The organism is Magnetospirillum gryphiswaldense MSR-1 v2 (genome assembly GCF_000513295.1).
Lineage (GTDB): Bacteria > Pseudomonadota > Alphaproteobacteria > Rhodospirillales > Magnetospirillaceae > Magnetospirillum > Magnetospirillum gryphiswaldense.
This window is the reverse complement of the sequence record NC_023065.1, coordinates 4070008-4127678: the sequence shown is the minus strand read 5'-3', so window position 1 is coordinate 4127678 and position 57671 is coordinate 4070008. Positions and strand designations below refer to the sequence as shown.

At 64.0% G+C, this 57671-nt stretch carries 48 protein-coding genes and 2 tRNA genes (2 of these 50 only partly in view); 29 read left to right on the top strand and 21 right to left on the bottom strand.

Annotated elements, in window-relative coordinates:
* The 4 genes from recJ to MGMSRV2_RS19770 form a co-directional block, all read left to right on the top strand.
* Nucleotides 1-1770: the 3' portion of a single-stranded-DNA-specific exonuclease RecJ gene (gene recJ / locus MGMSRV2_RS19785; protein WP_024082160.1), read on the top strand. It extends 6 nt beyond the left edge of the window; 1770 of the gene's 1776 nt are visible here — the last part of the coding sequence; its start codon lies off the left edge, out of view; its stop codon occupies nt 1768-1770.
* 67 nt (nt 1771-1837) lie between these two features.
* Nucleotides 1838-1913 (top strand) — tRNA-Glu (locus MGMSRV2_RS19780).
* 492 nt (nt 1914-2405) lie between these two features.
* Nucleotides 2406-2852, top strand: coding sequence for an ATP-dependent nuclease (locus MGMSRV2_RS19775; RefSeq protein ID WP_024082159.1), 447 nt, complete (start codon nt 2406-2408; stop codon nt 2850-2852).
* Nucleotides 2853-2867: 15 nt separating this feature from the next.
* Nucleotides 2868-3197, top strand: coding sequence for a hypothetical protein (locus tag MGMSRV2_RS19770; RefSeq protein ID WP_024078957.1), 330 nt, complete (start codon nt 2868-2870; stop codon nt 3195-3197).
* A gap of 275 nt (nt 3198-3472) precedes the next feature.
* Here MGMSRV2_RS19770 and MGMSRV2_RS19765 read toward each other — a convergent pair whose 3' ends face one another.
* A complete protein-coding gene (locus MGMSRV2_RS19765; protein ID WP_024082158.1) occupies nt 3473-4756 on the bottom strand; it encodes a type II toxin-antitoxin system HipA family toxin in 1284 nt (427 codons plus the stop codon).
* A complete protein-coding gene (locus MGMSRV2_RS19760; protein ID WP_041634887.1) occupies nt 4753-5070 on the bottom strand; it encodes a helix-turn-helix domain-containing protein in 318 nt (105 codons plus the stop codon). Before MGMSRV2_RS19760 ends, MGMSRV2_RS19765 begins: the two co-directional genes overlap by 4 nt.
* Before the next feature lie 893 nt (nt 5071-5963).
* Between MGMSRV2_RS19760 and MGMSRV2_RS21755 the strand changes: the two genes are divergently transcribed.
* On the top strand, nt 5964-7622 hold the full coding sequence (locus tag MGMSRV2_RS21755) for a DNA cytosine methyltransferase (RefSeq protein ID WP_024082156.1): 1659 nt from the start codon (nt 5964-5966) through the stop codon (nt 7620-7622).
* 18 nt (nt 7623-7640) lie between these two features.
* Here the strand turns inward: MGMSRV2_RS21755 and MGMSRV2_RS19745 are convergent, their stop codons facing one another.
* From MGMSRV2_RS19745 to MGMSRV2_RS19715, 7 genes are all read right to left on the bottom strand, one after another.
* Nucleotides 7641-8018 carry a hypothetical protein gene (locus MGMSRV2_RS19745; protein WP_024082155.1) on the bottom strand — a complete coding sequence of 126 codons (378 nt, stop codon included), beginning with the start codon at nt 8016-8018 and terminating at the stop codon, nt 7641-7643.
* Nucleotides 8015-8782: a recombinase family protein gene (locus MGMSRV2_RS19740; RefSeq protein ID WP_024082154.1), complete on the bottom strand. Its 768-nt coding sequence runs from the start codon at nt 8780-8782 to the stop codon at nt 8015-8017. Before MGMSRV2_RS19740 ends, MGMSRV2_RS19745 begins: the two co-directional genes overlap by 4 nt.
* On the bottom strand, nt 8749-9315 hold the full coding sequence (locus MGMSRV2_RS19735; protein ID WP_024082153.1) for a hypothetical protein: 567 nt from the start codon (nt 9313-9315) through the stop codon (nt 8749-8751). Before MGMSRV2_RS19735 ends, MGMSRV2_RS19740 begins: the two co-directional genes overlap by 34 nt.
* Complete coding sequence (locus tag MGMSRV2_RS19730) at nt 9312-9746, bottom strand: response regulator (RefSeq protein WP_024082152.1); 435 nt, start codon at nt 9744-9746, stop codon at nt 9312-9314. Before MGMSRV2_RS19730 ends, MGMSRV2_RS19735 begins: the two co-directional genes overlap by 4 nt.
* Nucleotides 9737-10171 carry a response regulator gene (locus MGMSRV2_RS19725; RefSeq protein ID WP_024082151.1) on the bottom strand — a complete coding sequence of 145 codons (435 nt, stop codon included), beginning with the start codon at nt 10169-10171 and terminating at the stop codon, nt 9737-9739. Before MGMSRV2_RS19725 ends, MGMSRV2_RS19730 begins: the two co-directional genes overlap by 10 nt.
* A gap of 5 nt (nt 10172-10176) precedes the next feature.
* Entirely contained in the window at nt 10177-10875 is a 699-nt protein-coding gene (locus MGMSRV2_RS19720) for a helix-turn-helix transcriptional regulator (RefSeq protein ID WP_024082150.1), read from the bottom strand.
* A gap of 144 nt (nt 10876-11019) precedes the next feature.
* A complete protein-coding gene (locus tag MGMSRV2_RS19715) occupies nt 11020-11745 on the bottom strand; it encodes a LuxR family transcriptional regulator (RefSeq protein ID WP_024082149.1) in 726 nt (241 codons plus the stop codon).
* Between the two features lie 265 nt (nt 11746-12010).
* On the opposite strand from MGMSRV2_RS19715, the gene MGMSRV2_RS19710 reads away from it, so the two are divergent.
* The 3 genes from MGMSRV2_RS19710 to MGMSRV2_RS19700 are packed head-to-tail and all read left to right on the top strand — an operon-like array spanning nt 12011 to nt 23174.
* Complete coding sequence (locus tag MGMSRV2_RS19710; protein ID WP_024082148.1) at nt 12011-20728, top strand: DUF4347 domain-containing protein; 8718 nt, start codon at nt 12011-12013, stop codon at nt 20726-20728.
* Between the two features lie 17 nt (nt 20729-20745).
* Entirely contained in the window at nt 20746-22506 is a 1761-nt protein-coding gene (locus MGMSRV2_RS19705; protein ID WP_024082147.1) for a TolC family protein, read from the top strand.
* On the top strand, nt 22503-23174 hold the full coding sequence (locus MGMSRV2_RS19700; protein ID WP_024082146.1) for a site-2 protease family protein: 672 nt from the start codon (nt 22503-22505) through the stop codon (nt 23172-23174). Before MGMSRV2_RS19705 ends, MGMSRV2_RS19700 begins: the two co-directional genes overlap by 4 nt.
* Here MGMSRV2_RS19700 and MGMSRV2_RS19695 read toward each other — a convergent pair.
* Entirely contained in the window at nt 23143-23946 is an 804-nt protein-coding gene (locus MGMSRV2_RS19695) for a DUF6538 domain-containing protein (RefSeq protein ID WP_024082145.1), read from the bottom strand. The genes MGMSRV2_RS19700 and MGMSRV2_RS19695 overlap by 32 nt on opposite strands.
* A gap of 98 nt (nt 23947-24044) precedes the next feature.
* Nucleotides 24045-24118, bottom strand: a tRNA-Gln gene (locus MGMSRV2_RS19690).
* A gap of 184 nt (nt 24119-24302) precedes the next feature.
* On the opposite strand from MGMSRV2_RS19690, the gene MGMSRV2_RS21280 reads away from it, so the two are divergent.
* A complete protein-coding gene (locus MGMSRV2_RS21280) occupies nt 24303-25298 on the top strand; it encodes a Ppx/GppA phosphatase family protein (RefSeq protein ID WP_024082144.1) in 996 nt (331 codons plus the stop codon).
* Nucleotides 25299-25307: 9 nt separating this feature from the next.
* A complete protein-coding gene (locus MGMSRV2_RS21275) occupies nt 25308-26024 on the top strand; it encodes an RlmE family RNA methyltransferase (RefSeq protein WP_024082143.1) in 717 nt (238 codons plus the stop codon).
* Nucleotides 26025-26120: 96 nt separating this feature from the next.
* On the opposite strand, the gene MGMSRV2_RS19680 is transcribed toward MGMSRV2_RS21275, so the two are convergent.
* Nucleotides 26121-26462: a host attachment protein gene (locus MGMSRV2_RS19680; protein ID WP_024082142.1), complete on the bottom strand. Its 342-nt coding sequence runs from the start codon at nt 26460-26462 to the stop codon at nt 26121-26123.
* Between the two features lie 161 nt (nt 26463-26623).
* Here MGMSRV2_RS19680 and guaB point away from each other — a divergent pair, with 161 nt between their 5' ends.
* From guaB to MGMSRV2_RS19665, 3 genes are all read left to right on the top strand, one after another.
* Nucleotides 26624-28084, top strand: coding sequence for an IMP dehydrogenase (gene guaB / locus MGMSRV2_RS19675; RefSeq protein WP_024082141.1), 1461 nt, complete (start codon nt 26624-26626; stop codon nt 28082-28084).
* A gap of 116 nt (nt 28085-28200) precedes the next feature.
* Nucleotides 28201-28599 carry a ferritin family protein gene (locus MGMSRV2_RS19670; protein WP_024082140.1) on the top strand — a complete coding sequence of 133 codons (399 nt, stop codon included), beginning with the start codon at nt 28201-28203 and terminating at the stop codon, nt 28597-28599.
* A gap of 195 nt (nt 28600-28794) precedes the next feature.
* Nucleotides 28795-30090, top strand: coding sequence for an RsmB/NOP family class I SAM-dependent RNA methyltransferase (locus tag MGMSRV2_RS19665; protein WP_024082139.1), 1296 nt, complete (start codon nt 28795-28797; stop codon nt 30088-30090).
* Here MGMSRV2_RS19665 and MGMSRV2_RS19660 read toward each other — a convergent pair.
* Complete coding sequence (locus MGMSRV2_RS19660; RefSeq protein ID WP_024082138.1) at nt 30082-30486, bottom strand: hypothetical protein; 405 nt, start codon at nt 30484-30486, stop codon at nt 30082-30084. The genes MGMSRV2_RS19665 and MGMSRV2_RS19660 overlap by 9 nt on opposite strands.
* A 210-nt stretch (nt 30487-30696) precedes the next feature.
* Between MGMSRV2_RS19660 and MGMSRV2_RS19655 the strand changes: the two genes are divergently transcribed.
* Nucleotides 30697-31140, top strand: coding sequence for a CBS domain-containing protein (locus MGMSRV2_RS19655; protein WP_024082137.1), 444 nt, complete (start codon nt 30697-30699; stop codon nt 31138-31140).
* Here MGMSRV2_RS19655 and MGMSRV2_RS19650 read toward each other — a convergent pair.
* Nucleotides 31137-31760, bottom strand: coding sequence for a glutathione S-transferase family protein (locus MGMSRV2_RS19650; protein ID WP_024082136.1), 624 nt, complete (start codon nt 31758-31760; stop codon nt 31137-31139). The genes MGMSRV2_RS19655 and MGMSRV2_RS19650 overlap by 4 nt on opposite strands.
* A gap of 125 nt (nt 31761-31885) precedes the next feature.
* Between MGMSRV2_RS19650 and MGMSRV2_RS19645 the strand changes: the two genes are divergently transcribed.
* Together MGMSRV2_RS19645 and MGMSRV2_RS19640 are read left to right on the top strand one after the other, a co-directional pair.
* Nucleotides 31886-33277 carry a leucyl aminopeptidase family protein gene (locus MGMSRV2_RS19645; RefSeq protein WP_024082135.1) on the top strand — a complete coding sequence of 464 codons (1392 nt, stop codon included), beginning with the start codon at nt 31886-31888 and terminating at the stop codon, nt 33275-33277.
* A gap of 94 nt (nt 33278-33371) precedes the next feature.
* The gene (locus tag MGMSRV2_RS19640; RefSeq protein WP_024082134.1) at nt 33372-33743 is read left to right on the top strand and encodes a MarR family transcriptional regulator; all 372 of its coding nucleotides are present in this window, start codon (nt 33372-33374) and stop codon (nt 33741-33743) included.
* On the opposite strand, the gene MGMSRV2_RS19635 is transcribed toward MGMSRV2_RS19640, so the two are convergent.
* From MGMSRV2_RS19635 to amrS, 6 genes are all read right to left on the bottom strand, one after another.
* Entirely contained in the window at nt 33734-34339 is a 606-nt protein-coding gene (locus tag MGMSRV2_RS19635; protein WP_024082133.1) for a DUF4136 domain-containing protein, read from the bottom strand. The genes MGMSRV2_RS19640 and MGMSRV2_RS19635 overlap by 10 nt on opposite strands.
* Nucleotides 34340-34405: 66 nt before the next feature.
* A complete protein-coding gene (locus MGMSRV2_RS19630) occupies nt 34406-34861 on the bottom strand; it encodes a DNA polymerase III subunit chi (RefSeq protein WP_024082132.1) in 456 nt (151 codons plus the stop codon).
* A 9-nt stretch (nt 34862-34870) separates the two neighbouring features.
* Nucleotides 34871-36142 (bottom strand): leucyl aminopeptidase family protein, encoded by a 1272-nt coding sequence (locus tag MGMSRV2_RS19625; protein ID WP_024082131.1) that lies wholly within the window; start codon nt 36140-36142, stop codon nt 34871-34873.
* 34 nt (nt 36143-36176) lie between these two features.
* Nucleotides 36177-37667, bottom strand: a complete 1491-nt coding sequence (locus tag MGMSRV2_RS19620) for a leucyl aminopeptidase (protein WP_024082130.1) — start codon at nt 37665-37667, stop codon at nt 36177-36179.
* Nucleotides 37668-37722: 55 nt separating this feature from the next.
* A complete protein-coding gene (locus tag MGMSRV2_RS19615) occupies nt 37723-38730 on the bottom strand; it encodes a lysylphosphatidylglycerol synthase transmembrane domain-containing protein (RefSeq protein ID WP_024082129.1) in 1008 nt (335 codons plus the stop codon).
* Between the two features lie 45 nt (nt 38731-38775).
* Nucleotides 38776-39864 carry an AmmeMemoRadiSam system radical SAM enzyme gene (gene amrS, locus MGMSRV2_RS19610; RefSeq protein ID WP_024082128.1) on the bottom strand — a complete coding sequence of 363 codons (1089 nt, stop codon included), beginning with the start codon at nt 39862-39864 and terminating at the stop codon, nt 38776-38778.
* Between the two features lie 49 nt (nt 39865-39913).
* Between amrS and amrB the strand changes: the two genes are divergently transcribed.
* Nucleotides 39914-41275 carry an AmmeMemoRadiSam system protein B gene (gene amrB, locus MGMSRV2_RS19605; protein ID WP_024082127.1) on the top strand — a complete coding sequence of 454 codons (1362 nt, stop codon included), beginning with the start codon at nt 39914-39916 and terminating at the stop codon, nt 41273-41275.
* On the opposite strand, the gene MGMSRV2_RS19600 is transcribed toward amrB, so the two are convergent.
* The gene (locus MGMSRV2_RS19600; protein WP_144084348.1) at nt 41265-43076 is read right to left on the bottom strand and encodes a hypothetical protein; all 1812 of its coding nucleotides are present in this window, start codon (nt 43074-43076) and stop codon (nt 41265-41267) included. The two genes, amrB and MGMSRV2_RS19600, sit on opposite strands and share 11 nt — an antisense overlap.
* A 65-nt stretch (nt 43077-43141) precedes the next feature.
* On the opposite strand from MGMSRV2_RS19600, the gene MGMSRV2_RS19595 reads away from it, so the two are divergent.
* The 12 genes from MGMSRV2_RS19595 to MGMSRV2_RS19545 all read left to right on the top strand — a co-directional run.
* Nucleotides 43142-43360, top strand: coding sequence for a hypothetical protein (locus MGMSRV2_RS19595; protein WP_024082124.1), 219 nt, complete (start codon nt 43142-43144; stop codon nt 43358-43360).
* A 75-nt stretch (nt 43361-43435) separates the two neighbouring features.
* Nucleotides 43436-44230, top strand: a complete 795-nt coding sequence (gene cysQ / locus MGMSRV2_RS19590; protein WP_024082123.1) for a 3'(2'),5'-bisphosphate nucleotidase CysQ — start codon at nt 43436-43438, stop codon at nt 44228-44230.
* 33 nt (nt 44231-44263) lie between these two features.
* A complete protein-coding gene (locus tag MGMSRV2_RS21270) occupies nt 44264-45226 on the top strand; it encodes an L-threonylcarbamoyladenylate synthase (RefSeq protein ID WP_024082122.1) in 963 nt (320 codons plus the stop codon).
* Between the two features lie 3 nt (nt 45227-45229).
* The gene (locus MGMSRV2_RS21265) at nt 45230-46633 is read left to right on the top strand and encodes an FAD-binding oxidoreductase (protein ID WP_024082121.1); all 1404 of its coding nucleotides are present in this window, start codon (nt 45230-45232) and stop codon (nt 46631-46633) included.
* 249 nt (nt 46634-46882) lie between these two features.
* Nucleotides 46883-47344: a cache domain-containing protein gene (locus tag MGMSRV2_RS19580; protein WP_024082120.1), complete on the top strand. Its 462-nt coding sequence runs from the start codon at nt 46883-46885 to the stop codon at nt 47342-47344.
* 60 nt (nt 47345-47404) lie between these two features.
* Nucleotides 47405-49102 carry a methyl-accepting chemotaxis protein gene (locus MGMSRV2_RS19575; RefSeq protein ID WP_024082119.1) on the top strand — a complete coding sequence of 566 codons (1698 nt, stop codon included), beginning with the start codon at nt 47405-47407 and terminating at the stop codon, nt 49100-49102.
* 67 nt (nt 49103-49169) lie between these two features.
* Nucleotides 49170-50291, top strand: coding sequence for an LPS export ABC transporter permease LptF (gene lptF / locus MGMSRV2_RS19570; RefSeq protein WP_041633822.1), 1122 nt, complete (start codon nt 49170-49172; stop codon nt 50289-50291).
* Between the two features lie 15 nt (nt 50292-50306).
* Complete coding sequence (locus MGMSRV2_RS19565; protein ID WP_024082117.1) at nt 50307-52988, top strand: LPS assembly protein LptD; 2682 nt, start codon at nt 50307-50309, stop codon at nt 52986-52988.
* A 49-nt stretch (nt 52989-53037) separates the two neighbouring features.
* A complete protein-coding gene (locus tag MGMSRV2_RS19560) occupies nt 53038-54303 on the top strand; it encodes a peptidylprolyl isomerase (RefSeq protein ID WP_041633821.1) in 1266 nt (421 codons plus the stop codon).
* Between the two features lie 10 nt (nt 54304-54313).
* Complete coding sequence (pdxA, locus tag MGMSRV2_RS19555) at nt 54314-55324, top strand: 4-hydroxythreonine-4-phosphate dehydrogenase PdxA (protein WP_024082115.1); 1011 nt, start codon at nt 54314-54316, stop codon at nt 55322-55324.
* Nucleotides 55317-56156, top strand: a complete 840-nt coding sequence (gene rsmA, locus MGMSRV2_RS19550) for a 16S rRNA (adenine(1518)-N(6)/adenine(1519)-N(6))-dimethyltransferase RsmA (protein ID WP_024082114.1) — start codon at nt 55317-55319, stop codon at nt 56154-56156. The genes pdxA and rsmA overlap by 8 nt, the downstream gene beginning before the upstream one ends.
* Nucleotides 56157-56168: 12 nt before the next feature.
* On the top strand, nt 56169-57671 hold the 5' portion of the coding sequence (locus MGMSRV2_RS19545) for a hypothetical protein (RefSeq protein ID WP_024082113.1). It continues 450 nt past the right edge of the window; only the first 1503 of its 1953 coding nucleotides appear in the window; the start codon lies at nt 56169-56171; the stop codon falls past the right edge of the window.

The window sequence follows — 57671 nt, the reverse complement described above, 5'->3', positions numbered from 1 at the left end:
GCCGACGCTGCCTTCCTGGGGGTCGAGCGTTCGCTGACCGGGCGGCGCTGGCAATCCAGCGGCGGCGACGAACGCTTGGCCGCCACCTTGTCGCAACGCCTGGCCCTGCCGGAAATCATCGGCCGGGTGCTGGCGGCACGCGGCATCGGCCTGGACGAGGCGGAAACCTTCCTCTCCCCCACCCTGCGTGCCCTGCTGCCCGATCCCAGCCACCTGAAGGACATGGACAAGGCCGCCGCCCGTATCGCCAGCGCGGTGATGACGGGGGAACCCATCGGCATCTTCGGTGATTACGACGTCGACGGCGCCACCTCGTCGGCGCTGCTCAACACCTTTCTGACCGCCATCGGCGCCACCGCCCTGGTGCATATCCCCGACCGCATGAGCGAAGGCTATGGCCCCAACCTGCCGGCATTGCTGAAACTGGCGGCGCAAGGGGCCAAAGTGGTGGTGACGGTGGATTGCGGCACCACCGCCTTCGACCCGCTGGAGGGCGCCGCCGAGGCCGGCATCGACGTCATCGTCGTCGACCATCATGAAGCCGAACCACACCTGCCCCGGGCCTTCGCCATCATCAACCCCAAACGCCTGGACGACGACAGTCCGCACGGCCATCTGGCCGCCGTCGGCGTCACCTTCCTGGTGGTGGTGGCGGTCAACCGGGTACTGAAGGAAGCGGGCTGGTACGGTCCTGCCCGTCCCGCCCCTGACCTGCTGCAATGGCTGGACGTGGTCGCCCTGGGCACGGTGTGCGACGTGGTGCCGCTGTGGGGCGTCAACCGCGCCCTGGTCACCCAGGGGCTGAAGGTGATGGCCAAGCGCGCCAATGTGGGGCTGGCAGCATTGTCCGACGTGGCCGGCATCAAGGAACGTCCGGATTCCTATCACCTGGGTTATGTGCTGGGGCCTCGCGTCAATGCCGGTGGGCGGGTCGGCCAGTCGGCGCTGGGCTCGCGCCTGTTGTCCACCCACGACCCGCTTCTGGCCGCCGACATCGCCCGCCAATTGGACGGCTACAACAAGGAACGCCAGGAAATCGAAGCCGCCGTGCTGCTGGAAGCCATCGAACAGGTGGAAGGGCGCGACGACGACGGCCTGCCCCTGGTGGTGGCGGCGGGCGAGAATTGGCACCCCGGCGTCATCGGCATCGTCGCCGGTCGGCTGAAGGAACGCTATGGCCGACCAGCCTGCGTCATCGCCTTGGACGGCGACGAGGGCAAGGGCTCGGGCCGCTCGGTCACCGGCCTTGACCTGGGCTGCGCCATCATCGCCGCCCGCCAGCAGGGCCTGTTGAAGGCTGGCGGCGGTCATGCCATGGCCGCCGGCTTTACGGTGATGCGCGACCGCTTGGGCGACTTCCGCGCTTTCCTGGCCGATCGCCTGCAAGCCCAGTTGACGGGCGAGCTGGTGCCGGTGCTGGACCTGGACGGTGCCATCGACGCGGCGGGGGCCACGGTGGATTTGGTGGAAACCCTGAAACAGCTTGGCCCCTTCGGCGCCGGCAACCCGGAACCCCGCTTCGCCGTCACCGGCGCCCGCGTGGTCAAGGCCGACGTGGTCGGCAGCGGCCATATCCGCATCATCGCGCAAAGCGCCGGCGGCCAACGGCTGAAGGCCATCGCCTTCCGCGCCGCCGACAGCGAAATGGGCCTGACCCTGCTGGGCGGCCAGGGTCGCACCTTCCACCTGGCCGGCACGTTGCGGGTGGATAGCTGGCAGGGCAACAACTCGGTGCAGTTGATCATCGATGACGCCGCCGCCGCTCGATGATTTTTTTGAAAAAAGCCGCTTGACCAAGTGGGCTTACCCCGCTAAAAGGTCGCCCTCACCTCGCGACGTCCCCATCGTCTAGAGGCCTAGGACACCGCCCTTTCACGGCGGCGACGCGGGTTCGAATCCCGCTGGGGACGCCATTCTCTTAAAGAAAACCGGCTCTATAGGACCGACGCGGCTTTGGGTATCCCAAGGTTCTGCGCGGTGTTCGCATGTCTGCCTGCTGACTCGGGCCAGCCCTAAATGGGGCAAATTCTCTCTCTGATACGGTTTATTCTCCAGACCTGTTGACACACCGATTTGTATCAACAGGTCGGTAAGTCGTTGTATTTGCCGCGATGCAAGTAAAAAGTCATAGCGTGTAGTTCGGGTGGACTGATGGGGGGGGGGAAGGTGTCTGGTAGCGGACGACGTTCGCCGCCTCAACAGCATTGCGCTGTACCGGCGGCATGGGTGCGCAGTCACGCGGAATGTCTGATCTGGGTCGTCATCGGACCGGCAGTTTTCGGCAAAGGACGGCGGGGACGGGCTACCCCACACCAAGAGGCCCCGCTGGACGATTATGGCGGTTGAGGCCAAGATGCAACACCACCAATCGAAGGTGGCGCCGCTCTTTTAGTCCGCGGGGACCCATGGCAGCTGTTCGTCACACTCACATCCGGAATTTCAGGGGCATCTCTGAGCTCGCTTGGAGCCCGGCGCGGGGGCTGAATTGCCTCATCGGTCCGGGCGATTCTGGCAAGTCGACCATTCTCGACGCAATCGACCTGTGCCTGATGCCGCGCCGATTTGCCGCCGTGAGTGAAGCTGACTTTCACAAGCTTGACCTGACGAAACCCATCCTGATCGACGTCACTGTCGGGGCGTTGGACGACGACCTCCTCGACCTCGATGCCTACGTGGGCTACCTGCGTGGCTGGAGTGCCGAGGGGAAGCTCGAGGACGAGCCTGGTCGGGGCCTCGAGCCCGTCCTGACCATCCGCCTGGAGGTGGGTGATGATCTGGTACCCCGCTGGCGCCTGATGGGCAGCGCCCTGCGATCCGCCGCCGCCGTGCTGATCCGCGAATGGGGCTTCTGAATTGAGGAGATCGTCATGAGAAAACTGCCCTTGGCCCTGGTCATCCTGACCCTGCTGTCACCGCTGAACGCCATTTCCGCGGACAAGCCCGAAGCGAATCCGGATGCGGTCTATGCATCCAACCGCGCCGTCGATCTGGAGGTGATGCGCCTGCGCCTGGGAACCAATCCATCCCCAGGTGCGACGGCCACACTGATTGAGGCCGAGGACCTGCTGCGCCGCTTCAAGCAAGCCCCTGCCAAGGACAAACCCGCTTTGCGGTCACAGATCGACGCAGCCGTGGCCCGGATGGAAATGGACGCGGCCACCATGAAGCAGAGGGATGGAAAGCTGCCGGGGGATTGACAGCAGCAGTACCGTCAATCGGGAAGCCCCTTTGATCCGTTCATAGCGCCAATCCCAGATTCACCCTCCTTCCTCTACGACACGAGGCTGGTACAATCCATTTTGGTCCAAACTGGAAGATAACTACGGATTATCGATCCGGGCGCAGAAGGCGCCACACGGGGCTTGCCGCCATAGACCCTACGCTGCCGCGCCTGGATCAGCGCCAGGGTGATTGATCCGCTGGTGAATGAAAATGCCGATACCAGGATCTCCTGGCGGGCCAGCTCACGCTATCACGGTGCTGGCCGAACACTGCCGACAGTCAGCGCCAGCCGCAGTTCGTCGTGATCAAATGCCGTCTCCATACGCTCGATCTCCGACGGCTTGACGTGCATGGAGGCCGCCACCGTTTTCCACTGCGCTGTCGCGGCGGCAACTTCCCGGATGATGGCATCGGCGTCGGTCTGGGCCAAACCGAAATACCCGGCACTCTCCCGCGCCAGCTCAATCGAGCAGGTGCCTTCGTCCAGGCTGATATTGGTCGACAGGATGTGCGCCTTCACGTCGGCTGGAACCGGATTCAGGTCGTAGGCCGGTGACAGCCGCCAGCCATTCTCGCCCGCCCACAAAAAACCGTGATTACGCAGATGGTCATCGACATTCGACACCAGGATGTTGAACACCATCCGCCGGAACAGTTCGGCGGCATCGGCGTCAGTGTCGGAGCCATAGGTCCGCAGGGCTTCCACCAACTCGGGATAGCTTCCACGCTCGCCATCGACAGCATTCATCATGGACATCGCCGATAGGAACGGAATGCGCCGCCCCGCGTCATCCCGGTCAAAACGCCGGGACAGTATGACAGCCTTCCCGGCAACCTGCTCCAGGCGATGGCCAGCTGTGCGGATGCGCGCCATATCGGCCAGCCGCAAGGCCACTTCTTCCCAAGTCTCAATGCTATAATCGTCATCGTCCTTGGGGAATTTGGCAATGGCGAGATGCCCGTCCTTGTCGGCAACCGACGCCTTGGGACGGGCGCCGCCCAACGACGACCCCGGCGCGAACAGAAGCAGCAGGTCGTCGTCCGTCTCTTCGTCACGCAATACCCGCTCTGTAACCAACAGCAGGCGCGGCAACTCAATAAACGGCGGGACACCGCAACCACGCCGAAGCGGGGACTGGAACACGTCCTGGCCGCCTCGGCGGAAGCGCATAGCTCCCAAGCGGGCGATGTCAGCCACGCCCAGCAGGTAATCGGCTTCGGTCAGGGTCCTGACGGCGCGGCCTTCCTTCTTGGCGTTACGCCGCTCCATCCGTTGCATCAGTCGTCGCCCCCAGGTATCCGGCGCCGAATCCCCGATGGACGCGAACATCTCCCGGCCTTTGTCGAGTGCGAACACACCTTCACCGACCATCATGGCGGGCTCCAGCGAGAAATGGCCGTCGACCTTTTCCCAGCCATCGTCATAGGTGAAGGTCGCGCTGTTCCGTCCGCTGCGGACCATCACCCGCAACGTCCCCACCAGATGGGTCACCCCGCCCAGGTCGGCATGGACTTCGATCTCGTTGTCGCTCATGGTTTGACAGCCTTTTTTGTCCGAATCCGCTTGGGCAGCTGCTCGCTCTCCATATCCGCCCCGACCGGATCATCGGCCACCAGATCGCCCAGCGGACCACTCAACCCCAAGGCCTGCATCACGGATGCGTAGATGCCAAATGACACGGCGGGATCACCCTGTTCGACCCGGGCCAGCGTCCCCCGCGAGATGAAGGCCCTGGACGCCACAACCTCCATGGGCAGCCGCCGACGCAGGCGAGCCTTGCGCAAGCCATCGCCGATCTTGCGGATCGCCCGTTTCGCAGCCAGGGTCGGAGTGTGCGGCGTTGCCATGATCTTTAATGCCATCTTGAGAGTGCGTTATAGCGTATAACGTACACTCAAGCTTTCATTAAGACAAATATCCTTGCGACTTACCCGTCCCACCGGACCGCGCCGCTTATTTGGCCGCCCGATCACTCGTCGTCAGGCATGCCAGCCAACTCCGATCCCATCGAGCGCGGCGGCGATCGCCCGCATCCGCATGGCAACGCGACGGTCGGTACCGCTGGAACTGACCGTCCTTCTGCATTTTCCCCATGTATACGTCATTGCACGAACGAGCATTCGACCGCACTCTGCTCGCTACTGAGAGGTGGTTACGTGTGAGTAGCCTTTCCTACGCCATTCTCTTAAACAAAACTGGCTCTACAGGACCGACGCGGCTTTGGGTATCCCAAGCTTCTGCGCGGTGTTCGCATGTCTGTCCGCTGACACGCTCCCGCCCAAAATGGGCCGAATTCTCTCTCTGCTGCCGTTTGTTCTCCAGACCTGTTGACACGCCGCTTTGTATCAACAGGTCGGTAAGTCGTTGTATTTGTAGCGATGCAAGAAAAATAGTTGCGGCGTGTAGCTTGGGCGGATCGATGGGGGATGGATGGAGTCTGGAGACGGAATACCATTAGCCCCTTTCATTCACGGTTCCGGCGGACGCTGGCTTGGTCTTTGATCCTCCAGGTCTTGTTTGCTGCGTTGCCAACACTCCAGTATTAGCGGCGCCCGTCAAAAATCCCATCCGAACCAGATCCCTACATCATCACCTCGCGGCTCATGAATAGATAGGGTTAGCGCGAAGTGCTTTTCGCTCGGCAGTGGATCAGGCATATTATGCAACCGACAGGCAACGCTTCCGTTGTCCATAATGCGTGCTATAAATCGGGAATGTTAGGGGCTGGACTTGCATCTGAATGGCTAACTTCTCCGTTAGGGCGCGTGCTGTTGATATGCTGGGGCGTCAGCAAATCGCCGGCATTCCCACCGCCTTCCACGAACTGTTCAAGAATGCGCACGACGCCTATGCGCGCCGCGTTGAGGTCGACTATTTTAGGGCCGATCGAGAACTGATGCTGCGCGACAATGGCGATGGCATGAGCTTGGTGGATTTCGAAGGGAAATGGCTGACTCTTGGAACCGAAAGCAAAGTTGATGCAAATCGCAAGGATGATGCCGCGCAGAAGGAAGGCCCTCGTGGGCTGAAACTGCGCAAAATCTTGGGTGAAAAGGGGATCGGCCGACTCGCCATCGCAGCCATTGGGCCAGTCGTTCTCGTGATGACGAGGTGTGATCCGGACGTCGTCAAGGAAGATAAGCTTACAGTCGCTCTCGTGCATTGGGGCCTGTTCGAAACCCCTGGAGTTGAGCTGTCCGCGATTGACATTCCAATAATTTCGCTTCCCGGTGGCACCCTCCCTGGGGCCGAAGAAGTTAAAAGCCTTATCGATAGCGTGGAGGCCTGCATCGATCTGCTGTTGCCGCGCCAATTGAGGCAGGGGATGGCCCTCAAGGTAGAAGATGCCGAGCGTCTGAAACGGCGCGAGGCTTCGACCCGTGAGCGGAAGCGCAAATTCTCCAGCGATCTTAATCGTGTGCTCGATCTCATTGAGCGTGGTGAGCCCGCGGAGAAGGCTCACGGATTGAAAGGCGAGTTATTTGAAAGATTGAGCAACCTTGATAGCGCCGACGATGAGGATGCGGCCTCCCGTCTGTTGGAGATTGAGCGTGAGTTTGTCAGTCGCCTAGAGGCCATTGAGGGACAAAGTACGCTGACGCGACCGCGTGGCCTCGCCCCATCGCCGCCGGTGGAGGCCGCATGGAAGGCCTACGAACAGGCTGCAGGGAACATCCGTGCAACCGTGTTTGAGCCGGTTCGCGCGGCTATTACACATGCTATCAGCGACTATAAAGTCGAGCGGGGCCTGGGCGTCGAACGGCAAAAACGCGCCATGGACGCTCTGGAGCGTGAGAAAAGTGAGTCTCTAAGCGAAGTCAGGCGGCTCCGAAGAGAGGCCGAGCAAGCGCTGACATTAGTGCAGGCCGCTTTGCGTGTCCCTGCGCGCATGCGAGATTTTACCCGGTCGGCGCGTGGAGCAAAGCGCGTGACAGTGCGCGATGTTCTAGGCGACTTGCGCCCGCTATCCTCCGGCGAACGTGACCCCGCAGACGCCCTTCATGTCAGCCGGACGCATCACGAGATAACGTTGAAGCGCCTTGCTGTCATCCCGCAGAACGGGGGCGGTAGGGACAGCTTACCCCCCGAGTTACAGCTGGCATGCCATAAGAACCGCGATGCTGGTGATTTTTGCGATGTCTACGGTCGGATGCGCTGGGACGATGTCGCTCCGACATTAACCACGGGCTGCACGGATGTAACCCGGGGCCGATACGCCCACCCGCGCGACAACCGAGCCATTACATTGCGTGAAGCGGCCCGCCTGCAAACTTTTCCGGACCAATACCGATTTGCAGGAAATCGCTCGCAGATCGCAGAACAGATTGGAAATGCAGTTCCCTTCGAGATGATCCGCAGGCTTATCGGCGGTCTGAGGCAAACGTTTCCCTGTCCATGATTCTCGGTGGGCGAGCAGTCACCCGCCATTAACCAATTCCCGCCTCTGCTCCGCCCACTCTACCGGAAACGGCCCCAGCAGTCCCCGCACGGTCAGCTTCTCAGGCTGACGTCCAGCGAGAATGGCCTCGACGATGTCGGGGGCCAGCAGGGTCAGGCGGAGGATGCGGCTGGCAAAGGCGCGGTCTACTCGCTCGGCCTTGGCCAGTTCGTTGATGGAAGCGTGTTGCCCTGATTCCAGCATCCGCCGCCAGCGGAAGGCGCGAGCCAGGGAGCGGACGATGGGGCTGTCCACCGGCACCCGCGTTTCCGGGTTATAGAGGCTGCCGTCTGGCAGGACGATGCGCTTGCGCCCACCGATGCGGCGGAAAATCATGGGGACGAACACGGTGGTCATGCCGCCGCCCTCCGCCCCTTGGCCGGTTTCAGTTCCCCGGCAAGCTGAGCCAGCCCATCGGTGCGCAGGCTGATATTGATGCCCTGGGGCGAGAGATCGACCCGTTCGACCAGAAGCTGGACGATGCGGGCCTGCTCGGCGGGGAAAAGTTCGTCCCAAAGGGGATCAAGCTGGCCCAGGGTGGTGGCGACCTCGCGTTCGGTCATGTCCTTACCCTTGGCGCGGATGCTTTTCCAGGTACGGGCCACCACCTCGGGAGTACGCAGAAGCGACCGCAACTGATCGATCACCGCGTTCTCGACCTGGGCGGCGGGCACGCGCCCGACCGGGCAGGCATCCGGGCCTTCCTTGATCACATTCATGGTGACGTAATAGCGGTACAGCTTCCCGCCCTTGCGGGTATGGGCGGGCGTCATCGCCCGACCGCCAGGGGCGAAGATCAGCCCTTTTAGCAGCGCCGGGGTCTGTGCCCTGGTGCGGCTCGCGCGAGTACGCGGGCTGACCTCCATCACGGCGCGGACCTTGTCCCACAGGGCCTGGTCGATGATCGCCTCGTGTTCGCCGTCATGGGCCACGCCCTTGTGGACTGCCTTGCCGATATAAAGCGGATTGGCCAGCAGCTTATAGAGGCCGCCCTTATCCAGTTTCTTGCCCCGACGGGTGATGCCCTCCTCGGCCAGTTCCTTTACCAGCAATGTGGCGGAGCCGATGCGGATGAACCGCTCGAAAATCATCCGCACGGTAGCGGCTTCATCCTCGACCACCAGCAGCTTGCGGTCGGCGCAGCGGTATCCTTGCTGGCCTTCAGCCCCAGAATGGTCCGCAAGGCGGGAACCGGCAGGCGACAGCAGGAATGGCCGCCGGAGCAACTGACCGGCTTCCACTCGACCAGCGCGAAATCCTCCCTGGCCACCACACTGGTCGGCTGGTTCTGGTGGAAAATGGCATTGACGTGAACGTCGATCAGAAAGCGCATGCCGTCGGCGATCCCGGTGGCATCAATGGGCAAGTCGAACACGGCCCGGAAGAATCCCCCACGGCTGCCGATGATGATGTTCGAGAAATACCCGCGCATCATTTCCAGAACAGCCGATGGGGAATCATGCAGAACCAGCAAATCGATATCGCCCATCCAGCGACACTTGCCGGTATGGGCCCGAACGGCCGATGAATCGGTCACCATGACCAGGGTGCCCAGCGAACGCACGAACGGCTCCGCAGGTGCCAGGATCTTGGTGAAGACGTATTCGTCCGCCCTGGCGAAGGCCAGGGGGGAAAGCGGGATATGGTCGCTCATGGAATTGCGCCGCAGCCCGAACCCGTCTGGCAGACGCCTCGATGAACGCGCACACCTTGGGGCAGCACGCCCATCAGGCGGCCCAGGCCGATGATCGAGGCGGCGACCAGGGTCGCGTCGGTTCCAGGGCAATGGGTCAGGGAATCGGCCCCGGCTTCCAGGGCCTCAAGGGTGATGACCACATCGCCGCGCCTAGTCATGACGATGATGCCAGGGCCAAAGCCCTGTCGCCGCCGGATGGATTTGATCGTGTCGATGGCCTGACGGGGGTGACGGCGCAGGTCAAGAAGCATGATGTCGCCGCGCCCGATATCGCCAAGCCCGTCCGAGGTTGCGGCGAAATATGATCTCTCGACCGGAATGCCAAGCAGGGACAGCAACGCCAGAACATCATGCGGGACATGGGCATCAGCGGCGCAGATCACTCGCATGGAGCCAACTCCCGGGAACTTGGGGTGGGGAGGCGCCCAAGAAAGCCAGCCAACGGTCCCAGCCCCTCTCCCTTCAGGGAAAAGAGGTGGATGCCAAGGTCGCCGCACGTTTTCCGATCTGGGCCAGGACAATGACCGGAAACCACCGCAGCCGGGATCTCTGAGCAATTGCCCCCCATTGCCCTGATCCGACGCAAGGCTTCCAACCCATCCATGCCAGGCATGTCGATGTCGGTAATGATGGCCGCAAAGGGAAACATGGGCGCCAGTTCCACTGCCTCCAGCCCATTGCTGGCGGTCAGCACGACAAATCCTTTTGCCTGGATGAAGCTCTTCATCATCTTTCTGATGAGCGCGGAATCATCGACGACCAGGATGAATTGGGCGCAAGGATCAATGGGAGAGGCGTGGTTCTGGGATTGCATCGCGGCTACTCCTGGATGATCAACCCCAGCCTAGTGGCTTTGAGTGCGGCGCCGACACGATTGAAGACGCCAAGCTTGGCGTAGATGTTCTTCAGGTGGAATTCCGTGGTGTTGACCGTGGTGTCCAGAGTTTTGGCGATATCGGTATTGCTGTATCCGCGCACCAACAGTGTCAGAACCTGATGCTCGCGGTTGGACATGGGGGCTATCCGCTCGGTCGGACGTCCGATCAGGCCCGCTTCAAGGCAATGCAGCAAGATCGCCTCGGCGCCTTGGCGCAAGGCGACGATGTCGTTGCTTGAATGGTCACGTATCTCGGGGCAACTGAGATGCAGGCCCATGATCGGCCCGCCCGCATCCAAAAAGACCATACCCATGACATCGCTCCACCCTTGGATCCGGATCAGATCCATGGCGTCAAGATCGGGTCGCGGCAAGGTCGCGGCTGCACTCCCCCACCATGCCGGCAAGGGTGAGGCTTGAATCAGTGCCGGAGCGATCGACCTCGGGGCCACTTCGCTTTCCTGGAACAGGTGGCGGGAAACAGCCGCTGTCCAGGTTCCCAGGCTGTGCCAGTGGCCGTTCTGGGCGCGGATGCGCAAGCAGAAGTCGGAAAATCCCAGACCGCGGACAGTTCCCTGAAGGCGCTCCAGCAGAAGCGCCGGGACAGCCAGGTCCGGCATCGTATCCAACTCGCCCACCATCCAATGTTCCTTGCTGACGCTTGTGGTCAGCCATCACACCGAATGGGGACATAATTTGTAATACTTCTGGACTGAGGGGTGGGCGCAGCCTTTGCGGGTATAGCGCTGCACTTCAAGGAGAAATGCTGCCACCCTTGCGGGTTCTCAGGGAAGGATTTGGCGGGTCAGCATGGCCTTGACCACCGCCTGCAGGCGTGAATTCGCTCCCAGTTTCTTCATGGCGGAATTCAGATACATCCTGGTGGTGTTCTCCGTGACACCCAGAATTTCCCCGATTTCCCAGGCAGTCTTCCCGCGAGCCAGCCACGCCAGACACTCTCTTTCCCGCTTGGTCAAACTTGGCTTAGGGGCTGGATCAGGATGAAGGACCTTGTGGCACTCATGAAAATGCACGGCAATAACGTGCAATAGGTGTCGATAGCGATTCCAGGCCCTGGCGAATCCAGTCTCATCGCTGCTGAAAACCGAAAATGATCCGGCCCCGAATCCGGGTTCGTGCAGCGGAATGTCCGCCCCCATGGCCAATCCGAATTCCTTGGCCTCGGTAAAGATGGCCCGTTCCGGAGCGTTGACGGGCAGACCCAGCAATATTTCATTCCAGCAGAAGGGAAGTACGGAATTGATGACCCTTTTGGCGACCGGGTCGATGTCCACATAGCCCCGTTCCTCGTAACGCTGCACCCACGCCATGTTCCAATCGCCCGCATACAGCAACCGTTCGCTGGCGGGTGAATATCGATGGTATGTGAAGCCGTCGAAACCATATTCAACCACGGCTTCGTGAGCGTGTTTCTCAAGTTCCGCCACATCGGAACTTGCGGCGAGTCGAGTCAAGACGCCGTCAACTTCAAAATACATGTCATTGGACATTGGGGCTTATTCCCAAGGAAGGCGCAGAATGGCAAAGACAAATCACAGAAAATGTTAAAAATAACAAATTGTCACAAATCGCCAAATCCTGTGCATAAACCTACTCTCTATTTGCAGAGCATAACACCGGAGTGTTTTTTATCGCAAGGCAATAGCCGCCTGGGGTGTTCCGTAGGTGACTGAATTAAAACAATAAATTAGCTTCTGATGGCGCGGCGCCCGACAGGCCGCCAGATAATATTTACTGCCCCAGGAGTCTTTGGTCATGACGTCCCTGCCGATTGCCTCTGGGCACGCTTCCCGGAAACGCCGTCCGCTGATCATGGCCCTGGAGCCGCGCATCATGTTCGATGGCGCCGCCGTGGCGGATGTAGCGCATGCCACCCAGGACGCAGTGGCGGACATGGTAGTCGCGGCCACCCTTCCCGATACCCCCCCGGCAATCGAGGTGCGGGCCGCCGATCAGGCCCAGAACCAGGGCCGCAAGGAAGTGGCCTTCATCGATTCCGCTGTGGCCGACATCCCGACGCTGGTGGCGTCGTTGCGTGCTGGGGTCGAGGTGGTGACCATCGAGGCCGGCCAGGACGCCCTGGCGGTGATGACCGAATGGGCGGCCAGTCATTCGGGCTATGACGCCATCCATCTGCTGAGCCATGGTGAATCGGCGCATCTTAACCTGAGCGGCAACGATATCGGCGCCGCCGACCTTGCCGACGCTACTACGCGTGCCGAATTGGCCACCCTGGGCCAGGCCTTGAAGCCGGATGGCGACATCTTGCTGTATGGCTGCGATGTCGCCTCGGGCCAGGCCGGCCAGGATTTCACCGTCGCCCTTGCCGACATCACCGGTGCGGACGTGGCCGCCTCGGACGACGTGACCGGTGCGGCTTATTTGGGGGGCGACTGGGAACTGGAGGTCACCAGTGGATCGGTGGAAAGCACCACCGCCCTGACCCAGGCCGGCACGGAATCTTATGGCCATACCCTGGCGACCTTCGATTTCTCGACGATCACCAACAATAGCCCAACCTCCATCGCCCAGACCAATGCTGGCGAATCGCGGACCGCGACGGTGACCAGCACCAGCGCCTTGGGCGTGTCCACATCCGTGGACTTGCCCGGGGCGCCCTTCAAGACAGGTGGCCTGACTGGCACCGTCAGTGAACTGGACAGCAATCCGCTGGTCGTCACCTTCAATGGCGCGGTCAACGTCACGTCGCTTGATGTCATCGTAGCGTTTATCCCTGACGCCCTCGTGGGCGGAACTCCCGCCCCCGTCACCATGCGCGCCACTCCTTCCGGCGGAACCGGAAGCGCTGTCGATTTCGCCTTCGCAGACATACAAACGACCTACACCCTAACCATGTCGACCAATTGGACGGGCATCACCTCAATTTCCATCACCCGTGTGGATAACGGCGACAGTGGGTCGCACAAGGTATGCTCGGGCGTCGACAACATCGTGTTCAGTGCAACCGCATCGGGCCCCGCCATCACCTCGGCCACCTATGACGCCTCGACCAACGTGCTGTCGGTCACCGGCGCCAATCTGACCAATGGCGGCTCCATCGACGAGACCAAGCTGACGCTGACCGGCCAGGGCGGGGCGACCTATACCCTGACCGAGACCGGGGCGATCACCGCTTCCAGCACCACCGGCTTTTCCATCACGCTCAACGCTACCGACCAGTTGAACGTGGAAGGTCTGTTGAACAAGACGGGCACGACGGCGGTGAGCGGCGCCACCTACAATCTGGCGGGGGCGGCGGATTGGCATGGCACCGGCAATGCCGACACCACCGGCAACGCGGTAACGGTCAGCAATGTGCAGACGCCGACCATCACCAGCGCCACCTATGACGCCAGCACTGGGGTGATGACGTTCACCGGTACGAACATGGTTAAAGCGTCAGGTGCCAATAACGACATTACCGTCAGCAAACTGCGCGTTGGGGCTGGCTCGCCGAGCTACACACTGACGTCTTCAGACGTCGAGATCACTTCGGCGACTTCTTTCTCGGTGACTTTGAACGGTACCGACAGGACGGCAGTGGATGCAATTCTCAACAAGAATGGGAATGACGACTCAACTGGTGTCGGCTACATCGGCCAGGGGCAAGATGACTGGAATACGGTAATTACCAATGGCGATATTACTGACTTGATTACTCCAGTAACAGTCTCAAATGTTGCTCCTCGTATCACCTCGGCCACCTATGACGCCTCGACCAACGTGCTGTCGGTCACCGGATCGGGCCTGACCAATGGCGGCTCCATCGACGAAACCAAGCTGACGCTGACCGGCCAGGGTGGGGCCACCTATACCCTGACCGAGACCGGGGCGATCACGGCGTCCAGCACCACCGGCTTTTCCATCACGCTGAACGCCACCGACGCCATGAATGTGGAAGGGCTGCTGAACAAGGCGGGCACGACGGCGGTGGACAGCACCACCTTTAATCTGGCGGGTGCAGCGGATTGGCACGGCACCGGCAATGCCGATCTGACCGGCAACGGGGTGACGGTGTCCAGCGTGCAGACGCCCACCGTCTCCAGCGCCACCTATGATGCCAGCAACGGTTCTCTGGTGCTGACCGGCACCAACATGGTCAAGGCGGACGGCGCCACCAACGACATCACCGCCAACAAGATCACGCTGACCGGCGAAGGTGGGGCGACCTATACCCTGACCGACACCGCCAATGTGGAGATCACCAGTGCCACCAGCGCGACCTTGACCCTGTCGGCCAACGACAAGGCGGCGCTGAACCAGATCTTCAACAAGACCGGCACGGCATCGACCGGCGGCACCACCTATAACGTTGCCGCTGCCGATGACTGGAACACGGTCATCACCAATGGCGACATTTCCGATACCACCGGCAACGCGGTGACGGTCAGCAACCCCGACACGCCTACCATCACCAGCGCTACCTATAATGCCGGGACCGGTGCCCTGGTGGTGACCGGGACTGGCTTTTTGAAGCTGTCGGGGGCCACCAACGATATCGATGTCAGCAAGCTGACGCTCACCGGTGAAGGCGGCGCGACCTATACGCTCACCACCTCCAGCGTCGAGATCACCAGCGGCACAGCCTTCACGGTCACGCTGAACGCCACCGATCTGGCCGGAATCAACCAGATCCTCAACAAGGCCGGCACCTCGTCCACGGGCGCTACCACCTACAACTTGGCGGGGGCGGAGGATTGGGCGGCGGGCGCCGCGGCTGCCGTCACCGTGGCCGATCTGACCGGCAACGGCATCACCGTGTCCAGCCCGACCACGCCCACCATCACCAGCACTGCTTATGACGCCACCGCCGGGACCCTGGTGCTGACCGGCACCGGCTTCCTGAAGCTGAATGGCGCCACCAACGACATCGTCGCCAATAAGTTCACTTTCACCGGTGAAGGCGGTGCCACCTATACCCTGACCGATACGGCGAATATCGAGATCACCAGCGGGACGGCAGCCACCCTGACGCTCTCGGCCACCGACAAGGCCGCCGTGAACCTGATGCTGAACAAGGCGGGCACCAGTTCGACCGGCGGCACCACCTATAACGTGGCGGCGGCGGAAGATTGGGCGGCGGGTGCCGACGCGGCGGTCAACGTGGTGGATGCCACCACGGGCGTGACGGTCAGCAATCTGGTCACCCCAACCGTCACCAGCGCAGCTTACGATTATTCCACCAACACCTTGGTGGTGACCGGCACCGGCTTCGTGCGGTCCTCGGGGGCGGCCAACGACGTCAATCTGACCAAGCTGACGCTGACCGGGCAAGGCGGGGCCACCTATACCCTGGCCGCCAGCACCGACGTCGAGGTCGATTCCGGTACCCAGTTCACCGTGACCCTGACCGGGGCGGATATTTACAATGTGGAAGCGCTGCTAAACGCCAACGGCACGTCGTCGGCGGGCGGCACCACCTATAACATCGCCGCCGCCGCCAGCTTCCTGCGCGGCGACAACGCCGCCACCGGCGACGCCACTTCGGGCGTGACGGTGTCCAACTGGGCCGCCCCGGTCATCACCAGCACCACCTTCGACTGGAACACCGGCGCCCTGGTTCTGACCGGGACCAATTTCGTCAACGTGTCGGGAGCCACCAACGACGTGGTGGCGTCCAAGTTCACCTTCACCGGCGAGGGCGGCACCTACACGCTCACCGATTCCAGCAACGTCGAGATCACCTCGGCCACCGCCGCGACCATTACGCTCTCGGCCACCGATCTGCTGAACGTGCGGGGCCTCTTGAACAAGAACGGCACGCAATCGTCCGGCGCGGTGACCTATAACCTCGCTGCCGCCGATGACTGGATGGCCGGGTCGCCCTCGGCCACCGACATCGCCGATGCCACCACTGGCTCGACCGTGTCCAACGTGGCCACGCCGACCATCACCAGCGCCACTTACGATTCCACCAGCGGCGTGCTGACGGTGACCGGCACCAATCTGTTCAAGAAGGTTGGCGCCACCAACGATATCGACGTCCAGAAGCTGACATTCACCGGCCAGGGCGGCGGCACCTACACCATTGCCGGCGGCACGGCGGATGTGGAGGTCACCAGCGCCACCAGCTTCACCATGACCCTGACCGGGGCCGACAAGACGGGGGTGGACGCGCTGCTCGACCAGATCGGCACCACCTCTTCCGGCGGCACCACCTATAATCTGGCCGGGGCCGATGCCTGGGTTGCGGCGCAGGATTCCGGCACCAACATCGCGGATGCCACCAACGCCATCACGGTGAGCATCAACCCCACCGTCACCAGCGCCACCTATGATGCCAATGCCGGCACCCTGGTGGTGACGGGCGCCAACATCCAGGCCAATGGTGGTGGCATGGACATCGACCTGTCCAAGCTGACCCTGACCGGCGAGGGGGGCAGCACCTATACCCTGACCACCAGCAATGTGGAGCGGGATTCGGTGACCCAGTTCACCGTCACGGTCAACGCCACCGACAAGGCGGCGCTGAACCAGATCCTCAACAAGACCGGCACCGCGTCCACCGGTGGCACCACCTTCAACATCGCCGCCGCCGATGATTGGTGCACCAATGTGACGGCGGGCGACACCAGTGACGCCACCAATGGGGTGACGGTGTCCAATCCCGATACGCCCACCATCACGTCGGCCACCTACAACGCAGGCACCGGCGCCCTGGTGGTGACCGGCACCGGTTTCCTGAAGCTGTCGGGGGCCACCAACGACATCGATGTCAGCAAGCTGACGATCACCGGCGAAGGTGGGGCGACCTATACGCTGACCACCTCCAGCGTGGAAATCACCTCTGGTACCGCCTTCACCGTTACGCTGAATGCCACCGATCTGGCCGGAATCAACCAGATCCTCAACAAGGCGGACACCAGCGCCACCGGCGGCACCACCTATAATCTGGCCGGGGCCGAGGATTGGGCGTCAGGCGCGGCCGCCGCGGTCAATGTGGCCGATCTGACCGGTAACGGCATCACCGTTTCCAACCCCACCACTCCGACCATCACCAGCACCACCTATGATGCCAGCACCGGCGTTTTGGTTCTGACCGGCACCGGCTTCCTGAAGCTGGACGGCGCCACCAACGACATCGTCGCCAACAAGCTTGCATTCAGGGGCGAGGGGAACGCCACCTACGCCCTGACCGACACAGCCAATGTGGAGATCACCAGCGGCACCACCGCCACCCTGACCCTGTCGGCCACCGACAAGGCCGCGGTGAATTTGATACTGAACAAGGCGGGCACCACCTCCACCAGCGGCACCACCTACGTCATGGCGGCGGCCGAGGACTGGGCGGCGGGCGCCGAAGCCGCCGTCAACGTGCTCGATGCCACCACGCCAGTCACGGTGTCCAACGTGGCGGCGCCCGTCATCACCAGCGCTACCTACGACTACACCACCAACACAATGGTGGTGACCGGCACCGGCTTCGTCTCCAAATCGGGGGCGACCAACGACATCGATCTCTCCAAGCTGACACTGACCGGCCAGGGCGGGGCCACCTACACCCTGGCCTCCACCACCAATGTGGAGATCACCAGCGATACCAGCTTTTCCGTCACCTTGAGCGGTGCCGACATCCATAACGTCGAGGCGCTGCTGAACAAGGACGGCACCTCCTCGGTGGGCGGCACCACCTATAATCTGGCCGGGGCCGAGGATTGGGCGGTGGGTGCCGATGCGGCTGTCACCGTGGCCGACCTGACCGGCAACGGCATCACCGTGTCCAACTGGGCCATTCCCACCATCACCAGCGCCACCTATGACTGGTCCAACGGACAATTGGTGCTGACCGGCACCAATTTCGTCAACATCACCGGAGCCACCAACGACATCGTCGCCAACAAGCTGACGCTGACCGGCGAAGGTGGGGGCACCTATACGCTTACCGACACCGCCAATGTGGAAATCACCAGCGCCACCACGGCGACGCTGACGCTGTCGGCCACCGACAAGCTGAATGTCCATGGCCTGCTGAACAAGAACGGCACCACGTCTGGCGGCGGCACCACCTACAACGTGGCGGCGGCTGATGACTGGATGGCGGGCAGCCCTTCGGCCAGTGACATTGCCGATGCCACCGGCAATGGTGCCACGGTCAGCAATGTGGGCACGCCGACCATCACCAGCGCCACCTTCAACAGCGATACCGGCGTGTTGACCGTGACCGGCACCAATCTGTTCAAGAAGGTGGGAGCGGCCAACGACATCGACCTGTCGATGCTGACGTTCACCGGCGGCAACAACGCCACCTTCACCCTGACCACGGCGACGGATGTCGAGATCACCAGCGCCACCAGCTTCACCGCCACCCTGTCGGGCACGGACCTGACCAACGTGGCGGCACTGATGAACGCGCTCGGCACCCAATCGGGCACCGGTACTACCTACAACCTGGCCGCTGCCGACAATTGGCTGACAGCGGCTGAAGCCGCTGTCGATATAGCCGATGCCACCGGCAACGCCATCACCGTTTCCATCAATCCGGCCATTACGTCCGCCACCTATAACGCCAATACCGGCGCCCTGGTGGTCACCGGTACCAACATCCAGGCGTTCGGCGGGGCCAACAACGACATCGACGTGTCCAAGCTGACCCTGACCGGCGAGGGCGGCGCCACCTATACGCTCACCACCACCAGCGTCGAGCGGGATTCGGCCACCCAGTTCACGGTGACCTTGAACGCCACCGACAAGGCGGCGGTGAACCAGATCCTGAACAAGACCGGCACGTCTTCCACCGGTGGCACCACCTTCAACATCGCCGCCGCCGCCGATTGGTCGGGCGCGGTGTCGGGGGCGGCGGATGCCACCAACGCGGTGACGGTGTCGAACCCGGACACACCGACCATCACCAGCGCCACTTATGACGCTGGCACCGGCACCTTCGTGGTCACCGGCACCGGCCTGTTGAAGAAGTCGGGGGCGGCCAACGATGTGGACGTATCCAAGTTCACCATCACTGGCGAGGGCGGCGAGACCTATACGCTGACCACGTCCAGCGTCGAGATCACCAACGGCACCAGCTTCACCATCACCTTGTCGCCCACAGACAAGGCGGCGTTGAACCTGATCCTCAACAAGGACGGCACCTCGTCCACCGGCACCGGCACCTACAACCTGGCGGCAGCCGAGGATTGGGCGGCGGGGGCCGAGGCGGCGGTCAACGTCGCTGATTTGACCGGCAACGGCATCACCGTGTCGAATGTGGCCGCCCCCACGGTAACCAGCGCCACCTACGATTACGGCACCGGCACCCTGACCGTCACCGGCACCGGTCTGCTGAAGCGCGGCGGCGCCGCCAACGACATCGACCTGACCAAGCTGACCCTGACCGGCGGCACCGGCACTACCCATACGCTGACCAGCACGGATGTGGAGGTGACCTCTGGCACCAGCTTCACGGTGACGCTGAACAACGCCGACAAGACGGCCATAAACCTGCTTTTGAACAAGAACGGCACGGCATCGAACGGCGGCACCACCTATAACCTGGCTGCGGCTGGCAGCTGGAACCGCGGCTCTGCCGTCGCCGCCGCCGACCTGACCGGCAACGGCGTGACGGTGTCGAGCGTGCCCGCGCCCGTGGTGGCTCCGCCTGCCGCCCCACCGCCGCCGCCCGCGCCGCCGCCGGTGGTCGAGGCCCCCAAGCCCGCACCGCCCAAGGATAGCGGCCCGGTGGCGCCACTGGTGACGGTGGTGCGCGACAACACGCCCGCGCCGACGACCTTCCAGGCCCCAGCGGCTCCGGTTGTGACCCAGACCCAAGCCCCCGCCGCGCCGACCTTGGCGCCCACCGGTGCTCAGACGGTGCAGACCATTCCGGCGACCCTGACCGCGCCGTCGGCGCAAGCCTTCCAGGTGGCGGTGGCCGTCAGGGCGGCGGGTGGCGGCGACGCCCTGGTGGTCAATGCACCGGTGAGGGATTCGGTGATCGCCGAAGGCACCCGCATCGCCGTGACGGTGCCTTCGGAAGCCTTCGCCCACACCAAGGCCGATGCCACGGTGACCCTGACCGCCACCCGCGACACGGGCGCGGCGCTGCCCGCCTGGATGGCTTTCAACCCGCAGACCGGCACCTTCGAGGGGACGCCGCCGCCCGGGTTCAAGGGTGAGGTGGTGGTGCGCGTCGTCGCCCGCGACCAGGATGGCCGCGAGGCGGTGCAGACCTTCAAGATCGTGGTCGGTACCGCCGGCCAGGGCAACATCGCTCCCGGCCAGCGCGGTGGTGAAGGGCAAGGCCAGGGACAAGGTGAAGGCCAAGGACAGCCGCAAGGCGGCGAAGGCCCGGGCCAGCCACAGGGTGTCCCCGGCCAGACCGGCGATTCCGGCCCCATGGACGGTGTCAAACAGGCAAACGCCAAGCCGATTGGCCGTCCCAGCCTGACAGAGCAATTGCATGCATTGAGTTTCAAGGGCGGTGTCGCCCGTCAGATCGCGTTGTTTGAAGCCGTTAAGCGTGGCGGTAAGGCCGCGTAAGTCCAAGGGGGATGGTTATGGTTATTTCTGCTTTTGGTGCCCGGCGCCTGCTGGCATCCGTGTCTTTGGTCGCGCTGCTTTCCGCCTGCGCCATGACGCCCGAGCCTTTCACCCCCGAGCAGCTTGCCCAAAGCTCGAAGGATGATCGCACCGACATGTTCAAGTCAGGCGAGCCGCTTTCCGGCCCATTGACGGTGTCCGAGGCTATTGCGCGGGCCTTGAAGCACAATCTGGATCGCCGCGCCAAGGTGATGGAAGAAGCCCTGGCCCTGGGTCAGACCGACATCGACCGCTGGGACATGCTGCCCAAACTGGTGGCCAATACCAATTTCACCAGTCGGTCGGAACCCAACGCCACCCGATCGCGTGATCTTTATACCCAGACCACCAGCACCTCGAATCCTACCTATTCCGCCGACCGCGACAATTACACCGCCGATTTGGGCCTGTCCTGGAACGTGCTGGATTTCGGCCTTTCCTATTTCACCGCCAAGCAAAACGCCGACCGGGCGCTGATCGCCACCGAGCGTAAGCGCAAGGCGGTCCACAATCTGGTGCAGGAAGTGCGCTTCGCCTTCTGGCGGGCGGCGGCCCACCAGGAACTGAAAGCCGAGGTAGATACCGCCGTCGCCGAAGCCAAGGTGGCTCTGGACCGCGCCGAGATTGTGGAAAAGGAAAACCTGAAGGCCCCGGCCGAGGCGTTGCGCTATCAGAAAAGCCTGCTGGAGACGCTGCGCCAGCTGACCGCCATTCAGCAGGAGCTTAGCACCGCCGAGATCGAACTGGCGGCGCTGATCAATGCGCCCCCCGGCACCAAGCTGATGCTGGATGTGCCCAAGGACATGACTGTCCCCGCCTGGGATCTGGATCTGGAAAAGATGGAGGAAGTGGCCTTCGTCAATAACCCCGATCTGCGCGAACAGGGCTATCAGGCCCGCATTTCCGCCAATGACACCAGGAAGGCCATTGTCCGGCTGTTCCCCGGCATCACCTTTTCCGCCAGCCGCAATTACGACCACAACTCGTTCCTGATGGCCAACCACTGGTACGAAGCGGGTGCCAAGCTGTCGTGGAACCTGATGAATCTGGTCAGCGGTCCCGATGCCATCAAATACGCCGAAACCACCGAGGATGTGGCCAAGGCCAAGCGCCTGGCGCTGCGCATGGCGGTGCTGGCCCAGGTGCATGTGTCAGAGCGTCAGTTCCGCAATTCCATCAGCCAGTACCAGCAATCCGACAAGCTGTGGCGGGTCGATACCCGGCTGTTCCAACTGTCGGAAGCCAAGACCGCCAATGACGCCCAGGGCATGCTGGAACGGGTGGCGGGCCGCGCCTCGGCTATTGCGTCTGCCCTGCGCCGCTTCCAGACCTATGCCCAGGTGGAACAATCCTACGCCAAGATGCAGGCGTCCCTGGGGCAGGACCTGATGCCCGAAAGCGTCGCCAGCCACGACCTTCCCGGCCTGTCTGCGGCCATCGCCGAACGGCTGGCGACCTGGGGTACTGCAGAGAACAAGGCGAATCCGGACGCCCCGATCCTGGCTTCTCAGCCGATGGCAATCCCCATGCCGTCGGCGGCGGTTCCGGTGGCCGAACCAAGCCCCCAAGAAAGCCGGAAGGCCCCGGAACCGGCCTTGCCTGATCAACCCATTGGTGGAGGCTGGCTGAACAGCGTCTCGCGCTTCTTAGGCATCGAAGAAAGTGAGGAGCATGTCAGGGCTGATGTGGAACGCAACATCGCCCATATCCGCGACCTGACCCAGGCATCGGCGCGATGAAGGCGGGCCTTCCCGCCATCATCATTTTGGTGCTGGGAAGCGTGCCGGCGCTGGGACAGGAACTGCGTGCCCAGCTCAAGGACGTCGACCGCCTGCTGGCCCTCCGCGATGCGGCCAAGACCAGTTGGCTCACCTGGGCCTTGCACCATTATCTGTTCTTCCGCATCCCTCTGGTGCGGCCCGACGCCTGGCTGAGCCGAGCCCTTCCGCTGGTGGCCTGGATGGGGTCACGCGCCTTCCGCCTGTGCACGCTGGCCGCGCTGCTGCTGGGGCTGTTGATGGTAGGGCGGCAATGGGACCGCTTCGCCGCCACCTTCGTCGATCATTTCTCGCTGAGCGGGCTGGCCGCTTTCGGGATCGCGCTGGGTTTCGCCAAGATGGCCCACGAACTGGGGCATGCGCTGGTCGCCAAATCCTATGGCTGCCGGGTGCCCACCATGGGCGTGGCCTTCCTGGTGCTGTGGCCCATGCTCTACACCGACGTCAACGATGCCTGGAAGCTGACTGATCGGCGTCAGCGGCTGATGGTGGGGGCGGCAGGCATTTTAGCCGAGATGACCATCGCCGCCTGGGCGGTGCTGGCCTGGGGCCTGTTGCCCGAGGGCACCGCAAAGGGGATGGCCTTCACCCTGGCGGTCACCACGCTATTCTCGTCATTGGCCCTTTGAGGAAGCGCCAATAGCCTGACAGGCTGGAAAAGTGCTTCTTGATGGTTTTGGGCTCCATAGTGGGCCTTTTGACCAGCGCCTGTTCATTCTCGGCAATCAGCTCCGAAGCCGTTTTGGGCACGGCCCCCTTGGCATGGGAATCCTTCCCGTGAACCTTGGGGAGCTTCATCAAGGTCATTTGGAAGCGAAAAGCGTCTTCCTTGCTGTATTCCCGAACCGGTTTGCACCCCACCAATTCCTCGAATAGCCGTACCGCCACTCGCACATCACGGATGGATTTCTCCGGGGTGCGTTTACCGTTCTTCCCCGGCAGGCGACGCACTGAAAGATAATCCTCAAGTTTGTCAGTGAGCATGGGAGAGGGCTTGATGTAGCCCCGCGTGTCTGCATCTGCGTTGTTGCGTTCGGGCTGGAGGGGAGCCTGTTCTCGCTTCTCTGCCTGTTGGCGGGGCTCAGCGCCCTGCCAATCGAGAATCGCCTTACCTTCGACAATTCTCCGAATGCCCAGCTTTACCTCATCCACAATCTGGCTTGGGGTGATGGAGATGCCCCCCATGTCATGGGCAATCTTATATGCCTTCATGCGGTCGAAGGCGTGTTCAGTCTGGTTCCAAATCAGACGCAGTTTGACTCCAGCCTCACGCCGAGACTTTGTCCGCACCGAGCAGGTAATTTCCTTCTGCCCAAACAGGCCCGATAAATCAGCAGGGATGGCACGACGGAACCAAAAGGTTGAACCTTTGACCCGACAATTGGAGATGGCGACCGGCATGGCCTAGACCCACAACAAGAGTTCTGGACCAGTGTTTTGGACCACTTAGTGGCCTCAACACTGCCAACCCATTGATTTTACATGATTTCTAGGAAGAGTGGCTGGGGGACTAGGATTCGAACCTAGACTGGCGGAGTCAGAGTCCGCTGTCCTACCGTTAGACGATCCCCCACCAGGGGTTCTGCGGGTAACCGTGGCCATCCGCGAGAGGGGCACCTTCTAGCAAACACACTGGATTTTGTGAAGGGATTTTTTTCGCTCCGGACATTTCCCTTGGGTCAAGCGGGCGCAAGCGGGTAACATCGCCGCCGCCCATGTTGCCGGCGCCCCGTTGCTGTTGCTTGCGAGTTCCCGCGTTGCCGTCTGTTTCCATCGCCCCGTCCGACCCCGTTTATGCGGCCTTGGACTTGGGCACCAATAATTGCCGCATGCTGGTGGCGCGCCCCACCCATGACGGGTTCCGCGTCGTCGATGCCTTTTCCCGCATCACCCGTCTCGGCGAAGGCTTGGCGGCCAGCGGCATGTTGTCGGACGCCGCCATGGACCGTACGGTCACCGCCTTGCGCGCCTGCGCCGACAAGATGGCCCGCAACCGGGTCACCCGTGCCCGTCTGGTCGCCACCGAAGCCTGCCGTCGTGCCGCCAATTGCGACAGCTTCGCCCAAAGGGTGAAGGTCGAGACCGGGCTGGAGCTGGAAATCATTTCCGCCAAGGACGAAGCCGGGCTGGCCCTGGGCGGCTGTTCGTCGCTGATGCGCCCCGATTATCCGTGGGCCCTGGTATTCGACATTGGCGGCGGCTCGACCGAGCTGATCTGGGTCAGGAACAATGCCGATGCCCCCCAGGTCAGGGGTGTGGTGTCCCTGCCCTTGGGTGTCGTCACCCTGGCCGAGCAAGTGGGAGAAGCCCTGCACAATCCCGCCGGGTATGCTGTCACCGTTGCCCAGATCGCCACCCGGCTGGCGGCGTTCGAGGCCGAGCACGCCATCACCGCCCGCCTATTGATGGGCGAGGTGCAGATGCTGGGCACCTCGGGCACCGTCACCACCTTGGCCGCCCTGCATCTGAATTTGGAACGCTATGACCGTTCGCTGGTGGATGGTCTGGATTTGCGTCTGGCCGATATCGCCGCCGTCACCACCTCGCTGCTGGGCATGAGCGCGTCGGAACGCGTCGCCCATCCGTGCATCGGCACCGAGCGCGCCGATCTGGTCATCGCCGGCTGCGCCATTCTTGAAGCCATGTGCCGTTTGTGGCCATTGTCGAGCCTGCGTGTCGCCGATCGCGGCGTGCGCGAGGGGATTTTGCTGTCCATGATGCGCCAGGACGGCGTCTGGGCCCGCGCGGAGTAAGGTAACGTCATGAGCACCAAGGGGAAAAGCGCCGGCGGCGGCGCCAGCAAGGGATCGGGCAGCCGTATGCTGGTGGAGCGGGTGAAGACCGCCCGCGGGCGCAAGCCGTCCTCCACCCGCTGGCTGCAACGCCAGCTTAATGATCCTTACGTGCAGGAAGCGCGCAAGCTGGGCTACCGCTCGCGCGCCGCTTTCAAGCTGATCGAGCTGGACGACCGCTTCCATCTGCTGAAGCCGGGCCTGCGCGTGGTCGATCTGGGCGCCGCCCCCGGCGGCTGGACCCAGGTGGCGGTGCAGCGCGTCGGCGCCCGCGGCAAGGTCGTCGGCATGGATATCCTGGAATATGACCCGGTCCCCGGCGCCATCTGCATGCTGGGTGACTTCCTCGCCGATGATTCGCCCGACCGGTTGAAAGAGGCTTTGGACGGACTGGCCGATCTGGTGGTGTCCGACATGGCAGCACCGACCACCGGCCATCCGCCCACCGACCATTTGCGCATCATCGGGCTGGTCGAGGTGGCGCTGCACTTCGCCTTGGAAGTTCTGGCCCCCGGCGGCACCTTCATTGCCAAGGTGTTCCAGGGTGGGACAGAAAAAAGCCTGCTGGACCTGCTGAAGAAGAACTTCACCACCGTCCGTCACGCCAAGCCGCCGGCCAGCCGCAAGGAATCGGCGGAGACATACGTCATCGCCACCGGCTTCAAGGGCCGGCAGGACGAGGAATAGGAACGCGCCCCAAAGCCCGCGCGGCGCCTGAGCGAGCCCGTCCACGGGCTGGCCTTCGGCCAAAACAAACAGCGCTGGCCTTCGGCCAAACCCACCCTAATGCGGCAACAACTCGCACAGATGGGCGGTCAGTTCGCGCGGGGACGCGCGACTGAGGTCGCGGTCCAGTTCGCCCACCACCATGGTGCGGGTGTGGGCGGTCATGGTGCTTTCCAGTTCGGCCAGCACGGCGCGCGGCCCCACCAGCACCAGATGATCGAAACGGCGTTCGGTGGCGGCGCGGTCCAATTGCCCGGCGACACGGCCCGTGCAGGCCGGTCCCATGGCGGGAACCCCCATGCCCAGAACCGGCTCCAGGTCGCGTTGCGGACCGTCGCAGCGATAGATACGGGCGCGGGCGCCATCGGCCACGCAGACCCAGGTATGGGATGAACGCATGGCTTTCTCCTTCTCCTCCCACCGGGGTGGTCGGCAGGGATTCCCCGGCGAAATCGATCATAGCATGAAGCAAAGGTTAATGCCGCCATGGCATACTTGAGACTTGAACTTTTCTGTGTATGATGGCGCGCCAATCCCCGTACCCGCCCCTCGGAGTTGGCATGCAAATCAAGGAAGCCCTCACATTCGACGATGTTCTGCTGGTGCCGGCAGCGTCTGACGTCATGCCCAACGGCGTCGACACCCGCACCCGCATCACCCGTTCCATCGAATTGGGCATCCCGCTGATATCGGCGGCCATGGACACCGTCACCGAATCGCGTTTGGCCATCGCCCTGGCCCAGGCCGGCGGCATCGGCGTCATCCACAAAAATCTCGACATCCTGGCCCAGGCGGCGGAAGTCCGCATGGTCAAGAAGTTCGAATCGGGCATGGTGGTCAATCCGGTCACCATCCACCCCGACCAGCCGCTGGCCGAGGCGCTGCGGCTGATGGCCGATTTCAAGATTTCCGGTATTCCGGTGGTGGAACGCGGCACCCGCAAGCTGGTGGGCATCATCACCAACCGCGATGTCCGCTTCGCTTCCGACGTGCACCAGCCGGTGGCTGAACTGATGACCAAGGACAAGCTGGTCACCGTGCGTGAAGGCGTCGACAAGGAAGAGGCCAAGCGCCTGCTGCACCAACACCGCATCGAAAAGCTGCTGGTGGTCGACGGTGAATACCGCTGCACCGGTCTGGTCACGGTGAAGGACATCGAGAAGGCCAAGGCCCACCCCAACGCCTGCAAGGATGAACAGGGCCGCCTGCGCGCCGCCGCCGCCACCGGCGTCGGCCCCGACGGCATCAAGCGGGCGGAAGCGCTGCTGGAAGCCGAAGTCGACGTCATCATCGTCGATACCGCCCATGGCCATTCCAAGGGCGTGATCGAGACCGTGCGGCAGATCAAGCAGATGTCGTCCAAGGCCCAGGTCATCGGCGGCAACATCGCCACTCCCGAAGCCGCCCGCGCCCTGGCCGATGCCGGTGCCGACGCGGTCAAGGTGGGTATCGGCCCCGGCACCATCTGCACCACCCGCATGGTCGCCGGCGTCGGCGTGCCGCAGCTTTCCGCCATCATGGAAGTGGCCGAGGTCACCCGGGCCGCCGGCATCTGCCTGATCGCCGATGGCGGCATCAAGTTCTCGGGCGATATCGCCAAGGCCATCGCCGCCGGCGCCGATTGCGTGATGATCGGCTCGCTGTTCGCCGGCACCGAGGAAAGCCCGGGCGAGGTGTTCCTGTTCCAGGGCCGCTCGTACAAATCCTATCGTGGCATGGGCTCGATCGGGGCCATGGCGCGCGGCTCGGCCGACCGTTACTTCCAGGCCGACGTCAACGATTCGCTCAAGCTGGTGCCCGAGGGTGTCGAGGGCCGGGTCCCGTACAAGGGTCCGGTGGGCACGGTCATCCACCAATTGGTCGGCGGTTTGCGCGCCGGCATGGGCTATACCGGCAACGCCAACATCGGCGACATGCAGACCCGCTGCGTCTTCCGCCGCATCACCAGTTCGGGCCTGCGCGAAAGCCATGTCCACGACATTTCCATCACCAAGGAAGCGCCGAACTACAAAAGCGAGTAGGTCTCGCGCATGGCTCCGCCATCATTTCGGCATGGCCGAGCCTGAGAATTGTCATAGCTGCCTGCCCCGGTCCAAGGCCACCCTGGTGGCCGCCATCATAACCGGAGCAGGCAGAGATGACCGCCTCATCCCCAGTCCATCAAGCGCTGCAAGAGGCGCTGGAAGCCGCCTATCTGGCCCGCGCCACCTCGGCGGCGGTCATCGACCGCTTCGGCCCGGTTCGCCCCTTTGTCTCGGTCATCCAGTGGGAACAGCGCCAGATCAACGGCCTGCAAAACCTGCTGCGCCAGCGCGGCTGGCCGGTTGCCGTCGACCGCCATGGCGGGCGCGTGGTTGCTCCGCCTTGCCCCGATCAGGCCTGGCTCGCGCGTCAAGGCAACTGGATCTGCGGTGAGGATCAGCTTGACCGGTTGCGCCGCATGGCTGCCGAGGACGCCGAGGTGGTGACGGCACTGAAAGGCCTGGGCCAGCCGCCGGCCTTCACCGCCGGCGACGGAAATGCCGCCACAGCTTGATCCCCACCCAGCCGATGGCGAAGCCGACCAGCAAGGTGATAAGGCGTTCATTGTCCATGACCGGTCCTTGGCGATGGCGAGACGGTGATTTGACCTTATAATGCCAGCGTCGCACGGGCAAGACGCCCCACCCTTGCGCCGAAAGGGGAATGCCCCTACAACCCTGGCTTCGCCGCCGCCATTGGATTTCCGCCCATGACTCCCGCCGCCCGTATTGCCGCCGCCATGGAATTGCTGGACGAAATCCAGGCCAGCCCCAAGCCCGCCGACCAGATTTCGTCGCTCTATTTCAAGAGCCGCCGCTATATCGGGTCCAAGGATCGCCGCGCCGTGGCCGAGACCGTGTGGCGGGTGCTGCGCACCAAGGCGCGCATCGACTGGTGGCTGGAAGCCCTGGATTTCCCCGCCGATGCCCGCGCCCGCGTGCTGGTCGACATGATCTTCCAGGGCATCACGCCCGAGCCGGACCTGTTCCAGGGCGCCCATTCCGCCCGCCCGCCCAGCCAGGAAGAGCGCCGTTTGATGGAGGCGTTGCGCGGCAAGTCGCCGTTCCATCACGCCATGCCGGCCTGGGTCAAGGGCGAGTTCCCCGAATGGCTGACCCCACGTCTGACCGCCTTGTGGGGCGAGCGCCTGGCCCAGGAAGTGGCCGCCATGCGCGACGAGGCGCCGCTTGATCTGCGCGTCAACACCCTGAAGGCGACCCGCGACGAAGCCCATATCGCCCTGAAGAAGGAACGTATTCCCAGCACGCCCACCGACATTTCCCCCATCGGCCTGCGTCTGGCCAACCGGGTGGCGCTGGTGCAGGTGCAGGCGTGGCGCGACGGCCTGATCGAGGTGCAGGACGAAGGCTCGCAACTGGTGGCACTGCTGACCGACGCCCAGCCGGGCATGGCCGTGGCCGATTACTGCGCCGGGGCCGGCGGCAAGACCCTGGCTCTGGCCGCCGCCATGCAGAACAAGGGAAGGCTGGTGGCCTGCGACGTGGCCGAATGGCGGGTCGACAAGGCCCAGGCGCGGTTGCGCCGGGCCGGCGTCCATAACGTCACCCGCCGGGTCATCGACGGCGAATCGGACAAGTGGATCAAGCGTTCCGCCGGTTCGTTCGATCGCGTGCTGGTGGACGCCCCGTGCACCGGCACCGGCACCTGGCGCCGCAATCCCGACGCCAAGTGGCAACTGACCGAGGAAACCGTGCTGGAACTGGTGAGCCGCCAACAGGCCATCCTGACCAGCGCCGCCCGGCTGGTGAAACCGGGCGGACGGATGATCTATGCCACCTGCTCGATCCTGCCCGAGGAAAACGAGGAGCAGGTGGAAAAGTTCCTGGCCGCTCACCCGGACTTCCGGGTGCTGCCGGTGCCCGGCCTGTGGGGCGATCTGGTCGGCACCGCCTGTCCGGTGCCGGGGCCGTATCTGCGGCTATCCCCCTATGGCCACGGCACCGACGGCTTCTTCGCCGCCGTGCTGGAAAAGCCGTCAGTATGAATTGGGCCGCATGACGCTCATCATCTGACTGCCCATCTGCAAAAGGCTGGCGGCGCGGTCCTGCTTGGCCGCCTTGGGCTGGCTGTATTGCTGGCGCAGCGACAGATAGCCGTGATCGTCGGCGATGGCCTGTTCGGTCTGCCGGGTCAACCCGGCCAGCAGCGCCGCCGCCGAACCGCCCGAGCCGAGCCCCGCACCGCCGGCGGCCAAGGCCGCCCGCGCCGAAGCGGTTTGGCGCTTCAGCAGATCGCGCTGCTCGCGCGCCTTTTGCTCGTGCTGCAACCACAGCATCTGATTTTGCTGATTGATCTGTTCGGCCTGCGCCTCTTGCGCGGCATTGGCTTGACTGCCCTGCCCCGCCGCGCTCATGCCTTGCTGGGCCAGCGACATCATCATCGGCACATAAGAACCATACTACCCATGACACACCCCATAAGTTCGTTGTTTGTTCTTATCGCACGCGCACGGCTTGCGTGTAAAGACTATTTTCCTATACCGCCACGGATGCCGTTTCCTTGGTATAGCCCCCCTTGAAGCCGAAGGCGGTCAGGCCCTTATGGAAGGGAGCGTTCGTGTGCACGCTTCAATGAACGGGGAGGTTGATCGATGATCGTCAAAACCATCCTAAAGACCAAGGCTCGCGGGGCGGGCGTGGTCACCATTTCACCCCAGGCCAGTATCGCCGAGGCGGCTCGGCTGCTGGCCAGCCATCGCATCGGCGCCGTCATCGCCGTCACCGCGAACAACACCATTGCCGGAATCTTGTCGGAACGCGATATCGTCCGCGGTCTGGCCCAGTCGGATGCCGCCTGCACCAGTGCCAAGGTGGCCGATCTGATGACCGCCAATGTGCAGACCTGCCATGAAGACGACAGCGTCGCCCTATTGATGAAAACCATGACCGACCGCCGCATCCGTCACCTGCCGGTGGTGGATGGCGCCGGGCGGCTGACCGGCATGGTGACCATTGGCGACGTGGTCAAAAGCCGGTTGGACGAAATGGACATGGAGGTGGACAATTTGCGCAACTACGTCTCCGCCTCGCATTAAACCGAGGCGGCCTTCCAGGCCTGCATGGCCGGCAAACCCCAGATGGCCGCGCAATAGGCGCGGCCATTTTCATTGAGCGGCAAGTCATAGGTGGTGAAGCGGCTGACCACCGGTGCGTACATGGCGTCAGCGACGGAAAAGCGCCCGAACAGGAATGGCCCCCCGGCACCGAAACGAGCGCGGCAATCATCCCACAATGCGCTGATGCGCCTGATCTCGACCGCGACGTCGTCGGGGATTTCCCGCATGGGCGTATGGGCGCACATATCCATGGAGCAAGCGTTGCGCAAGGCGGGAAAGCCGGAATGCATTTCCGCCGACACCGCGCGGGCGATGGCACGGGCGGCACGGTCATCGGGCCACAGGCCGGCTTCGGGGAAGGTTTCGGCCAGATATTCGCAGATGGCCAGGGAATCCCACACCACCAGCCCGTCATGGATCAGACACGGCACCTTGCCCGAGGGCGAGTGCTTCAGGATATTGGCCTTGGTCTCGGGCTGGCGCAGGACGATATCCACCTCCGCCACGTTCAACCCGGCCACATGCGCGGCCAGCCACGGGCGCAACGACCACGAGGAAAAGCGCTTGGTGCCGATGATCAAGGTGACGTCGCGGGTCATGGGCTGCTCCCTGGACTGGAAAATGGGATCATGGCGTCGGCCCACCCGGCGCGCAAGCGGGTCTTTCCAACCTCCTTGGCTTTCGCCATGCTAAGGGCAAGCGCTTTTGAGGATGGAGTGACGGTGTGTTGGAACATCTGGTCGAGTGGCAAGCCGGAGCGGTGACCCTGGTGCCGGTCAGGAAATCGGGCCTGGACTCCTGGCGACAAACTCAGCCCGAGGCCGGGCGGGCCTGGATGGAGGCCAATAATTTCACCGCCGAGCCCGGTCAGGTTCTGGTCATGCCCCATCCCGAGGGGCACGCCGCCGCCATCCTGGTCGGCTTGTCCGACGACGACGACCCGTGGGCCTTCGCTGGGGTGGTGGCCAAGCTGCCGTTAGGCACCTATGCCATCGCCGGAGCGCTCCCCCCCCGTCAGGCCGATTGGGCCGCCTTGTCCTGGGCCTTGGCCACCTATGCCTTCGGTCGCTACAAGAGCCGGGGCGGGCGCGATTGGCCCAAACTGGTCTGGCCCGAGCACGCCGACCGTGACTGGGTGACCAACACCGCTCGGGCCACCGCCTTGGTCCGCGACCTGATCAACACCCCCGCAGCCGATCTGGGGCCGGCGGAACTGGCCACCGCCACCGAAGTGCTGGCCGCCGATCACGGGGCCAGGGTGCGGGTGGTGGTAGGCGACGGCCTGATCGCCGAGAATTATCCGGCCATCCACGCGGTTGGTCGGGCTGCCGGCGCCCAGCGCCAGCCGCGCCTGATCGACCTGACCTGGGGGCAAGAGGACGCGCCCAAGCTGACCTTGGTGGGCAAGGGCGTCTGCTTCGATTCGGGTGGGCTGGATTTGAAATCCTCAGCCAACATGAAGCTGATGAAAAAGGACATGGGCGGTGCCGCCCATGTGCTGGGTCTGGCCTTGATGGTGATGGCGGCCAAGCTGCCGCTGCGCCTCAGGGTGCTGATCCCAGCGGTGGAAAACGCCGTTTCGGCCGAGGCCATGCGCCCCGGCGACGTGCTGCCCACCCGCAAGGGCCTGAGCGTCGAGGTCGGCAACACCGACGCCGAAGGTCGCCTGATCCTGTGCGATGCCCTGGCCGAGGCGGCGCGTGAGAACCCTGCCTTGTTGATCGACATGGCAACCCTGACCGGGGCGGCGCGTACCGCCCTGGGCACCGAAATCGCCGCCCTGTTCTGCAACGACGACGCTTTGGCCGCCGATATCGCCCAGGCGGGCGAGGCGCTGGCCGACCCAGTGTGGCGCCTGCCCCTGCACCGGCCCTATCGCCGGCTGCTGGACAGCAAGGTGGCGGATCTCAACAATATTTCCGACGGCCCCTATGCCGGAGCGATCACCGCTGCCCTGTTCCTGGCGGAATTCGTCGGCCCCGCCATCCCCTGGGCCCATTTCGACATCATGGCCTGGAACAGCACAAGCCGCCCCGGTCGCCCCGATGGCGGCGAGGCCATGGCGCTGCGCGCACTGTATTCAGTGATCGTCAAACGCTTTGGAACCAATCCTTAACCTTTCGCAAGCGATACAATAGGGCACAAGGGGAGTTGCCGCGGGCAGCGGCCTCGGGTAAAAGATTACGTCGGCGGAATGAACAGGCAGGGTCATGGGCTTCCAACTGAAGGCTGTGCAGGCGCTCGATCTCTGGAGAGGAGCGATCGTCGAAAGTGTGCGGCGTGATGGCCCGGACCTGTCGGCACGGCAGATGGCCTTGCTGCTGACCGTCTATCTGACGCCGCCGCCGCATACGGTGCGTGGCTTGGCCATCACCTTGAACGTCTCCAAGCCGGCCATCACCCGCGCCCTTGACCGCCTGTCGGAACTGGGGCTGATCAAGCGCAAGACCGACGATACTGACCGCCGCTCGGTCTTGGTGCAGCGCACGGTCAAGGGATCGGTCTATTTGCGGGAATTCGGCGACATGATCGTCCAGGCCGCCTCTACCGCCGGTGACGAAGCGGTCCAGACTCAGGGCTGAACCTCCAAGGCCTTGGCCTCGACGGCGCCGTTGGGGCCGGGAAATCCATCGAACATCCCACGCACCAGATAAGGCATGATCGGCGCCATGGTCGTGCCGCCGCGCCGGCTGGTCACCCGGCCCTCAAACAAAGGCGCGGCACTGGGCGGCTGATTGGCTTCGACGATGGTAACGCTCAGCCACTTGGGATAATGGGTGATCCGCTGCGCCTGCCAATAGGGAAACGGATCGGCGCCCCACGCCGAACGGCGATAGCCCCACATATTGCCCATGGGCGGGATGGCGCTGGGGGTCAGCACGGTTTCCACCACCGGGGCATCCACCGCCCAGCGAAAGCGCAACACCGCCGCCGCCTGATCCGGCGTCTCGACCACCCGCCAACCCAAGTTTTCCAAGGCTTGGCCGATCAGGTCGGCATAAGTGGCAAACTCGTCGCCGGGCGATTGATCGGCATTGGCCAGGATGACCACGTCGCGCCCCGCCACGGGTGAGGTCAGCCGGTGATAGCGGCTGGTTTCCACCTGGATCACCGGGGATTGAGTGGCGCAGGCCGACACCAACAGCAGCACGGCCACGGCGATGACAAAACTGGGCATGGCGGAGGGACTCCGAGGATGAAGTTCCAACCTTGCCCGATCATCTGGGCGAATTGATGGCGGCGATCAGCTCCGCGCTTTCTCGTCCCAACCGCCGCGTTCGGTCTGTTGATAATAGACCAGCTGATGCCCCTCGGCCTTCCAGGTCTTCCAGCGTTCGCGCGCGGCCAGCACCGCATTTTCGTCGTTACCGTCGAACAGGTCCAGGCAGCGGTCCCAGCCATCCAGGCTGGTCGGGCGGGCGCCGTCGCACAACACCAGCACGGTGGCGGCGTTGGGATTTTCCTCTCGATCGGTCAACCAGATGGGTTGCAAGGCAGCCTCGCCGTCGCGGGCCGAGCCGTGGGGCAGCCAGGATTCCTCGGAAAACGTCCACAAGATGGCGTTCAGATGCTCGACCCGCTCGCTCGAGCCGGCCATCACCACCACCCGCAAGCCGGCCTGCGCCGCCTTTTCCAGCAGCTTGGGCAAGGCCTGGTCCAAGGGCAGGCGCATGAGGTGGTAAAAACCGATCTGGGTCATGGACGCACTTTAGCCCCCGGCCAGGGCATCGAACAAGCGCACGCCGAAGCCGGTGGCGCCCTTGGGGCCATAAAGCTGGTCTTCGTCGGCTTCCGCAGTGCCGGCGATATCCAGATGCGCCCACGGCACCTTGGCAGCGACGAAGTGTTGCAGAAAGCGGGCGGCATCGTCGTTGTCGGGCACGGCCCCCCAGCCGCAATTCTTCCAATCGGCCACGTCGGAGCGGAAATCGTCGTCGCAGCGCGCCGACAGCGGCAGCCGCCACAGCAATTCCGCCTCGGCCACGCCCAGTTTCAGCAGCCGCGCCGCCAGGGTGTCGCGGTTGGCATAAAGTCCGGCGTGATGGCGCCCCAGCACCCGCACCACCGCCCCGGTCAGGGTGGCGGCATCGACCAGCAAGGCCGGGCGCAGATGGTCACAGGCCCAGGCCAGGGCATCGGCCAGCACCAGCCGGCCTTCGGCGTCGGTATCCACCACCTCCACCGTCAATCCCTTGTAGGAGCGGATGATGTCGCCGGGGCGCAAGGCGCCGCCACCGGGCATATTCTCGGCGATGGCCAGCACGCCCACGACATTGGCTTTGGCCTTTCTGCCGGCAATGGCCCGCATGGCCCCCAGCACCGCCGCAGCGCCGCCCATGTCGCCCTTCATTTCTTCCATATGTTCAGCCGGCTTGATCGAGAGGCCGCCGCTGTCGAAGGTCAGCCCCTTGCCCACCAGCACCAGCGGCTTGTCGTCCGCCGCGCTGCCCTGCCAGCGCAACACCGCCAAAATGGGCGCCCGTGTACTGCCTTGCCCCACCGCCGCCAGCAGGTTCAGGCCGTGTACTGTGGGATCAAGCAGTTCAACACTGACCCCCAGGCTTTCCAAGGCCTGAGCCTGGGCGGCCAGTTCCGCCGGCCCCAGATGATTGCCCGGCTCGGCCACCAGATCGCGGGCCAGATGCACCCCCGCCGCCACCGGCAGCAGACGGTCGAACAGGCTTTGTGCCGCCTCCGGGGCATCGGTCAGCACCAGCACCCGGTCAGGCCAGGGCAGCGGGTCGTCATCGGCAGGGGCGCGGTATTTGCCAAGCGGACGATAGGCGCGCAAGGCCAAGCCATAGGCCAGTTGGGCGGCATCGGCGGCGGACAATGCCAAATCCACCAATACCGGGCCGGGACAACCGGGCAACAGCGCGGCCAGGGCCGCACCGCGCGGACGCGGGTCATCCTTGGTCAGTTCCACCAATACCGGCTGATGGGCGATCAGCACCCTTGATGCGGCTTCGGCGGCGACCACCCGGGTCGCCGCCGCTTCCGCCGTCAGGACGAACTCAATCCTGATAATGATCGGCCACCAACTGGTCCAGCAGGCGGACGCCGAAGGCGGTCGCCCCCTTGGCGCAGGTGGCGGTGTCCTTCTTCGACCACGCCGTGCCGGCGATATCCAGATGCGCCCAGGCGACATCGCCGACGAAGCGCTTGAGGAACTGGGCGGCGGTGATCGAACCGCCCTCGCGCCCGCCGACGTTCTTCATATCGGCGATATCCGACTTCAATTGCTTGTCGTAGGCATCGCCCATGGGCAGGCGCCACAGGGGCTCGCCCACCGCCTTGCCGGCTTGGGTCAGGCGCTCGGCCAGCTTGTCGTTGTTGGCGAACAGGCCGGCATATTCACCGCCCAGCGAGATGATGATGGCCCCGGTCAGGGTGGCCAGATCGACCATCGCCTTGGGCTTGTAGGTTTCCTTGGTGTACCAAAGGGCGTCGGCCAGGACCAGCCGGCCCTCGGCGTCGGTGTTGATCACCTCGATGGTCTGGCCCGACATGGAGGTGACCACGTCGCCCGGACGCTGGGCATTGCCCGACGGCATGTTTTCCACCAGACCGACGACACCGACCACGTTGGCCGGCGCCTTGCGCCCGGCCAAAGCCATCATGGCGCCGATGACGGCGCCGGCGCCGCCCATGTCCCACTTCATGTCCTCCATGCCCGCCGCCGGTTTGATGGAGATGCCGCCGGTGTCGAAGCACACGCCCTTGCCGATGAAGGCGATGGGGGCGGCATTCTTGTCCTTGGCCCCGGTCCAACGCATGATCACCAACTGGCTTTCGCGGTCAGACCCCTGACCGACGCCCAGAAGCGAGCCCATGCCCAGCTTCTTCATCTGCTTTTCGCCCAGGATCTCCACCTCGACGCCCAGGTCGGCGAGCTTCTTGCACTCCGCCGCCAGCGATTCGGGGTAGATGACGTTGGCCGGTTCCGACACCACGTCGCGGGTCAGGAACACGCCGTCGGCGATGGCATCCAGGGGGGCGAAGGCATTCTTGGCCGTGGGTGCGGCGGTAAGAATCGCCAGCTTCTTCACCGAAGGCTTGTCTTCCTTCTTTTCCTTGGTGAAGTACTTATCGAAGCGATACGAGCGCAAACGGGCGCCGAAGGCGACGTTGGCGGCGAAATCGGCCTCGGAAATCTTCAGTCCCGGCACCGCATCGACGGCGATGGCCACCGACGCATCGCCCGCGGTCAATACCTGGGCCAAACCAGTGCCGCCAAAGGATTGCGCCGCCAGCGCATCGATGGCATCGGCCTTGCCCAGGCCGACCAGCACCACGCGGTTGACCTTACAGCCGGCGGGAGCCAGCACGGTCAGGGTCTGATCCTTCTTACCGGTGAACTTGCTGGCCTCCACAGCCCGCTTGAGACCGCCGCCGGCCAGATCGTCGAGCGCGGTCGCGGTGGGGGTGAACACCTTGTTGTCCAGCACGCCGACGATGACGGCGCCTTCGGTCGGCAGATGGGGCTTGGCGAAGCTGATTTTCATCCGGGGGAATCCTTTGTGGGAAAAGCCTTTCCCCCCAATGTAGCGCCCCTGCCGTCTACGGCAAGGGCGAAGGCGGCGTATGCACGCCCACGGCCAGATCGCCGGCGGCCTTTTCCTCGGCCAGTTCCTCTTGTTCCATCTTTTTGCCGCCGGCCAGCAGGAAGACCAGACCGCCGGGCAGCGCCGTCACCATGGTGACGATGCCGAAGATGATGGACAGCACGATGGCACTGTCGGCGGCGATACCGACAAAACCGAAAGCGGTGACCATGGCGGTTTCACGTACGCCCCAGCCGGCGATGGAAATGGGCAGGGTCATGATCAGGATCACCGGCGGTACCAGCACCAGGGTATCGAGCACGTGCACGTCCAAATCCAGGCCGAGGGCCAGCACGTAGACGGCCAGCGACAGATTGATGTGGCCGATCAGGGCGACCACCAGGGTGCCCAGGCTCCAGGCCGGATGAAAGAACAGCTTGCGGGTGTCCCCGGCCAGTTGCACCAGACCGCGCACCAGCTTCCAGCGATGCAAGCTTGCCGGCAGCTTGTCCAGCGACGCCAGCACCAGGATGCCGATGACGCACACCGCCAGCAGCACGGGGAACACCCAGGTGCCCGGCATGTCGGGGATGCGGGCGATCAGGATCGGCTGGGTCAGGCAGACCAGCAGCACCAGGGCGAATACGGTCATGGCCCGCTCCAGCGCCACCGAATTGACGGCGGTGGCCAAACTCAGTCCGGCCCGGCGGGAAAACCACATGCGCACGGCATCGCCGCCGACGGCGCCGGGCAGAACGATGGAAAAGAACACGCCGATGTAATAGACCGTCGCCGTCGAGGTCCAGCGGAACACCGCGTCCAAGGCCCGCAGCACCAGCCCCCAGCGCAAGGCCCCCAGGGCGATCTGCGCCTGCATCAGCACCAGGGCCAACAGCACCATGGCGCCATCCATGGACAGAGCCTTATCCCAGGCGCTGGCCAGATCAACCTTGGACAACACCCAGGCGATCAGACCGAAGGAAATGCCGCCCTTGAGCAGCCAGGGCAAAAGACGCTTGATCATGAAAACCGTGCGCAGACTAAGGAAAACCGCAGCCGGTTTAGCACATCACCGGTGCAGGCGCACGGGCAAACGCTTGCGCCCCCAGGTGCCGGGCCGGGCCTCGAACATTCCGGGCAAAGCTGCACCGCAGGCGCGGCAGCCTCCGTGTTCGTCCAGTCCCCAGCGAGTCAGCTGATGCCAGTCGCGCCCGATCAGGACCGCGCCGCAATGAGGGCAGAAGGTGGTGCCACCGGCTTCGTCATGGACATTACCGGTATAGACGAAATGCAGCCCGGCGGCCTGGGCGATGGCCCGCGCCCGGGCCAGACTTGCCGCCGGGGTATTGCCGATGTCGCGCATCTTCCAGTCGGGATGAAAGGCGGTGAAATGCAGCGGCACGTCGGGGCCCAGATGCTCCATCACCCAGGCCGACAACGCAGCCAACTCAGCGTCGCCGTCGTTTTTGCCCGGAATCAGCAAGGTGGTGATCTCGAACCACACATCGGTTTCGTGCTTGAGATAGACCAAGGTGTCGAGCACATCGGCCAGATGGCCGCCGCAAAGCTGGTGATAGAAATCCTCGGTGAACGCCTTCAAATCCACATTGGCGGCATCCATGTGGGCATAGAATTCGCGCCGGGCCTCGGGCGCCATGTAGCCCGCCGTCACCGCCACATTCCTGATGCCGCGCTTCTTGCACTCGATGGCGGTGTCGATGGCGTATTCCATGAACACCACCGGATCGTTGTAGGTATAAGCCACCGAGCGACAGTTCAGCTTTTCCGCCATGGCGGCGATTTCCAAGGGGCTGGCGGCATCGTTCAGACGGTCGATCTCGCGCGCTTTCGAGATGTCCCAGTTCTGGCAGAACTTGCAGGTCAGGTTACACCCCGCCGTGCCGAAGGACAGAACCGGAGTGCCCGGCAAAAAGTGATTGAGCGGCTTTTTCTCGATGGGATCGACGCAAAAACCCGACGACCTTCCATAGGTGGTCAGCACCATGCGATCGCCGTCACGGGCGCGGACGAAACACAGGCCGCGCTGGCCGTCATTGAGCTTGCAATAGCGCGGACAGACGTCGCACTGAATGCGTCCGTCTTCGACAAGGTGCCAATGGCGAGCGGGAAAATGCGCCCCTTGCAGCTCTGCGTTCATGGCCGTTCCCGTGCTATGATGGCCCCATGACCAGAGCATGGGGGCCGTCATGACCATCATACGCCCGAGCGCCGTCGCCGGCATGTTTTATCCGGCCGAACCGGCGGAACTGATGCGCCAGCTTGATGCCTGCTGGGCCCAGGCCCACCCGCACCCGGAATTGGGTGTGCCCAAGGCGATCATTGCCCCCCATGCCGGCTATGTCTATTCCGGCGCGGTGGCGGCCAGCGCCTATGATCTGCTGAAAACCGCACGCGGCACCATCAGCCGGGTGGTGTTGCTGGGGCCGTCGCACCGGGTCGGCTTTCGCGGCATGGCGGTCAGCACCGCCGATGCCTGGGCCTCGCCCTTGGGCGCGGTAAGGCTGGACCGCGACGGTGTGGCGCGGGCCAGGACAGTGCCCCTGACCGGAGAATTGGAAACCGCCCACGCCCAGGAGCATTCCCTGGAAGTGCACCTGCCCTTCCTGCAACGGATGCTGGGCGATTTCACCCTGGTGCCGGTGGTGGTGGGCGATACCACGCCCGCACAGGTGGCAGCTCTGCTTGACGCCCTATGGGGCGGGCCGGAAACCCTGATCGTCATTTCCACCGACCTGTCCCATTACCTGGATTATGCCGCCTGCCAGGACATGGACAGCCGTACCGCCGCCGCCATCGAGGCACTGGACGAAGGCGCCCTGGGCCGCGATCAGGCCTGCGGTCGCATTCCCGTCGGCGGCTTGTTGCGGACGGCCAAGGCGCGCGGCATGACCATCAAGACCATCGACCGCCGTAATTCCGGCGACACCGCCGGCCCCAAGGATCGGGTGGTCGGCTATGGCGCCTGGGCCTTGTACGAGGCGGGGGCCGAGGACATCGCCGCCATCGGCCCGCTGCTGCTGGAAATTGCCCGCGCCGCCATCAATGGCCGCTTCGCCCCCGATCATCCGGTGGATGCCCATGCCGGCCCCGACATGCCGGCCCTGTTGGCCCAGCCCGGCGCCTGCTTCGTCACCTTGAAGATCAACGGCACCTTGCGCGGCTGCATCGGCTCGCCCACCGCCTGGCGCCCGCTGGCCGAGGACGTGGCCGACAACGCGGCAAAGGCCGCCTTCCACGACCCGCGCTTCGCCCCGCTCTCGGCTCAGGAATGGCCGTTGGTGGAGATGTCGGTATCGGTGCTGACGCCACCCGCCCCCATGCGTTTCAGCGATCAGGCCGACCTGCTGGCACAACTGCGCCCGCGCATCGACGGCCTGATCATCGAGGATCAGGGCAAGCGCGCCCTGTTCCTGCCCAGCGTCTGGGAACAACTGCCCGACAAGGGGCAATTCCTGGCTCATCTCAAGGCCAAGGCCGGAATGCAGCCAGCCCATTGGTCGCCGAGCTTCAAGGCCAGCCGCTTCCAGGCGGTGGAAATCAAGAGGTAAGGCCGGCCACCGCCTTGTTGGCGACGTGATAGCCGAGCCAGCGATAGGCCTCGAACTGCTGTTCGCTGAAAAATTGGTCGGCGGTGCTTTCATGCGGGAAGGCCGGATACTCCTGCCGATAGGCGAGGACCGTGGGATCCTCGTCCCCGGTCAGCGACGCCTTCAGGTACAAAAGCAGCCCCTGGCGCTCGTCGCTATAATAGATGCGGCCCACCAGCCAGTGCCGCTTACCCTCCTTCAACGCCTTGATTTCATCGGCATCGAAGGTCAGGAACAACCCCATGTCGATGCGGATCATGCGGATCAGATTGGTCAGGGCCGGCAAGTCGTATCCGCCATCGGCGTCGGCGTCGGCGGCGATGATCAACCGGCATTGCCGCTGGATCAGGGCGTAGACCCCCAGATTCTCCACATGGCCGCCATCGCTGACATTGACGAAATCACCCTTGGACGACACCGCGCCGACCATTTCGGTGCGCAATAACTTGAGTGCATCCATTCGCCCCGTGTCGGGCTTGGCCGGATTGGACAGCCAATAGCCCAGCCGCACATTCAACAGGGTCATCAGCAGGCGCAATTCCGGCAGGTTGATCTGCCCCATATTGGGTGAGGCGGCGGCCCCCGATATGGCCACGGCGGTGGCCAGATTGACATAGGGGTCACAGTCCTCCATCGCCGTGGTCGGGCGAAAGCCGGTGGATTGGGCACCGATATAAAGCTTGCTGAAGGTGAACAACTCGGCATGACGGACCATTTCCGCCAGATGCTTGCCGCCGCCCGCCGCCGATACGTTCAAGGTGGCGTTGATGATAGGGTAAGGGGCGCGGAAGGCCGGGTCTTGCAGCTTGGACAACTTCAGATCGTCCAGCGACTGGATGTCGTGGACATCATCCATCTGGCGGAAAATATAGGCGCGGCTGATGCGATCACGGTAGAAACGATGGGGTGAGGTGATGTTGAGGTTGACCCCCTTGGTGATCAACCCCAGGAAAATACCGCCGAGGGCATAGAAAATCGCCCAATCCAGGGCCGGAATGCCGACAGCCGTCAACGGCGCCGGTTGCCCCAGCACCATCCGACCGGCAAGCCACAGATAGCCATAGACCAAAGCCAGCGGCACCGCCGCACCCGTCGCCACCAGCAGCAGCTTCAACCGCAGCCGGGCGCTTTGGCCTTGCAGGCGCTTGGCGAGAAAGCCGGCGATGGCGGCGGGGGTAATGCCAAAAAATGTCCAATGGGTCCAATCGGTCTCGGCCGAAAACAGCCAGTGGATCAGCCCAGCCTGAAAATCCCAGAACACCAGCACGGCCAAAATCACCAACGACCAGCCCAGCCAGCCGCCGATCCTGTCGCGCCGATCCAGCGGATCGCGCTGGTGAAACTGCATCCAGCCGCCCAAAACCGCACACCAGCCCAAACCGATAATGGTGCCCAGCCACGGCCAAACATCCAAGGCCGAACGCCCGACGCTGAGCGCCCCGCCGATGGCCGCCGCGAACAGCAGCACCGACAACAGCACCAGCAAATTAGTCACCATCCCCACCAAGGGCTGAGCCACCATGCGCAAGGTATCCGCCGCACCGCTGGGGGCCAGAAAGCGCGAATAGGCGCGCAAATGGCGAAAGGCCGCCGATTCCTGCTGATAGGCGGTGTGGGCGAATACCGCCTCCATACCATCGTGCTGGCCTTCGGGCGGGGTGGCGTTCATGGCATTGAAGCAACCGCCCATATAGCCGCCGCCCGACACCGTCGACAAGTAATGGGCCTGCCGGAACAACCCCTTGGCCGCCAAGGACTGCAACACCCCAGCGAAAAGGTGGCGGAACGGAAACCGCCGCCCGACAAAGCGATGCCGAACAGACTGGGATGGCCGGCCCAAGCCTTGGCGGCAGCGTCGGAGAACAGCTCGGCCAGCGGGTTATCGTCACCGGCGATGCCGTCCAGGCCCGTCCGCAATTCGGACCACTCGCCCAGACCATCGCGACGTTGGCGCAGATGCTGAATTTCGGCGGCAATAACCGCATCAAGTTCGGCCAACGCATCCTGCCCGCTTGGACTTACCCCGCCCATTCGACACCCCCATGACGAAACAAACAGCAAAAATACAACCTATGAGATATTGTTTTCAATATTTTTCCACCTCTCTTCGGAAATTCCGGCTTGGCCGCCCCGGTGTCGGGCGGCTATGGTCGAGCCATGACCCATCTGCCTCTGCTCCCCCGTCTGGAAAAAACCGCCCGTGACGCCGGTCGCGTGATCATGGACATCTACGCTCAGGACTTCGCCGTCCACTTCAAGGGCGAGAACGATCCGGTCACCGCCGCCGATTCATTGGCCGAAGCGGTGATCCTACCGGTGCTGCGGGCGCTCACCCCCGCCATCCCCATCGTCGCCGAGGAAGAGGCCGCCGCTGGTCGCATCCCCGACGTGGGCGACACCTTCTGGCTGGTCGATCCGCTGGACGGGACCAAGGAATTCGTCAAGAAGAACGGTGAATTCACCGTCAATATCGGCCTGATCGCCAATGGTGTACCGGCCCTGGGCGTGGTCTACGCCCCGGCGCTCGACGTCTTGTGGGCGGGTGCCGACGGTCAGGCCTGGCGTCAGGACGCCCAAGGTCGCCAGACCATCACCTGCCGCAAGGCCCCGGCCCATGGCGCCATCGTGCTGGATTCGCGCTCGCACCGCGCCGCCGACCGCTTGCAGGCCTTCCTCGACGGCCTGCCCGGCGCGGTGGTGGAGAATGCCGGCTCGTCGCTGAAATTCTGCCGCATCGCCGAAGGGTCGGGCGATTATTACCCGCGCTTCGGCCCCACCTGCGAATGGGACACCGCCGCCGCCCACGCCGTGCTGCTGGCCGCTGGCGGCGAGGTGGTGACCTGGGACGACCGCCCCTTGGCCTATGGCAAGCCGAAATTCCTCAATCCCGATTTCCTCGCCCGCGCCAAACCATAGCGGCACCGGCGCCATTTGTTTTATGGTGCCGGCATGAACGACGTTTCCGCCCCCGCCCTGATTCAGCCGGCCAATGACCGATCGGTGGCCGCAGCCGGTGCCCGCCTGCGCACCGGCCAATTGGTCGCTTTCGCCACCGAAACCGTTTATGGCCTTGGCGGCGATGCCACCAACGACCGGGCGGTCGCCGCCATCTTCGCCGCCAAGGGCCGGCCCAGCTTCAACCCGCTGATCGCCCATGTGGCCGATTTCGACCTCATCGAAACCCTGGTCCAGGTGGACGATCGCGCCCGCGCGCTGATGAAACGCTTCTGGCCCGGCCCGCTGACCCTGGTACTGCCGCGCGCCGCCCATTCGCCCATCTCGCTGCTAGCCAGCGCCGGGCTCGACACCATCGCCATCCGTATGCCCGACCACGACGTCGCCCGCGCCATCATCCGCGCCGCCGGGCGCCCCATCGCCGCCCCCAGCGCCAACCGCTCGGGCGCGGTCAGCCCCACCACCGCCGCCCATGTGGCGGAAAGCCTGGGGGAACGGGCCGGCTTGATCATCGACGGCGGTCCCTGCCGGGTGGGGGTGGAATCCACCGTCCTCGACCTGTCGACGCCGATCCCCACCTTGCTGCGCCCCGGCGGCATCACCGCCGATCAGATCGAGGCGGTGCTGGGACAAAAAGCGCAATCCGCCCAGGCCGATGCCAGTGCCCCCAAAAGCCCCGGCATGCTGGAAAGCCATTACGCCCCGGCCCTGGCCGTGCGCCTGAACGCTGAACATGCCCATGCGGGCGAGGCCTTGTTGGGCTTCGGCGCCATGGACTGCACCTTGAACCTGTCGCCCACCGGTGACCTGGAAGAGGCCGCCGCCCATCTGTTCGCCATGATGCGCGCCCTTGATCGCGCCCCCTTCACCGCCCTGGCCGTCGCCCCCATTCCCGAGCACGGCCTGGGCGCCGCCATCAACGACCGCCTGCGCCGCGCCGCCGCCCCCCGGAGCTGAACCATGGATGTGCTGAACCGCTTGGCCGCCATCGTCGGCCCCACCAACCTGCTGACTGCGGACAGCGACCTGGAACACTATGTCACCGAGGAACGTGGCCTGTATCGCGGTCAGGCCCTGGCGGTGGCGCGTCCCGCCGACACCGCACAAGTGGCGGCGGTGGTCGCCGCCTGCGTCCAAGCCAGTATCGCCATGGTACCGCAAGGCGGCAATACCGGCCTGTGCGGCGGCGGCGTGCCGAACCAAGGCGCATTGGTGGTTTCCACCGAACGGCTGAACCGTATCCGCGCCGTCGACCCGCTCAACTTCACCCTGGTGGCCGAGGCTGGCTGCGTGTTGGCCGCCGTGCAGCAGGCCGCCGATCAGGCCGGCTGCCTGTTCCCGCTGTCCCTGGGGGCGGAAGGGTCATGCCGCATCGGCGGCAATCTGTCCACCAATGCCGGCGGCGTCGGCGTGCTGCGCTATGGCAACACCCGCGACCTCGCCTTGGGACTGGAAGTGGTGCTGGCCGATGGCCGGGTGTGGAACGGCCTGCGCAGTTTGCGCAAGGACAATACCGGCTATGACCTGAAACACCTGTTCATCGGCGCCGAGGGCACGTTGGGGATCATCACCGCCGCCAGCCTGAAGCTGTTCCCCAAACCGCGCGAAATCGCCACCGCCTTCATCGCCCTGCCCGATCCCGCCGCCGGTCTGGCTATCCTGGGGGCGGCGCGGCGGGCGTCCGGCGATCTGGTCACCGCCTGCGAACTGGTGCCGCGCATCGGCCTGGATCTGGGGCTAGCCCATGTGGCCGGTCTGCGCGATCCGCTGGACGCGCCCTATCCCTGGTACCTGCTGCTGGAAGTGTCGTCGTCGCGCCCGACCGGCCTGCTGCCCGCCCTGGAAGCCATCCTGGCCCAGGCGCTGGAGGATGGCCACGCCCTGGACGCGGTGCTGGCCCAGTCGGGTGATCAGCGCAAGGCGCTGTGGCGCATCCGCGAAGGTGTGCCGGAAGCGCAGAAGAAAGAAGGTGGATCGATCAAGCACGACGTCGCCGTGCCGGTCAGCCGGGTGCCGGAAATGATCGAGACCTGCACCCGGGCGGTGGAGGCCGCCATGCCGGGGGTGCGTGTCGTCGCCTTCGGCCACATGGGCGACGGCAACATCCACTTCAACCTGACCCAGCCGGTGGGCGCCGACAAGGCGGGCTTTCTTGACCGTTGGGCCGAAATGAACCGCATTGTCCATGACATCGTCGCTGAAATGGCCGGATCAGTGTCGGCGGAACACGGCATCGGCCAATTGAAGATCGCCGAAATGGCCCGCTACAAGCAGGATGTGGAACTGGACCTGATGCGCGCGGTCAAAGCGGCGCTTGACCCGACGGGTCTGATGAATCCCGGCAAAGTGCTGCCGCCGGCCTGAGCCGCATGACATTATTGCGCACAACTCGGGGGTGATCAGGCCTCTTTAGTATGAACGCAGCCTTCAAACGAACGATTGTTTGTTTGCATCCTTGACCATCGTCAAGCGGACTGGAACAATGCCGCCACTCGGGATGCAGAAAGGGCGAAGCGGATCGCACGGGAAACCGTGAATAGACAAAATTCGTCAAAAATAATACTATCCGACTATACCTAGCGGCCGATGTCGCGGAAACAAAAAGGGGAAACCATGTCCAAGATCGCTCTGCGTATAATCGGCCTGGCTGCCGCCATGGCCCTGTCGACCACCGCCTTCGCCCAGGAAGTCGGCACCGCCGCCGAAGCCCAGGCCCTGGTCAAGAAGGCCATCGCCCACTACAAGGCGGCGGGCAAGGACAAGGCTTGTGCGGATTTCGCCGGCGCCGGCGAATACCAGTTCAAGGATCTTTATGTGTTCGTCCAGCAATTGGACGGCAACATGATCTGTCACGGCAAGAACCCGGCTCTGAATGGCAAGAACCTGAGCGGCCTCAAGGATAGCGATGGCATCGCCTTCGTCGCCCAGTTCATCGATCTGGTGAAGACTAAGGGTTCGGGTTGGGTTGACTACAAGTGGGTCAACGCCGGCACCAAGAAGATCGAGCCCAAATCCAGCTATGTGGAAAAGGGTGACGGCGAGACCTTCATCGGCGCCGGCATCTACAAGCCCTAAGCCTCAAGCCAAGCCCTCGTCCGGTCCAGTCCAGTCCGCTCCACTGACTAAGGCGCCACCATGCTTGCCCAACGACTTGCCGACACCCGGCTTGTGGTCAAGGTGACCATTGCCCCCCTGCTGCTGATCGGCTGCATGCTGATCCTGGCGGGTATCTTCCAGGTTTCCATGACAAGGCAAGGGGTGGCGCTCGACGGCGTGCACCTATCCGCAGCCGTTCACGGTCGTTTCGTCGCCAGCGTCGATTCCGGCAGCACCCGTGTCCAGTCCAACGCCTATCGGCTGCTGGGCTGGGCCGGGGCCGGCGTCGAGGCGAGCAAGGTGCAAGCCCTGGAAAAGACCGTGCGGGCCGATTCGGCGGAGCTGCTGGACCGCGTCCGCTCGTTTGCCGCCACCGTTGACGCCCCCGAGGACAAGGCGTTGATCGCCCCCATCGTCCCGGCCTTGGAAGCCTTCCACAAGGCGGTTGTGGACGTGGCCGACATGGCGGCGCTGGACCCGGTCACCGGCCTGATCATGATGACCTCGGCCGAGATCGAATACGACAAACTGCAAAAGCTGGTCGCCACATTGGTGAAAGCCAATTCCGCTCAGACCGACCAATCCTATGAGCAGGCCCAGCGGGTGGCGTCGCAGGCCAGCTTTCAGTATTTCGCCGTCTTCGCCGCCTGTCTGCTGGTGGGCGGTGGCCTGGCCTTGGTCGCCACCCGAATGATTTCGCGACCGGTGGTCGAGATCACCGACGTGATGAACAGCTTGGCCAATGGCGACATAGCGGTGGAAGTGCATTCCCAGGAACGGCAAGACGAAATCGGCGCCATGGCCCGGGCGGTGGCGGTGTTCCAACAAGGCATGCGCCACGCCAGGACGCTGGAAGAAGAAAAGCAAGCGCAAGCCGCGGCCAACGCCGAACGCAGCGCCCGCCGCGAAACGCTGACCGAGACCTTTAACGCCGCCATGGAACACATGCTGGATGCGGTGATGACCACCGTCCAGCACGTCCATTCCAGTTCCGACGGCCTGCAGGAAAATGCCGCCCGCACTAGCCGACAGGGGGCAGCGGTGGCCCAGGCGGCGAGCGGTGCCGCCGCCAACGTCGACACCGTCGCCGCCGCCGCCGAACAATTGGGCGCTTCGGTGCAGGAGATTTCCCGCCAGATCGCCAGCACCGTGGACATCACCGCCGACGCCGTCCATGGCGCCCAGGCGGCCAACTCCACCATGGCCAGCCTGGATGAATCCGCCAAACGGATCGGCGAGGTGGTGCAACTGATCCAACAGATCGCCAGCCAGACCAATTTGTTGGCACTGAACGCCACCATCGAGGCAGCGCGCGCCGGCGACGCTGGAAAAGGCTTCGCCGTGGTCGCGGGCGAAGTCAAAAGCCTGGCCAATCAGACCGCCAAGGCCACCGAGGAAATCACCAGCCAGATCGCCTCGGTCCAATCGGCCACCCACGACGCCGTAGCCCGCATTCGCACCGTCGGCGACACCATCGACAAAGTCAGTGGCATCGTTTCCTCCATCGCCTCGGCGGTGGAGCAGCAATCGGCGGCTACCCAGGAAATCGTCCGTTCGGTCCAGCAGGCGGCGGAAGGCAACGGCGAGGTCACCCGCAATATCGCCGATGTTTCCCGTGCAGCCGAAGAAACCGGGACCATGGCCAAATCCATGTTCAGCGCCGCCAACGAATTGCTGGGCGAAGCGGAAAAGCTGCGCGGCGAAGTCTCCGGCTTCCTCTCCAGCATGCGCAGCTGAGCCGGTTTTCAACCCCGACCAGATTCCCTTTGGTCGGGGCGCCTCGGCTGTCTATAATCCGCCCGCCATGACGGGAATTACGCGCTATTTTCTGCGACAATTGGCGGTGGGGATGCTGTTCGTCTCCGCCGCGCTGACTTGCGTCTTGTGGCTGACCCAGTCGCTGCGCCTGATCGAGATGATCGTCAACCAGGGCATTTCGGTGACCACCTTCCTGAAACTGACCGGCATGCTGATGCCCTCCTTCCTGGTGGTGATCATCCCTATCGCCTTGTTCGCGGTGATCTTGTTCACCTACAACAAGCTCAACACTGACCGCGAATTGGTGGTGCTGCGTGCCGCCGGCCTGTCCAATTGGGCGCTGGCCAAGCCCGCCTTGATCCTGGCCGGCATCGCCACCATCATGGGTTATGTCCTGTCGGTGTGGATCATTCCGCAGACCGTGCAGAACTTCCGCGAAGTGCAATGGTCCATCCGCAACGACATTTCCAACCTGCTGCTGCAGGAAGGCACCTTCAACAAGTTCGGCAAGGGCGTGACCATCTATGTGCGCACCCGCACCAGTGAGGGCGAGTTGCTGGGCCTGTTGGTCCACGACAAGCGATCGCCGACCAAGCCGGTAACGCTGATGGCGGAAAAAGGTGCCCTGGTCTTCACCGAGACCGGACCGCGCATCCTGATGGTCAACGGCAACCGCCAACAATTGCCGGACGGGACCGGGCAATTGTCGGTGCTGAACTTCGATTCCTATACCGTCGACCTCAGCATGAGTGGCGGCGACAACGGCAGCCGCTTCCGCGACGCGCGTGAATTGTCGATGGCGGAATTGCTGAATGCCGACGAGGCCCAAATGGGCGTCACCGATTACCGCCGGGCCAAGGGCGAACTGCATCAGCGCCTGACGTCGCCGCTCTACAGCCTGGGATACACCCTGATCGCCCTGGCCACCTTGCTGACCGCCGGCTTCGATCGGCGTGGCCAGACCGTCACCATCCTGACCGCCATCGGCCTGATGGTCGGCGTTCAGGCGGCGGTCCTGGGGCTAGCCAATCTATCGGCATCAAAGCCCATTTTCCTGCCGTTTCTTTATGTTCTCGCCGTGCTGCCTCTGGTCCTCGGGCCCTGGTGGCTGTTACGGTCGTCGCGTCGTCCGCCCTTCCGCCGCGCCCTCGCGGCCCAACCGGCCTAGGAAAAGCAACCACCGATGCGGATTCTGCGTCCAGCCCTTCTCGCCGCTTCGCTGACCGCCGCCGGGTCAGCCCTGGCCGCCTCGCCTGCCGACGTGGGATCATGGGGTGACGCCTGGGGCGAAGATGGCGCCGCCGCACCGCAGCCCGCGCGCCCGCGCGCGCCGATGCCGGCATCGGCACCGACCTCGCCCCCGCCCATGCCAACGGCGCCATCACCCCGCGCCACGACCTTGCCGACCGGACCGGCGCCGTCCGACGTCGGCGGATGGGGCGACGCCTGGGGCCCCCAGCAAAGCCCAGCCGCCGCAACGCCACGTCAGGCTCCCTCTGCGATCCGGGTGGATGCGCCGCGTATGGCCGCTCCGACCCGGGCCATGCCCGCCGGCCCCCGGCCCGGCGATATCGGCGGCTGGGGCAATGCCTGGAATAACGAGCAGGCGGCCAGCCAGCCGATCTCCGCCCCGCGCCCGGCACCGTCCTCGACCACCGCCGCCCAACCGCTGGTGGCGTCTTCCCTGCCAAGCGTGTCGGTGACCGAGGATCAACGTCTGTCAGTCGGCGCCCAATTGCCCACCGGGCCCGGCAAGGCCGAAGAACCGGTGCAACTGACCGCCGACCAAATCACCCATGACCGCGAGCTGGGCATCGTCACCGCCAAGGGCCGGGTGGAAATCGCCCAGATCAATCGCACCTTGGTGGCCGACACCGTCAGCTACAACCTGAAACAGGACATCATTGCCGCGTCGGGCAACGTCATCATCACTGAGCCCGGGGGCGAGGTGGTATTCGCCGATTACTTCGAATTGACCGGCGACTTCAAGGATGGCGTCGCCAGTGAAATCAAGGTCATCCTAGCTGATTCCTCCCGTCTGGGGGCGGTCAGCGGTACCCGCATCGGCGGCAACCGCACCGATTTCGACAAGGGTGTATATACCGCCTGCCAGCCCTGTCGCCGCGACCCCGGTCGCCGACCGCTATGGGAACTGAAGGCCGAGCGCATCACTCACAACCAGGCCGACCAGGAAATCGAATACCGCGACGCCTGGCTGGAATTCGCCGGTATCCCGGTGATGTACACCCCCTACATGGCCCATCCGGATCCGACCGTGCGCCGCCGCACCGGCTTCCTGATGCCCAGCCCCGGCATGTCGTCCAACCTGGGCGCCAATGTTTCCGTCCCCTATTTCTGGGCCATCGACAGCAACCAGGACCTGACCTTCACCCCGCGTTTCCTCTTTCCCAATTCCAACTCGACCCCGGTACCTGATTTGGACAACAAGGGACGCTCCGTCCTCCAGCGTGTGGTGCTGTCGGGGGAACACCGCTGGACCGGCATGAATGGCGAGACCAAGACCAACGCCAGTCTGACCGCCGACAAATACACCGCCGATCTGCGCGGCCACGTGGACGCTGTCGGTCGTTTCGATATCAGCAACGTATGGCGAGCCGGATACCAAGTACAGCGATCCAGCGACGACACCTATACCGGCATCTACGGTTATTCCTTCCAGCGTAACCAGCCGTGGCTGACCTCCCGCCCTTATGTCGAGGGCTTTGGCCGCCGCAACTACGCACTGTTGGAAGGCTTTTTCTATCAGGGTTTGCGTCAACAGGATGATCTGGGGGCTTCGCCGCTGGTCCTGCCGCACGCCACCTTCAGCCATGTGGGCATGCCGTCGTCACGCGGCGGCTATTGGAGCGTCGATGCCGACACCCTGAGCTATGCCCGCAGCGAAGGGCTGTCGGCCAACCGCCTATCCACCCAAGTGGCTTGGAACCGCCCGTTCATGGGTCGCATGGGCGACATGACCAACCTGACCGCATCGCTCAGGGGTGATGCCTATCATGCCGACCACCTGGACAACAACGACGGGTCGGCCAATAGCGGTCGTATCATCCCCCAGGTGGCGGCGACCTGGCGTCAGCCGTTCATCCGACGCAACGCCACGATGCCGCAGGTGCTGGAACCCATGCTGATGGTTGCCGCCAGCCCCAACGGCGGCAATCCGCGCAAGTTGCCCAACGAGGATTCGCAGACCTTCGAACTGGACGAAATCAACGCCCTCATGCCTAATCGCATGACCGGGCTAGATCGGGTCGAAGGCGGCATCCGTGGCGGTTATGGCCTGCGTTGGGCCGCCTATCCCTGGCGCGGCGGCTTCATCAACGCCCAGGTGGCCCAAGGTTGGCGGGCACGCAAGGACAGCACCTTTGCCCCTGGCCAGGGCTTCGACGATTATTTGTCCGATTACGTCGGTCGCTTTGACATTACCCCCACCGGCAACGTTTCCCTGCTCAACCGCGTGCGGTTAGACAAGGAGACGCTGGCCTTGCGCCGCAACGAAAACACACTCTCCATCGGCTCGCCTCTGCTGCGCCTAAGCACCACCTATCTGATGCTGGAAAAATCGGGGGACGGCTCGCAGACTTTCGATCGTCGCCATGCCCTGGTCAACACCCTCACCAGCCGGATATCGCGCAACTGGATGGCTTCGGCCACGGTCAGTTCCAGCCTGTTGGACGGCGGCGACATCCAAAGCTGGGGCGCCAAGGCCACTTATGCCGATGAGTGCTTCGCCTTTGTTTCCGATTTTAGACGAACCACGACCAGTGACCGTGACGATTATTCCGGCTATCAATTGACCTTCAACATCGTCTTCAAGACGCTGGCCGATTTGCCGCTTAACGTATTCTGATGGTCCTCTCCAGATGCTTGATTGCCCCACCCGACCGGAAGGACATGGCATGTTTTCTCGAATTGTCCTGACCTGTGCCACCGCCGCCCTGGCCCTGACCTTGTGGTCGGGGGCCCAGGCCCAAATGCTGGATCGGGTGGTGGCGGTGATCAACGACGAAGCCATTTCCTATCGCGATGTCGAGGCCCGGGTGCGTTTGGCCCTGGTATCGTCGAATATTCCGGATTCGCAGGAAGCCCGGCAACGCGTCGTGCCGCAGGTGCTGCGCAAGATGATCGACGAGCGCCTGCAAGTGCAGGAAGCGCAACGCCTGGGCATCGTGCTGTCCAACGCCGATGTCGATGGCGCCATCGCCACCGTCGAACAGCAAAGCCGCATGCCCAGGGGGGCATTACTGTCCAATCTGGCGCGGCAAGGTGTCGACCCGGCCCGGGTGCGCGAACAGATCCGGGCCGACCTCACCTGGATGCGCCTGGTCACCCGCGTGATCGGCCCGCAGATCCGCATCGGTGAGGAAGAGGTCAACGACCGCCTGCAAAGCCTGGCGGACCGCCAGGGCCTGCGCGAGGTGCGCGCCGCCGAAATCTTCCTGCCGGTGGAAAGCCCGGACCAGGAAGCGGAAGCCCGCGCCATGGGCGAACGCCTGCAGGAAGGCCTGCGCCAGGGCACATCGTTCCAGTCGCTGGCACGCCAATTCTCGCGCTCGCCCACCTCGTCCAACGGCGGCCTGCTGGGCTGGGTATCCCAGGGCATGGTCGATGATGAAGTTGCGGCGGTGCTGGAGACCCTGGATCGCGGCCAGACCTCGCAACTGGTGCGAACCTCCTCCGGCTTCTATCTGCTCCAGGTGCTGGAAACCCGGATCATCGGCCAAAGCGTCAACGCCGAGGACAGCACGGTCACCGTCGCCCGCATGACCTTGCCGGTTCCCGCCGGGGCACCGCCCAAGGCGGATTTGATGGAGCGGGCCTTTGCCCTGACCCGCAACGCCAAAAGCTGTGCCGAGTTCGATGCCCTGGCCACCAAGGCCGGAGCACCGCTTCCGCCCCGTCAAGGGCCGGTGCGCATCGGCGAACTGCCCCCCGAACTCAAGGGCATGGTCGCCGGCATGGCCGCCAATCAGGTCGGTGTGCCCATGGATACGCCGCAAGGCATCGTCGTACCGATGGTTTGTTCACGCCAGGACGCCATGGTGGTGTCGCCACCCACCGCCGAACAGGTTCGCCGCCAGATCGAGGATGAGCGCCGCGACATGCTGTCGCGCCGGTATCTGCGCAATCTGCGCCGTGCCGCCTTCATCGATGTGCGCATGTGAGAAAACGGCCATGACCAAGCCTTTGCCCCTGGCCCTGACCATGGGCGAGCCGGCTGGAATCGGCGGTGAACTGACCTTGAAGGCATGGCTGAGGCGCCATGATCTGACAAATCCGTTCCTGGCCGTCGATGATCCGGATCGCCTGCGATCCATTGCCCAGTCCCTGGGCTGGGATGTTCCCATCGCCGTCATCGCCGCCGCCGAACAGGCGAAGGACGTCTTTGCCGATGCCTTACCGGTGCTGCCGCAACCCCTGGTCCGGGCGGTCAAACCCGGCAGCCCCGATCCGGCCAATGGCAGTGCCGTCATGGCCTCGATCCAGCGCGCGGTGCTGTTGACCCAGGCCGGCGATACCGCGGCAATGGTCACCAACCCCATCCACAAGGCAGTGCTGTATCAGGCCGGCTTCGCCTTTCCCGGCCACACCGAATATCTGGCCCATCTGCTGGGCGTCGACGGCGCCGAGGTGATGATGTTGGCTTGCCCGCACTTGCGGGTGGTGCCGGTGACCATCCATGTGTCCCTGGCCCAGGCGGCGGCAGGCTTGACCACCCAGGCCATCATCCATGCCGGTCAGGTCACCGCCCAGGCGCTACGCCGCGATTTCGGCATTGCCGCCCCCCGTCTGGCGGTGGCCGGCCTCAACCCCCATGCCGGCGAAAACGGCGCCATGGGAAACGAGGATGCCGCTATCGTCGCCCCGGCGGTGGCCGCGCTCAGGGCCCAAGGCATCGATGCCAACGGGCCGTTGCCTGCCGACACCTTGTTTCATGCCCGCGCCCGCGCCGGTTATGACGCAGCACTTTGCATGTACCATGACCAGGCACTGATCCCGATCAAGACCATCGATTTCGATGGCGGCGTCAACATCACCTTGGGCCTGCCGATCATCCGCACCTCACCCGACCACGGCACCGCCTTCGCCCTGGCCGGCACCGGTCTGGCGGTGGAGACCAGCCTGATGGCCGCCCTGAACATGGCCGCCGCAATGGCCGCCAACCGGAGCCGTCCTCATGGCTGACCTGCTCCCCCCCTTGCGCGACGTGCTCAACGCCCACGGCCTGACCGCGCGCAAATCCCTGGGTCAACACTTCCTGCTGGACCTCAACCTGACCGGACGCATCGCCCGCGCCGCCGGCAATCTGTCGGTGGGCACCACCATCGAGATCGGTCCCGGCCCTGGCGGCCTGACCCGCGCCTTGCTGGACAATGACGCCCGTCACGTCATCGCCATCGAACGCGACGACCGTGCCATCGCCATCCAGAACGAGATCATGGCCGCCTATCCGGGCCGGCTGGAAATCATCGCCGCCGATGCCCTGGCGGTGGAGGCCGCCACCTTAGGCGAAGCACCGCGCCGTATCGTCGCCAACCTGCCCTATAACATCTCGACCGTTCTGCTGTTGGCCTGGCTGCGCCGCATCGACGCCTTCGAAAGCCTGACCCTGATGTTTCAGAAGGAAGTGGTGGACCGCTTGGCCGCCGCCCCGCGTAGTCCTGATTACGGACGATTGTCGGTGATCACCCAGTGGCTGTGCGATGTGCGCCCGCTGTTCAACGTCGACAAGCGCGCCTTCACCCCGCCGCCCAACGTCATGTCGACGGTGGTGCAGTTGATCCCTCGGTCGCAACCGCTGGCCCCGGCCCGCATGGAAACCCTGGAAAAAGTCACCGCCGCCGCCTTTGGTCAGCGCCGCAAGATGCTGCGCTCCAGCCTGAAATCCCTCGGCCCGGTCGAGGACATGCTGGCCGCCACCGGCATCGCCGGCACCGCCCGGGCCGAGGAATTGACCGTCAGTCAATTCTGCACCTTGGCCGAGTATTTGGATCGTCAGCAACCCCAGCAGGCGTGATAAGGTCAGGGCATGAGCGACTTCTTCGCCCACCGCAGCCGGCCAAGCCCGGCGGATATCGTCGGCATCCCGGCCGAGCAATTGACCGGGATGCTGGAGCACGTACTGGCGGCGGATACCCCGCAAACACCGTCCTCCACCGGCCTGCTGGGCATTGCCCGCACTCTTGGTGACGCCATGTCGCACGACCATGGCCACAGCCAGGACGGCCACGGCGATGACACCGGCCACGAAGACATCTTGCCGCAATTGCGGGTGGTCAGCGCCATGCTGGAAGGTGGCGCCGACCACCAGAGCGCCCCCTTGCCGGCACCGTTTCACGACATCGACACGGTCGAACGGCGCCGCCGACAACGCCGCAAGAAATGCAGCCAGCGCCAACATCTGGCAGACCGTCTGCCGCCGCCATCGGCTCAGGCCGAGAACGACCGTCTTTTGCTGGAAGAAATCGGCGCCCCGGTTGCCACCCCGGGCGGGGGCTGGACTGCCGAGCCGCCGCCATCAAAGCCCGAACCGCCGCCACCGCAGGATACCCCCCTTCTGCCCGCATTGCCGCTGGCCGACGCGGTGATGGAGTCCTTCGTCCCCCCCGAGCCACCGCCACCGACCCTCAAGGTGCATCAGCCGAAAAGACGCAAACGGACGATGGCGCCGCCCCCGCCGGTCGATCAGGACCGGCCCGCCGTGATCACCGCGACACCGCCGCCGCCGCCGCCGCCGAGCGACGTCGAAAGCTTGAAGATCAAGCTCAAGCCCAAGCGCAAACGTCCGCCCGCACCATCACAGGTCGTCGCGCCGCCCCAGCCGGAACCGCAGCCGCAGCCCATCCCCGTCGCGCCGCCCCAGCCGGAACCGCAGCCGCAACCCATTCCCGTCGCGCCACCCCAGTCGGAACCGCAGCCGCAACCCGTCCCCGTCGCGCCGCCCCAGCCGGAACCGCAGCCGCAACCCGCCCCCGTCGCACCGCCCCAGCCGGAACCGCAGCCGCAACCCATTCCCATCGCGCCGCCCCAGCCGGAACCGCAGCCGCAACCCATCCCCATCGCGCCGCCCCAGCCGGAACCGCAACCGCAGCCGACCCCCGTCGCGCCACCCCTGCCGGAACCGCAACCGCAGCCGACCCCCGTCGCGCCACCCCTGCCGGAACCGCAGAACGAGCCGACCGCCGAAACAGCGCCACTTTCCCCCCTGGCCCTCCAGGTCGAGGCGGTTATCGCGACCCACCGCCCGACCACAGCCCTCATGCCGGTCAAGCTCTGCGACGAAACGGATTTGCCCACCGAGCGCGAGGCCCTGGCCGCCCTGCTGGACGATCAGGGGCCCGATTCCGATTTCACTGCCCTCGATCTGCTCTACAAGTGCTGGAGCAAGGCGACCCAATCCAGTTCCAGCCGCGCCTTGCTGGCGGTCGCCCATCAGCTCAGCCGCAATTTCGGCCTGCCCGGTAAATTGCCCATGGCCTCGTGCAAGGCGTGGAAGATGCTGGATTGTGCCACCTTCGCCCCCGAACTGGCG

Coding starts and splice junctions, on each gene's coding strand:
- MGMSRV2_RS19775 (WP_024082159.1), top strand. CDS start 2,406: ATGGCAGCTGTTCGTCACACTCACATCCGGAATTTCAGGGGCATCTCT.
- MGMSRV2_RS19770 (WP_024078957.1), top strand. CDS start 2,868: ATGAGAAAACTGCCCTTGGCCCTGGTCATCCTGACCCTGCTGTCACCG.
- MGMSRV2_RS19765 (WP_024082158.1), bottom strand. CDS start 4,756: ATGAGCGACAACGAGATCGAAGTCCATGCCGACCTGGGCGGGGTGACC.
- MGMSRV2_RS19760 (WP_041634887.1), bottom strand. CDS start 5,070: ATGGCAACGCCGCACACTCCGACCCTGGCTGCGAAACGGGCGATCCGC.
- MGMSRV2_RS21755 (WP_024082156.1), top strand. CDS start 5,964: ATGGCTAACTTCTCCGTTAGGGCGCGTGCTGTTGATATGCTGGGGCGT.
- MGMSRV2_RS19745 (WP_024082155.1), bottom strand. CDS start 8,018: ATGACCACCGTGTTCGTCCCCATGATTTTCCGCCGCATCGGTGGGCGC.
- MGMSRV2_RS19735 (WP_024082153.1), bottom strand. CDS start 9,315: ATGAGCGACCATATCCCGCTTTCCCCCCTGGCCTTCGCCAGGGCGGAC.
- MGMSRV2_RS19730 (WP_024082152.1), bottom strand. CDS start 9,746: ATGCGAGTGATCTGCGCCGCTGATGCCCATGTCCCGCATGATGTTCTG.
- MGMSRV2_RS19725 (WP_024082151.1), bottom strand. CDS start 10,171: ATGCAATCCCAGAACCACGCCTCTCCCATTGATCCTTGCGCCCAATTC.
- MGMSRV2_RS19720 (WP_024082150.1), bottom strand. CDS start 10,875: ATGGTGGGCGAGTTGGATACGATGCCGGACCTGGCTGTCCCGGCGCTT.
- MGMSRV2_RS19715 (WP_024082149.1), bottom strand. CDS start 11,745: ATGTCCAATGACATGTATTTTGAAGTTGACGGCGTCTTGACTCGACTC.
- MGMSRV2_RS19710 (WP_024082148.1), top strand. CDS start 12,011: ATGACGTCCCTGCCGATTGCCTCTGGGCACGCTTCCCGGAAACGCCGT.
- MGMSRV2_RS19705 (WP_024082147.1), top strand. CDS start 20,746: ATGGTTATTTCTGCTTTTGGTGCCCGGCGCCTGCTGGCATCCGTGTCT.
- MGMSRV2_RS19700 (WP_024082146.1), top strand. CDS start 22,503: ATGAAGGCGGGCCTTCCCGCCATCATCATTTTGGTGCTGGGAAGCGTG.
- MGMSRV2_RS19695 (WP_024082145.1), bottom strand. CDS start 23,946: ATGCCGGTCGCCATCTCCAATTGTCGGGTCAAAGGTTCAACCTTTTGG.
- MGMSRV2_RS21275 (WP_024082143.1), top strand. CDS start 25,308: ATGAGCACCAAGGGGAAAAGCGCCGGCGGCGGCGCCAGCAAGGGATCG.
- MGMSRV2_RS19680 (WP_024082142.1), bottom strand. CDS start 26,462: ATGCGTTCATCCCATACCTGGGTCTGCGTGGCCGATGGCGCCCGCGCC.
- guaB (WP_024082141.1), top strand. CDS start 26,624: ATGCAAATCAAGGAAGCCCTCACATTCGACGATGTTCTGCTGGTGCCG.
- MGMSRV2_RS19670 (WP_024082140.1), top strand. CDS start 28,201: ATGACCGCCTCATCCCCAGTCCATCAAGCGCTGCAAGAGGCGCTGGAA.
- MGMSRV2_RS19665 (WP_024082139.1), top strand. CDS start 28,795: ATGACTCCCGCCGCCCGTATTGCCGCCGCCATGGAATTGCTGGACGAA.
- MGMSRV2_RS19660 (WP_024082138.1), bottom strand. CDS start 30,486: ATGATGATGTCGCTGGCCCAGCAAGGCATGAGCGCGGCGGGGCAGGGC.
- MGMSRV2_RS19655 (WP_024082137.1), top strand. CDS start 30,697: ATGATCGTCAAAACCATCCTAAAGACCAAGGCTCGCGGGGCGGGCGTG.
- MGMSRV2_RS19650 (WP_024082136.1), bottom strand. CDS start 31,760: ATGACCCGCGACGTCACCTTGATCATCGGCACCAAGCGCTTTTCCTCG.
- MGMSRV2_RS19640 (WP_024082134.1), top strand. CDS start 33,372: ATGGGCTTCCAACTGAAGGCTGTGCAGGCGCTCGATCTCTGGAGAGGA.
- MGMSRV2_RS19635 (WP_024082133.1), bottom strand. CDS start 34,339: ATGCCCAGTTTTGTCATCGCCGTGGCCGTGCTGCTGTTGGTGTCGGCC.
- MGMSRV2_RS19630 (WP_024082132.1), bottom strand. CDS start 34,861: ATGACCCAGATCGGTTTTTACCACCTCATGCGCCTGCCCTTGGACCAG.
- MGMSRV2_RS19620 (WP_024082130.1), bottom strand. CDS start 37,667: ATGAAAATCAGCTTCGCCAAGCCCCATCTGCCGACCGAAGGCGCCGTC.
- MGMSRV2_RS19615 (WP_024082129.1), bottom strand. CDS start 38,730: ATGATCAAGCGTCTTTTGCCCTGGCTGCTCAAGGGCGGCATTTCCTTC.
- amrS (WP_024082128.1), bottom strand. CDS start 39,864: ATGAACGCAGAGCTGCAAGGGGCGCATTTTCCCGCTCGCCATTGGCAC.
- amrB (WP_024082127.1), top strand. CDS start 39,914: ATGACCATCATACGCCCGAGCGCCGTCGCCGGCATGTTTTATCCGGCC.
- MGMSRV2_RS19595 (WP_024082124.1), top strand. CDS start 43,142: ATGGCCGGCCCAAGCCTTGGCGGCAGCGTCGGAGAACAGCTCGGCCAG.
- MGMSRV2_RS21270 (WP_024082122.1), top strand. CDS start 44,264: ATGAACGACGTTTCCGCCCCCGCCCTGATTCAGCCGGCCAATGACCGA.
- MGMSRV2_RS21265 (WP_024082121.1), top strand. CDS start 45,230: ATGGATGTGCTGAACCGCTTGGCCGCCATCGTCGGCCCCACCAACCTG.
- MGMSRV2_RS19580 (WP_024082120.1), top strand. CDS start 46,883: ATGTCCAAGATCGCTCTGCGTATAATCGGCCTGGCTGCCGCCATGGCC.
- MGMSRV2_RS19575 (WP_024082119.1), top strand. CDS start 47,405: ATGCTTGCCCAACGACTTGCCGACACCCGGCTTGTGGTCAAGGTGACC.
- lptF (WP_041633822.1), top strand. CDS start 49,170: ATGACGGGAATTACGCGCTATTTTCTGCGACAATTGGCGGTGGGGATG.
- MGMSRV2_RS19565 (WP_024082117.1), top strand. CDS start 50,307: ATGCGGATTCTGCGTCCAGCCCTTCTCGCCGCTTCGCTGACCGCCGCC.
- MGMSRV2_RS19560 (WP_041633821.1), top strand. CDS start 53,038: ATGTTTTCTCGAATTGTCCTGACCTGTGCCACCGCCGCCCTGGCCCTG.
- pdxA (WP_024082115.1), top strand. CDS start 54,314: ATGACCAAGCCTTTGCCCCTGGCCCTGACCATGGGCGAGCCGGCTGGA.
- rsmA (WP_024082114.1), top strand. CDS start 55,317: ATGGCTGACCTGCTCCCCCCCTTGCGCGACGTGCTCAACGCCCACGGC.